The organism is Halomonas sp. R57-5 (assembly GCF_900070345.1).
Lineage (GTDB): Bacteria > Pseudomonadota > Gammaproteobacteria > Pseudomonadales > Halomonadaceae > Vreelandella > Vreelandella ventosae_B.
Map to the genome: position 1 here is coordinate 4,898,934 of NZ_LN813019.1, position 57,671 is coordinate 4,956,604.

Annotated in this window: 51 protein-coding genes, 3 rRNA genes and 1 other RNA gene (2 of these 55 cut by a window edge); 25 read left to right on the forward strand and 30 right to left on the reverse strand. The window is 53.8% G+C overall.

Features of this window, described 5'->3' with window-relative positions:
* The 6 genes in view from flgG to flgB are tightly spaced (at most 52 nt apart) and all read right to left on the reverse strand, a layout consistent with a single transcriptional unit that may run on beyond the window.
* On the reverse strand, positions 1–511 hold the 5' portion of the coding sequence (gene flgG, locus HALO_RS22365; RefSeq protein WP_022520957.1) for a flagellar basal-body rod protein FlgG. The gene continues 272 nt to the left of window position 1, outside the view; the window shows 511 of its 783 coding nt (coding positions 1–511); the start codon lies at positions 509–511; its stop codon lies off the left edge, out of view.
* A 50-nt stretch (positions 512–561) separates the two neighbouring features.
* A complete protein-coding gene (gene flgF / locus HALO_RS22370) occupies positions 562–1,320 on the reverse strand; it encodes a flagellar basal-body rod protein FlgF (RefSeq protein ID WP_050714058.1) in 759 nt (252 codons plus the stop codon).
* 31 nt (positions 1,321–1,351) lie between these two features.
* Positions 1,352–2,581 carry a flagellar hook protein FlgE gene (flgE, locus tag HALO_RS22375; protein ID WP_050714059.1) on the reverse strand — a complete coding sequence of 410 codons (1,230 nt, stop codon included), beginning with the start codon at positions 2,579–2,581 and terminating at the stop codon, positions 1,352–1,354.
* A gap of 52 nt (positions 2,582–2,633) precedes the next feature.
* Entirely contained in the window at positions 2,634–3,323 is a 690-nt protein-coding gene (locus HALO_RS22380) for a flagellar hook assembly protein FlgD (protein WP_050714060.1), read from the reverse strand.
* 3 nt (positions 3,324–3,326) lie between these two features.
* A complete protein-coding gene (gene flgC / locus HALO_RS22385) occupies positions 3,327–3,737 on the reverse strand; it encodes a flagellar basal body rod protein FlgC (protein ID WP_035582517.1) in 411 nt (136 codons plus the stop codon).
* A 32-nt stretch (positions 3,738–3,769) separates the two neighbouring features.
* Complete coding sequence (flgB, locus tag HALO_RS22390; RefSeq protein WP_035582516.1) at positions 3,770–4,204, reverse strand: flagellar basal body rod protein FlgB; 435 nt, start codon at positions 4,202–4,204, stop codon at positions 3,770–3,772.
* Positions 4,205–4,406: 202 nt separating this feature from the next.
* On the opposite strand from flgB, the gene flgA reads away from it, so the two are divergent.
* The 4 genes from flgA (at position 4,407) to HALO_RS22410 (ending at position 6,759) form a co-directional block, all read left to right on the forward strand.
* Positions 4,407–5,123, forward strand: coding sequence for a flagellar basal body P-ring formation chaperone FlgA (flgA, locus tag HALO_RS22395; RefSeq protein ID WP_035582515.1), 717 nt, complete (start codon positions 4,407–4,409; stop codon positions 5,121–5,123).
* A 96-nt stretch (positions 5,124–5,219) separates the two neighbouring features.
* The gene (gene flgM / locus HALO_RS22400) at positions 5,220–5,486 is read left to right on the forward strand and encodes a flagellar biosynthesis anti-sigma factor FlgM (protein WP_035582507.1); all 267 of its coding nucleotides are present in this window, start codon (positions 5,220–5,222) and stop codon (positions 5,484–5,486) included.
* Between the two features lie 12 nt (positions 5,487–5,498).
* Positions 5,499–5,948, forward strand: a complete 450-nt coding sequence (locus HALO_RS22405) for a flagella synthesis protein FlgN (protein ID WP_035582504.1) — start codon at positions 5,499–5,501, stop codon at positions 5,946–5,948.
* Positions 5,949–6,018: 70 nt separating this feature from the next.
* On the forward strand, positions 6,019–6,759 hold the full coding sequence (locus HALO_RS22410; protein WP_050714061.1) for an SDR family NAD(P)-dependent oxidoreductase: 741 nt from the start codon (positions 6,019–6,021) through the stop codon (positions 6,757–6,759).
* Positions 6,760–6,992: 233 nt separating this feature from the next.
* Here the strand turns inward: HALO_RS22410 and rrf are convergent.
* From rrf to HALO_RS22425, 3 genes are all read right to left on the reverse strand, one after another.
* Positions 6,993–7,108, reverse strand: a 5S ribosomal RNA gene (gene rrf, locus HALO_RS22415).
* A gap of 155 nt (positions 7,109–7,263) precedes the next feature.
* Positions 7,264–10,153: ribosomal RNA gene (locus HALO_RS22420) — 23S ribosomal RNA — on the reverse strand.
* A gap of 246 nt (positions 10,154–10,399) precedes the next feature.
* Positions 10,400–11,932 (reverse strand): 16S ribosomal RNA (locus tag HALO_RS22425).
* Together the 16S, 23S and 5S rRNA genes form the textbook arrangement of a ribosomal RNA operon.
* A 571-nt stretch (positions 11,933–12,503) precedes the next feature.
* On the opposite strand from HALO_RS22425, the gene HALO_RS22430 reads away from it, so the two are divergent.
* Positions 12,504–13,529 (forward strand): aspartate carbamoyltransferase, encoded by a 1,026-nt coding sequence (locus HALO_RS22430; RefSeq protein WP_027958465.1) that lies wholly within the window; start codon positions 12,504–12,506, stop codon positions 13,527–13,529.
* Positions 13,530–13,567: 38 nt separating this feature from the next.
* Here the strand turns inward: HALO_RS22430 and ruvX are convergent, their stop codons facing one another.
* The 4 genes from ruvX to HALO_RS22450 all read right to left on the reverse strand — a co-directional run bounded on the left by ruvX (position 13,568) and on the right by HALO_RS22450 (position 16,679).
* Positions 13,568–14,023 carry a Holliday junction resolvase RuvX gene (gene ruvX / locus HALO_RS22435; RefSeq protein WP_035582500.1) on the reverse strand — a complete coding sequence of 152 codons (456 nt, stop codon included), beginning with the start codon at positions 14,021–14,023 and terminating at the stop codon, positions 13,568–13,570.
* Positions 14,023–14,580 (reverse strand): YqgE/AlgH family protein, encoded by a 558-nt coding sequence (locus HALO_RS22440; RefSeq protein WP_035582497.1) that lies wholly within the window; start codon positions 14,578–14,580, stop codon positions 14,023–14,025. The genes ruvX and HALO_RS22440 overlap by 1 nt, the downstream gene beginning before the upstream one ends.
* A gap of 97 nt (positions 14,581–14,677) precedes the next feature.
* Complete coding sequence (gene gshB / locus HALO_RS22445; protein ID WP_035582494.1) at positions 14,678–15,643, reverse strand: glutathione synthase; 966 nt, start codon at positions 15,641–15,643, stop codon at positions 14,678–14,680.
* Positions 15,644–15,986: 343 nt separating this feature from the next.
* Positions 15,987–16,679, reverse strand: coding sequence for a CvfB family protein (locus HALO_RS22450; protein ID WP_035582492.1), 693 nt, complete (start codon positions 16,677–16,679; stop codon positions 15,987–15,989).
* A gap of 172 nt (positions 16,680–16,851) precedes the next feature.
* Here HALO_RS22450 and HALO_RS22455 point away from each other — a divergent pair, with 172 nt between their 5' ends.
* Together HALO_RS22455 and HALO_RS22460 are read left to right on the forward strand one after the other, a co-directional pair.
* The gene (locus HALO_RS22455) at positions 16,852–18,480 is read left to right on the forward strand and encodes a sodium:solute symporter (RefSeq protein WP_035582490.1); all 1,629 of its coding nucleotides are present in this window, start codon (positions 16,852–16,854) and stop codon (positions 18,478–18,480) included.
* A complete protein-coding gene (locus HALO_RS22460) occupies positions 18,473–19,006 on the forward strand; it encodes a hypothetical protein (RefSeq protein ID WP_035582488.1) in 534 nt (177 codons plus the stop codon). Before HALO_RS22455 ends, HALO_RS22460 begins: the two co-directional genes overlap by 8 nt.
* Positions 19,007–19,041: 35 nt before the next feature.
* Here HALO_RS22460 and HALO_RS22465 read toward each other — a convergent pair whose 3' ends face one another.
* Genes HALO_RS22465 through HALO_RS22475 form a run of 3 tightly spaced genes read right to left on the reverse strand, consistent with a single transcriptional unit; the run spans position 19,042 to position 20,777 of the window.
* Complete coding sequence (locus tag HALO_RS22465; protein WP_092490880.1) at positions 19,042–19,809, reverse strand: 16S rRNA (uracil(1498)-N(3))-methyltransferase; 768 nt, start codon at positions 19,807–19,809, stop codon at positions 19,042–19,044.
* A 3-nt stretch (positions 19,810–19,812) separates the two neighbouring features.
* Positions 19,813–20,313, reverse strand: a complete 501-nt coding sequence (gene secB / locus HALO_RS22470; protein ID WP_035582485.1) for a protein-export chaperone SecB — start codon at positions 20,311–20,313, stop codon at positions 19,813–19,815.
* A 41-nt stretch (positions 20,314–20,354) separates the two neighbouring features.
* On the reverse strand, positions 20,355–20,777 hold the full coding sequence (locus HALO_RS22475) for a rhodanese-like domain-containing protein (RefSeq protein ID WP_035583699.1): 423 nt from the start codon (positions 20,775–20,777) through the stop codon (positions 20,355–20,357).
* 203 nt (positions 20,778–20,980) lie between these two features.
* On the opposite strand from HALO_RS22475, the gene gpmI reads away from it, so the two are divergent.
* From gpmI to HALO_RS22490, 3 genes are all read left to right on the forward strand, one after another.
* Positions 20,981–22,546, forward strand: a complete 1,566-nt coding sequence (gpmI, locus tag HALO_RS22480; protein WP_050714062.1) for a 2,3-bisphosphoglycerate-independent phosphoglycerate mutase — start codon at positions 20,981–20,983, stop codon at positions 22,544–22,546.
* A gap of 5 nt (positions 22,547–22,551) precedes the next feature.
* Positions 22,552–23,688 (forward strand): murein hydrolase activator EnvC family protein, encoded by a 1,137-nt coding sequence (locus HALO_RS22485; RefSeq protein WP_035582480.1) that lies wholly within the window; start codon positions 22,552–22,554, stop codon positions 23,686–23,688.
* Between the two features lie 137 nt (positions 23,689–23,825).
* Positions 23,826–25,142: a S41 family peptidase gene (locus HALO_RS22490; protein ID WP_035582477.1), complete on the forward strand. Its 1,317-nt coding sequence runs from the start codon at positions 23,826–23,828 to the stop codon at positions 25,140–25,142.
* Between the two features lie 12 nt (positions 25,143–25,154).
* On the opposite strand, the gene HALO_RS22495 is transcribed toward HALO_RS22490, so the two are convergent.
* The 4 genes from HALO_RS22495 to HALO_RS22510 all read right to left on the reverse strand — a co-directional run bounded on the left by HALO_RS22495 (position 25,155) and on the right by HALO_RS22510 (position 29,789).
* A complete protein-coding gene (locus HALO_RS22495) occupies positions 25,155–26,435 on the reverse strand; it encodes a UbiH/UbiF/VisC/COQ6 family ubiquinone biosynthesis hydroxylase (protein ID WP_035582474.1) in 1,281 nt (426 codons plus the stop codon).
* A gap of 69 nt (positions 26,436–26,504) precedes the next feature.
* Positions 26,505–27,734, reverse strand: a complete 1,230-nt coding sequence (ubiH, locus tag HALO_RS22500) for a 2-octaprenyl-6-methoxyphenyl hydroxylase (RefSeq protein WP_050714063.1) — start codon at positions 27,732–27,734, stop codon at positions 26,505–26,507.
* A 95-nt stretch (positions 27,735–27,829) separates the two neighbouring features.
* A complete protein-coding gene (gene pepP / locus HALO_RS22505) occupies positions 27,830–29,185 on the reverse strand; it encodes a Xaa-Pro aminopeptidase (RefSeq protein WP_035582469.1) in 1,356 nt (451 codons plus the stop codon).
* A 25-nt stretch (positions 29,186–29,210) separates the two neighbouring features.
* Complete coding sequence (locus HALO_RS22510) at positions 29,211–29,789, reverse strand: UPF0149 family protein (RefSeq protein ID WP_050714064.1); 579 nt, start codon at positions 29,787–29,789, stop codon at positions 29,211–29,213.
* Positions 29,790–29,962: 173 nt separating this feature from the next.
* On the opposite strand from HALO_RS22510, the gene HALO_RS22515 reads away from it, so the two are divergent.
* From HALO_RS22515 to HALO_RS22525, 3 genes are all read left to right on the forward strand, one after another.
* Positions 29,963–30,262 (forward strand): cell division protein ZapA, encoded by a 300-nt coding sequence (locus HALO_RS22515; RefSeq protein ID WP_035582466.1) that lies wholly within the window; start codon positions 29,963–29,965, stop codon positions 30,260–30,262.
* 73 nt (positions 30,263–30,335) lie between these two features.
* A non-coding RNA gene (ssrS, locus tag HALO_RS22520) (6S RNA) lies at positions 30,336–30,518 on the forward strand.
* A gap of 56 nt (positions 30,519–30,574) precedes the next feature.
* Positions 30,575–31,207, forward strand: coding sequence for a 5-formyltetrahydrofolate cyclo-ligase (locus HALO_RS22525; protein ID WP_035582463.1), 633 nt, complete (start codon positions 30,575–30,577; stop codon positions 31,205–31,207).
* A 428-nt stretch (positions 31,208–31,635) separates the two neighbouring features.
* Here the strand turns inward: HALO_RS22525 and ilvA are convergent, their stop codons facing one another.
* Positions 31,636–33,150: a threonine ammonia-lyase, biosynthetic gene (gene ilvA, locus HALO_RS22530; RefSeq protein WP_035582461.1), complete on the reverse strand. Its 1,515-nt coding sequence runs from the start codon at positions 33,148–33,150 to the stop codon at positions 31,636–31,638.
* A 180-nt stretch (positions 33,151–33,330) separates the two neighbouring features.
* On the opposite strand from ilvA, the gene rpiA reads away from it, so the two are divergent.
* Positions 33,331–34,005, forward strand: a complete 675-nt coding sequence (gene rpiA, locus HALO_RS22535) for a ribose-5-phosphate isomerase RpiA (protein ID WP_035582458.1) — start codon at positions 33,331–33,333, stop codon at positions 34,003–34,005.
* A gap of 10 nt (positions 34,006–34,015) precedes the next feature.
* On the opposite strand, the gene waaA is transcribed toward rpiA, so the two are convergent.
* From waaA to HALO_RS22550, 3 genes are read right to left on the reverse strand one after another with little or no spacing between them, the layout of a single operon-like run.
* Positions 34,016–35,308 (reverse strand): lipid IV(A) 3-deoxy-D-manno-octulosonic acid transferase, encoded by a 1,293-nt coding sequence (gene waaA / locus HALO_RS22540; RefSeq protein ID WP_050714065.1) that lies wholly within the window; start codon positions 35,306–35,308, stop codon positions 34,016–34,018.
* Positions 35,308–36,738, reverse strand: coding sequence for a bifunctional D-glycero-beta-D-manno-heptose-7-phosphate kinase/D-glycero-beta-D-manno-heptose 1-phosphate adenylyltransferase HldE (gene hldE, locus HALO_RS22545; RefSeq protein ID WP_050714066.1), 1,431 nt, complete (start codon positions 36,736–36,738; stop codon positions 35,308–35,310). The genes waaA and hldE overlap by 1 nt, the downstream gene beginning before the upstream one ends.
* Positions 36,728–37,825 carry a glycosyltransferase family 9 protein gene (locus HALO_RS22550; RefSeq protein ID WP_035582452.1) on the reverse strand — a complete coding sequence of 366 codons (1,098 nt, stop codon included), beginning with the start codon at positions 37,823–37,825 and terminating at the stop codon, positions 36,728–36,730. Before HALO_RS22550 ends, hldE begins: the two co-directional genes overlap by 11 nt.
* On the opposite strand from HALO_RS22550, the gene HALO_RS22555 reads away from it, so the two are divergent.
* From HALO_RS22555 to HALO_RS22590, 8 genes are all read left to right on the forward strand, one after another.
* A complete protein-coding gene (locus HALO_RS22555; RefSeq protein ID WP_035582450.1) occupies positions 37,824–38,543 on the forward strand; it encodes a 3-deoxy-D-manno-octulosonic acid kinase in 720 nt (239 codons plus the stop codon). The genes HALO_RS22550 and HALO_RS22555 overlap by 2 nt on opposite strands.
* A gap of 102 nt (positions 38,544–38,645) precedes the next feature.
* Positions 38,646–40,019 (forward strand): O-antigen ligase family protein, encoded by a 1,374-nt coding sequence (locus HALO_RS22560; RefSeq protein WP_081899121.1) that lies wholly within the window; start codon positions 38,646–38,648, stop codon positions 40,017–40,019.
* Complete coding sequence (locus HALO_RS22565; RefSeq protein WP_050714067.1) at positions 40,016–40,960, forward strand: glycosyltransferase family 8 protein; 945 nt, start codon at positions 40,016–40,018, stop codon at positions 40,958–40,960. The genes HALO_RS22560 and HALO_RS22565 overlap by 4 nt, the downstream gene beginning before the upstream one ends.
* Positions 40,957–42,111, forward strand: coding sequence for a glycosyltransferase (locus tag HALO_RS22570; RefSeq protein WP_035582446.1), 1,155 nt, complete (start codon positions 40,957–40,959; stop codon positions 42,109–42,111). The genes HALO_RS22565 and HALO_RS22570 overlap by 4 nt, the downstream gene beginning before the upstream one ends.
* Complete coding sequence (locus HALO_RS22575; protein WP_035582444.1) at positions 42,108–42,890, forward strand: glycosyltransferase family 2 protein; 783 nt, start codon at positions 42,108–42,110, stop codon at positions 42,888–42,890. The genes HALO_RS22570 and HALO_RS22575 overlap by 4 nt, the downstream gene beginning before the upstream one ends.
* Before the next feature lie 138 nt (positions 42,891–43,028).
* Entirely contained in the window at positions 43,029–43,961 is a 933-nt protein-coding gene (locus HALO_RS22580) for a glycosyltransferase family 4 protein (protein WP_231896773.1), read from the forward strand.
* Positions 43,962–43,966: 5 nt separating this feature from the next.
* A complete protein-coding gene (locus HALO_RS22585; protein WP_035582440.1) occupies positions 43,967–44,941 on the forward strand; it encodes a glycosyl transferase family 90 in 975 nt (324 codons plus the stop codon).
* 129 nt (positions 44,942–45,070) lie between these two features.
* Positions 45,071–46,693 (forward strand): sulfatase-like hydrolase/transferase, encoded by a 1,623-nt coding sequence (locus HALO_RS22590; RefSeq protein WP_050714233.1) that lies wholly within the window; start codon positions 45,071–45,073, stop codon positions 46,691–46,693.
* Here HALO_RS22590 and waaF read toward each other — a convergent pair.
* On the reverse strand, positions 46,683–47,726 hold the full coding sequence (waaF, locus tag HALO_RS22595) for a lipopolysaccharide heptosyltransferase II (RefSeq protein ID WP_050714068.1): 1,044 nt from the start codon (positions 47,724–47,726) through the stop codon (positions 46,683–46,685). The genes HALO_RS22590 and waaF overlap by 11 nt on opposite strands.
* The gene (gene rfaD, locus HALO_RS22600; protein ID WP_050714069.1) at positions 47,719–48,675 is read right to left on the reverse strand and encodes an ADP-glyceromanno-heptose 6-epimerase; all 957 of its coding nucleotides are present in this window, start codon (positions 48,673–48,675) and stop codon (positions 47,719–47,721) included. Before rfaD ends, waaF begins: the two co-directional genes overlap by 8 nt.
* Positions 48,676–48,784: 109 nt before the next feature.
* Here rfaD and glyQ point away from each other — a divergent pair, with 109 nt between their 5' ends.
* The 3 genes from glyQ (at position 48,785) to gmhB (ending at position 52,517) form a co-directional block, all read left to right on the forward strand.
* Positions 48,785–49,756 carry a glycine--tRNA ligase subunit alpha gene (gene glyQ / locus HALO_RS22605; protein WP_050714070.1) on the forward strand — a complete coding sequence of 324 codons (972 nt, stop codon included), beginning with the start codon at positions 48,785–48,787 and terminating at the stop codon, positions 49,754–49,756.
* Positions 49,756–51,822 carry a glycine--tRNA ligase subunit beta gene (gene glyS, locus HALO_RS22610; protein ID WP_050714071.1) on the forward strand — a complete coding sequence of 689 codons (2,067 nt, stop codon included), beginning with the start codon at positions 49,756–49,758 and terminating at the stop codon, positions 51,820–51,822. Before glyQ ends, glyS begins: the two co-directional genes overlap by 1 nt.
* 143 nt (positions 51,823–51,965) lie before the next feature.
* Positions 51,966–52,517 carry a D-glycero-beta-D-manno-heptose 1,7-bisphosphate 7-phosphatase gene (gene gmhB, locus HALO_RS22615; protein WP_035582428.1) on the forward strand — a complete coding sequence of 184 codons (552 nt, stop codon included), beginning with the start codon at positions 51,966–51,968 and terminating at the stop codon, positions 52,515–52,517.
* Positions 52,518–52,729: 212 nt separating this feature from the next.
* Here gmhB and gyrB read toward each other — a convergent pair whose 3' ends face one another.
* From gyrB to dnaA, 4 genes are all read right to left on the reverse strand, one after another.
* Complete coding sequence (gyrB, locus tag HALO_RS22620; RefSeq protein WP_035582426.1) at positions 52,730–55,150, reverse strand: DNA topoisomerase (ATP-hydrolyzing) subunit B; 2,421 nt, start codon at positions 55,148–55,150, stop codon at positions 52,730–52,732.
* 96 nt (positions 55,151–55,246) lie between these two features.
* Positions 55,247–56,350 (reverse strand): DNA replication/repair protein RecF, encoded by a 1,104-nt coding sequence (gene recF, locus HALO_RS22625; protein WP_035582423.1) that lies wholly within the window; start codon positions 56,348–56,350, stop codon positions 55,247–55,249.
* 119 nt (positions 56,351–56,469) lie between these two features.
* A complete protein-coding gene (gene dnaN / locus HALO_RS22630) occupies positions 56,470–57,573 on the reverse strand; it encodes a DNA polymerase III subunit beta (RefSeq protein ID WP_035582420.1) in 1,104 nt (367 codons plus the stop codon).
* 60 nt (positions 57,574–57,633) lie between these two features.
* Positions 57,634–57,671: the 3' end of a chromosomal replication initiator protein DnaA gene (gene dnaA, locus HALO_RS22635; protein ID WP_050714072.1), read on the reverse strand. The gene runs 1,429 nt beyond the window's last position; 38 of the gene's 1,467 nt are visible here — the last part of the coding sequence; the start codon falls outside the window, past its right edge; its stop codon occupies positions 57,634–57,636.

Below are 57,671 nucleotides of genomic sequence, written 5' to 3' on the forward strand. Positions count from 1 at the left end.
CTACCTCATTATCAATCGCAACACCTGGCTGGCGAACGCTCACGGTGCCGTCTTCACCTACATTCACTGACAGCGCATTGGCCGGTAAGAAGATGGCAGGTTCAACGGGGTAGCCATTGGCAGTCACCATTTGGCCATTCTCATTTAGCTGAAAACTCCCGTCGCGGGTGTAAGCCGTCGTACCATCGGGCATCAGCACCTGAAAGAACCCTTCACCGTTGATCGCAAGATCGCGGGAGTTCTCTGTTTGCTCTAGCCCACCCTGGGTATGCAAACGCTCTGTGGCAACGGCACGAACACCGGTACCCACCTGCATGCCGGAGGGTAGACGATCCTGAATATTATTCTGAGCGCCTGGTTGACGCATGTTCTGATACAGCAGATCTTCAAAAACGGGACGCGAGCGCTTGAAACCATTGGTACTCACGTTAGCTAAGTTGTTCGAAATCACGTCTAGCTTGGTTTGCTGAGATTCCAAGCCGGTTTTAGCTGTCCATAAGGACTTAATCATAATTATGCTCCCTTGACCAACTGACTCACGTCAGCTCTGAATGGCCAACATCAACCTTGAATAGATAGAATCCCGTTGGCGCGCTGAGCGTTTTCGTCAGCGGTGCTGAGTACTTTCATCTGCATATCGTAACGGCGTGCAACGTCAATCATCGATACCATGGCATCAACAGCGCTAACGTTACTGCCTTCAAGCGCACCGCTAACCAACTTGGCATTTTCGTCAGCAGGCAGAGCTCCAGGCTCACCTTCTTCATTAGGAGGCGCACGAAACAGGCCGTCTTCACCGCGCGTTAAGTCTCCATCTTCAGGTGTCACCAGCTTAATGCGCCCCACTTCGACCAGCGCTTCCGGTCCTACGCCTTCAGGGATGGCACTAATCGTGCCGTCGGCACCGATGGATATCTGCGCCCCTTGTGGCACGGCAATTGGGCCGCCTTCGCCCATCACTGGTCGTCCAACGCTAAGCAACACGCCATCATTGTCAATCTGCAGGTCACCACGGCGTGTATAGGTTTCAGTACCGTCATCCGCCTGTACCGCCATCCAAGCGTCGTCCTGCATGGCGACATCAAGGGTGCGCCCGGTATACTCAACAGGGCCTTGAGAAAAATCACTGCCAGGCGTGGTCGTCACCGCTGACGCCCGCGTTGCCAGTAACGCCTCACCTTGCACGGGCACAGAACGAGCCGCCTGTAACTGGGCACGAAAACCAGTAGTGCTCACATTCGATAGGTTATTACTCACTACCGATTGTTGATCCATGCTGTTCTTGGCACCGCTCATGGCGGTATAGAGCATTMGATCCACGCTACTTACTCCTTAACGTATTGACCGATTATTAAAGATTAATAATGGTCTGCAGGAGCTCGTCCTGGGTACTGATCGTTTGCGAGTTGGCCTGATAAGCACGCTGGGCAAMAATCATATCGACTAGCTCACGAGCCATATCGACATTGGACGTTTCAACCGCACTCGGCTCAATTAAGCCGCGCTGCCCCGTACCAGGGGCGCCCACAAGCTCTTGGCCCGAAGCACCGGTAGCAGTCCATAGGTTATCGCCATCGGGCTGTAAACCCTCAGGATTTCGAAAGCTAACCAGCGCAATTTGACCAGCGGCACGCGACTCTTCGTTAGAGTAGTTACGCATAACGGTGCCATCGTCTTCGATAGTGACACCTACTAAAGAACCAGAAGTGTAGCCATCTTGAGAAATATCACTAACAGAGGAGCTTTCCGCGAACTGAGTGGTTCCTTGGAAATCAAACTCAATATTTAGCTCTTCAAAAACATTCCCGGCACCAAACTCACCAGCAGCTATTGTGATAGGAGCAGAATCGTCAGCTTGAAGCGTGCCGTTTTGAGTAAAGGTCAATGAGCCTAAATCCAGGTCGTCGTAGGTTTGGGCATCATTAGGCCCCCCACTGAGACGCCCTCGCATCTGCCACTCATTCGTCTCACCTTGATCCTTAATAAAGTACATCGTCAGATTGCGGGCGTTACCTTGTGAGTCGTAAACAGTGGCGTTAGTGGAGTAGTTATAGGTAGATGAGTCAGCAGAGTCAAAATCAGCTGGCTCTAAACCCTCCTCACCCGAATCCAGGTTAAGTTCAGCCGCTAGCTGCGTAGTGGCATTAGCAGCAAGCCCAGCGGAATCTACTTCTAAAGCTGCCACATCACCACCCGCCTGCACATTCCCCTCTGCATCGGCAGCGTAGCCCATAATCTGAGCACCCTGAGCATTCACCAGACGTCCATCAGCTGTCATGGTTAGCTGGCCATTGCGCGAGTAACCCACTTCGCCATTGGGCTGCTGAAAGCGGAAGAAGCCTTCACCCGCTATCGCCAAATCCATATTGCGGTTGGTGGATTCAACATTACCCTGGCTAAAATTCTGCTGTACCGTAGAGGTACGAACGCCAAGCCCGATACGTGATTCGGCATATACATCGGCGAACTGGACGTTGGAGCTTTTAAATCCAACCGTTTGCGAGTTGGCAATATTATTACCAACGGCACCTAATTTCTGCTGCTGAGCGCTTAGACCACTAAGTGCTTGTGAAAAGCTCATAACGTTCCCCTGAAGAAGCTGTGTTTAATCAAATGTTGTGTTTAATGAACGGTTAAAGAATTTGTTTAACGTCGTTCAAGCTGATTTGGCCATAGATAGCGCCGAGATCCAGCCGAACGCCGCCACTGCTATCATTAGGCGTCACGCTATTTACTACCGCGTACTGCAAGGCAGTGGATTCGATTTTTTCACCTTCACCGTCGGTTGCCTCTAACTGAACCGAATATCGGCCGCTGGCAACCGCCTCTTTCTGATCATTGAGACCATCCCACTGGAAAGATTGAACACCGGCATCTAGCGCCCCAAGGTCAAGAGTTCTAATGACTTGTCCACCCTCACCCACAACCGTCGCTTTAACGTTTGCCGCTGGCTCGGCCAGCTCTATACCGAAGGGCGTGGTGTAAGAATTCCCGTCGTCATCTTGCTCTACTAAAACATCCTTGCCGGACMCCATGACACCTTTGCCAATTAGGCCACTCGCCTGCAGCGCCTGATTGGCATCCATCTGGCTGGTAATGCCCTCTAGCGTGCTGTTCAGCTCTTCAATACCACTGACCGTATTAATTTGCGCTAACTGTGAAGTCATCTCCGAATTTTCCATCGGATTGAGCGGATCCTGATTCTGCAGTTGCGTAATCAGCAACGTCATAAAACTTTCACGTAGCTCATCGGATTGGCGGGCAGAGAGACCATTAGAACCGCCGCCGTTTATGTTATTCAATACACTCGTATCGACATTCATGGTTTACCCCTCACCCAGCGAAAGCGTCTGCATCAACATCTGCTTACTGGTGTTAAATACTTCAACGTTGGCTTGATAGGAGCGCGAGGCAGAAATCATGTTGACCATTTCATGCACCGGTTCAACGTTGGGCTTTGCCACGTAGCCATCTTCATCCGCCGCCGGATGGTTAGGCATATACTCCATACGCAGCGGCGAATCGTCTTCCACCACCTCGGTGACCCGCACGCCGCCAACGCCATAGCGATTGCCCTGCGCCTGAGTTTCAAACATTACCTGCTTCGCTCGATAGGTTTCCCCATCCGGACCGGCAACACTGTCGGCATTGGCCATATTGCTGGCGGTAACATTCATGCGCTGGGACTGAGCGCTCATTGCCGAACTGGCAATATCAAACGTAGAGAACATTGACATAATTGGTTAGCTCCTCACTAATTTGGCCTGGATTATTCGGGCTGCATGGCATTTTTCAGTCCTTGAATACGGCTGTTGAGCATCGTGATTCCGACTTGATAACGCACAGCGTTATCAGCAAATTGCGTGCGCTCACGATCCATATCAACCGTATTTCCATCCAAACTAGGCTGGTCGGGAATGCGGTAAAGTAAATCGGCGTTGCCCGCTCCACGCCATGCGGGGCCTTCTCCAGCAATATGGTGTCCAGCGGTGCGCGCCAGTGTCAGACCACCGCCAGCATTACTAGATGCACTCTGAGTACCGTCTACTGCTTTTTTCAGCTCACTAGCAAAATCAATGTCACGCGCTTTGTAGTTAGGCGTATCGGCATTAGCAATATTAGCTGCCAACACCTCGTGACGTGCCTGGCGTAAACCCACGGCTTGCTGATGAAAATTAAAGGCAGATTCCAGTTGATCAATCATGCCGACCCTCGCTTTGAGGCAAAAAATAAAATGGATTTTGTTGATGATGAAGAATACGTCTGGAACTGTCAGCCTAAAGCATGGAACAGCTGGCGTTTCCACCAGCATTTCGCGTGATACGCCTGCTACCTTTTCGCTACACTAAGCGATGACTTCTCCTCGTTGTTCTCCTTTCTCCAGTTCCCAAACAAGCGGCCTCAACATGCTACGACAGCGCTTTACTAAGCCAAGCACTCTTCGCTTTTGGCAGGTAGTCCTCTTGTTGGCAATCTTATGCGTCACTTCCTTTACCACAGCTCAGGCTGATGACGACAACCTTCTCCAGCAAGTGCACAGTTTTTTGTATGCAGAGACACAGGCACTAGGTGAGGAAGTGGTGATTGACCTACAGCCGCCTTCCCCACATTTGCCTGAATGCGTTCAACCGGAGCCTTTTTTGCCCAATGCAAATCAGGCGCCCTTAGGCCGTGTGTCCGTAGGGGTGCGTTGCGGTGAAAACGGTCGACAAGTCCGCTACTTGCAGGCCCAAATTGATGTCATTGGCAGTTACATGGTGGCAGCAAGGGATATTGAACGGGGCACACTGATTAAGCCAAACATGCTCAGCGAGCGCGATGGTAACCTTGGTGACCTGTCGGCTCAGGCGTTGACCGATGAAGAAGATATTGTGGGTAAAATCACTCAGCGTCCCATTCGTAGTGGCAGCGCCTTTTTAGCGCACTATTTACAAGCCCCCCACTTAGTTGAACGAGGGCAGCGCGTTACTGTCATAGCACAGGGCTCTGCCTTTCGCGTTTCACGGGAGGGCGAAGCACTTGAAAATGGCGCTCTTGGCGAGCAAATTCGGGTGCGTTTTGGTTCACGGGAAATCATGACTGCGCGTGTCACTGAGCGCGGTGTATTGGTGGTGGATTTTTAACTCAACGCCTAAAGTTATACCGAGCACTGCCGATATATTGCTATACAGGCTAGATTAAGCGCCAAGCGCATCGACGTTGACGATGAGGCAGACAACGTGAATATTGATAATATTAATCCGCTGCTACGCTCCAACCAAGCCCAGCAGCGCAATGAAACACAAAAAGCTGATAGCGTACAACCCGCTGAACCAAGCGGTACGGCTCGCGAATCAACTCAGTTAAGCCAATCAAATATCGACGAATCTCAGGATATCGATAGCGCTAGAGTTGAAGAGATTCGCGACGCCATTCGTGAGGGACGCCTTGAAATGCGTGCTGATCGCATCGCTGAGGGCTTAATTGCCAATCTCAAAGACCTATAAGGGGGCACTGTAATGAGCCTTGCATCCCTGCTTACCGATCAACAACAGCGCCTTGATGCGCTTACTTCGTTGCTGTCCAGTGAGCAAAATTTATTGACGCAAGGAGACATTGACGGTGATGCACTATCTCAAATCGCACTAGAAAAACAGTCATTATTGGCTGAGCTAGAGCGTATTGAGGCTGTGCGACGCAATGTGCAAAAGCGTCTTGGATATGCCGAAGGTGCTAACGGCGCCAGAGCGGCAGCCCAGGATGCGGGTTGTCTTACAGCGTGGGCACGCTTGCTAGAAAAGAGTGAGCGAGCTTCGCGTATGAATGAGCTAACCGGCCAAATGCTCTCAGTAAGGATGAAGCATAATCAAGACATGCTCGATTATATTCGTCAAATCGCAGAAAAAACGCTTTATAAGCCAGATGGTCGTAACAGCGCCCAACCAGGCAAAATCAACGCTTCCGCCTAATCTCTCTCGACAAGTTCTCCACATGACGTTTCAATGAAAGCCTTCATTAGCAGGACTTCAAAGGCTTCTCATGTTCAATTTACTGCCTCATCATTATACAGCGCTGGTTGTCGGTGCATCGGGAGGGATAGGAGCTGCCATCATTAAGCAGCTACTATCCTCCCCTCAGGKCGGCCACGTTATTGCGGTAAGCCGCCAACCACAACAACTTGATCACCCTCGCCTTACTCATCTAACACTTGATATTTCCCAAGAGCAGGATAGGCAGGCGCTTAAGAAAGAGTTGGCTGCCCAGCCGATTCACTTATTTTTCAATGCCATCGGCATCCTGCATGATGAAGCTTTACAGCTGCTACCCGAGAAACGCCTTGATCAGCTTAGCGCTGAGAATCTAGCCCAAACAATGAACATCAACGCCTTTGTACCGATCCTTCTGCTAGCGACACTGCAGGACTCGTTCAAAGGGACACATCCGGCAGTGATTGCCAGCCTCTCCGCCCGGGTTGGCTCAATCGAAGATAATCAGCTAGGCGGCTGGTACAGCTACCGTGCCAGCAAAGCTGCTCACAATATGCTGATGAAGACAGCATCCATAGAGCTCAAGAGGCTTAATAAGCAGTCCACCGTGCTATGCCTGCATCCTGGCACCACCGATACCGCTCTCTCCAAACCCTTTCAAGCCCGGGTGCCTAACGAAAAGCTTTTCACGCCCTCATTTGTAGCAGAGCAGTTGCTGGCCGTCATCGCTCAGCGCACGCCCGACGATAGCGGTACCTTCTGGGCTTGGGATGGCCAACCTATCGAGTGGTGAGGTGTGAGGCGTGAGGTGTGAGGCGKGAGGTGTGAGGCGTGAGGCGTGAGGCGTGAGGCGTGAGGCGTGAGGCGTGAGGCGTGAGGCGTGAGGCGTGAGGCGTGAGGCGGAACAGGATATTGGGGAGACCCCCATTAACCAACGTTTTCTACTCACGATTCACGACTTACCCTTCACCCAACACAAAAAAAATCCCCCAAGGCATCAGCCCTGGGGGATTTTTCATAATAAGTGCCTGACGATGACCTACTCTCGCATGGGGAGACCCCACACTACCATCGGCGCTAAGCGGTTTCACTTCTGAGTTCGGCAAGGGATCAGGTGGTTCACGCGTGCTATGGTCGTCAGGCGTAACTGTTAATGTACATCATGCTGACTAGCGTTTTTGCTATCTTGTGATCGTCTCATTGCCTGTCACCCTGGCGTTATGTCGCTTGGGCCACACGCTGCGTATCCGGCTTTGAATGTTGCGTCATCATTACGACCAGACCCCTTGGGTGTTATAGGGTCAAGCCTCACGGGCCATTAGTACACGTTAGCTCAACGCCTTGCAGCGCTTCCACACCGTGCCTATCAACCAGCTGGTCTCGCTGGGCCCTTCAGGAGGCTCTAGGCCTCAGGGATGTCTCATCTTGAAGGGGGCTTCCCGCTTAGATGCTTTCAGCGGTTATCCCGTCCGACCATAGCTACCCGGCAATGCCACTGGCGTGACAACCGGAACACCAGAGGGTCGTCCACTCCGGTCCTCTCGTMCTAGGAGCAGCCCTTCTCAAACATCCAACGCCCACGGCAGATAGGGACCGAACTGTCTCACGACGTTCTAAACCCAGCTCGCGTACCACTTTAAATGGCGAACAGCCATACCCTTGGGACCGMCTTCAGCCCCAGGATGTGATGAGCCGACATCGAGGTGCCAAACACCGCCGTCGATGTGAACTCTTGGGCGGTATCAGCCTGTTATCCCCGGAGTACCTTTTATCCGTTGAGCGATGGCCCTTCCATACAGAACCACCGGATCACTAGAACCTGCTTTCGCACCTGCTCGACGTGTCTGTCTCGCAGTCAAGCACCCTTATGCTCTTGCACTCAATGCACGATGTCCGACCGTGCTGAGGGTACCTTCGTGCTCCTCCGTTACTCTTTAGGAGGAGACCGCCCCAGTCAAACTACCCACCACACACTGTCCTCGATCCGGATAACGGACCTGAGTGAGAACGCCAATGATGCCAGGCTGGTATTTCAAGGTTGGCTCCACCCGAACTGGCGTCCGAGTTTCAAAGCCTCCCAGCTATCCTACACAGGCAACATCAGCGTCCAGTGTGAAGCTATAGTAAAGGTTCACGGGGTCTTTCCGTCTAGCCGCGGGTACACCGCATCTTCACGGCGATTTCAATTTCACTGAGTCTCGGGTGGAGACAGCGTGGCCATCATTACGCCATTCGTGCAGGTCGGAACTTACCCGACAAGGAATTTCGCTACCTTAGGACCGTTATAGTTACGGCCGCCGTTTACCGGGGCTTCAATCAAGAGCTTCGCCTTGCGGCTAACACCATCATTTAACCTTCCGGCACCGGGCAGGCGTCACACCCTATACGTCCGCTTGCGCGTTAGCAGAGTGCTGTGTTTTTAATAAACAGTTGCAGCCACCTGGTATCTTCGACCGGTTCGGGCTAGGAGAGCAAGTCTCTTCACCCTACGCCGGCGTGCCTTCTCCCGAAGTTACGGCACCATTTTGCCTAGTTCCTTCACCCGAGTTCTCTCAAGCGCCTTGGGATTCTCACCCTGACCACCTGTGTCGGTTTGGGGTACGGTCGCACATGATCTGAAGCTTAGAGGCTTTTCCTGGAAGCGTGGCATCAGTGACTTCCTGACCGTGGTCAGTTCATCTCGTGTCTCGGCCTTGAAAGGGTCCGGATTTACCTAAACCCTCAGCCTACTCACTTTCACCAGGACAACCAACGCCTGGCTCACCTAGCCTTCTTCGTCCCCCCATCGCAACCATGTCCGGTACGGGAATATTGACCCGTTTCCCATCGACTACGCCTTTCGGCCTCGCCTTAGGGGCCGACTCACTCTGCTCCGATTAGCGTCGAACAGAAACCCTTGGTCTTCCGGCGAGGGAGTTTTTCACTCCCTTTATCGTTACTCATGTCAGCATTCGCACTCGTGATACCTCCAGCAGACTTCTCAATCCACCTTCATTGGCGTACACGACGCTCCTCTACCGCTCATCCTAAGGATGAACCCGTAGCTTCGGTACCTGGTTTAGCCCCGTTACATCTTCCGCGCAGGCCGACTCGACTAGTGAGCTATTACGCTTTCTTTAAAGGATGGCTGCTTCTAAGCCAACCTCCTAGCTGTCTGAGCCTTCCCACATCGTTTCCCACTTAACCAGGATTTCGGGACCTTAGCTGACGGTCTGGGTTGTTTCCCTTTTCACGACGGACGTTAGCACCCGCCGTGTGTCTCCCACGCGTTACTCACCGGTATTCGGAGTTTGCCTCGGGTTGGTAAGTCGGGATGACCCCCTAGCCGAAACAGTGCTCTACCCCGGCGGTACTACGTGAGGCGCTACCTAAATAGCTTTCGAGGAGAACCAGCTATCTCCGAGCTTGATTAGCCTTTCACTCCGATCCACAAGTCATCCAAATCTTTTTCAACAGATCCTGGTTCGGGCCTCCAATTGATGTTACTCAATCTTCACCCTGCTCATGGATAGATCGCTCGGTTTCGGGTCTATATCCAGCGACTGTGTCGCCCAGTTAAGACTCGGTTTCCCTACGGCTCCCCTATACGGTTAACCTCGCCACTGAATATAAGTCGCTGACCCATTATACAAAAGGTACGCAGTCACAGAACAAGTCTGCTCCTACTGCTTGTACGCACACGGTTTCAGGATCTATTTCACTCCCCTCTCCGGGGTTCTTTTCGCCTTTCCCTCACGGTACTGGTTCACTATCGGTCAGCCAGGAGTATTTAGCCTTGGAGGATGGTCCCCCCGTCTTCAGTCAAGGTTTCTCGTGCCCCGACCTACTCGATTTCACATGATCAGATTTTCGACTACGGGGCTATCACCCGCTACGGCCAGACTTCCCAATCTGTTCGCCTAATCAGTCACATGCTTAAGGGCTGGTCCCCGTTCGCTCGCCGCTACTAGGGGAATCTCGGTTGATTTCTTTTCCTCAGGGTACTTAGATGTTTCAGTTCCCCTGGTTCGCCTCGTACACCTATGTATTCAGTGCACGATACTCATCTTATGATGAGTGGGTTTCCCCATTCAGAAATGCCCGGGTCACAGGTTGTTGCCACCTCACCGAGCCTTATCGCAGGCTACCACGTCTTTCATCGCCTCTGGCTGCCTAGGCATCCACCGTGTGCGCTTCATTGCTTGACCCTATAACCCGAAGGAGTCTGGATGTCGCAATGATCACGTTTCATTTTGCCGGATACGCTTGAGACGTATCACAATTTAAGACCATACCTTGCGGTATGTTCTTGTCAGCATGATATACATTGTTAAAGAGCGACTGCTATACGCAGTGATAAGGCAACGCCGTAGGCGGCTGGCTTATCACTGCGCATCAACAGCTATCTGATCAGGTAATTCATTGTGGACGCTTACCGACTGTGACGCATCGTTTAAGGAGGTGATCCAGCCGCAGGTTCCCCTACGGCTACCTTGTTACGACTTCACCCCAGTCATGAACCACACCGTGGTGATCGCCCTCTTGCGTTAGGCTAACCACTTCTGGTGCAGTCCACTCCCATGGTGTGACGGGCGGTGTGTACAAGGCCCGGGAACGTATTCACCGTGACATTCTGATTCACGATTACTAGCGATTCCGACTTCACGGAGTCGAGTTGCAGACTCCGATCCGGACTGAGACCGGCTTTAAGGGATTCGCTGACTCTCGCGAGCTCGCAGCCCTTTGTACCGGCCATTGTAGCACGTGTGTAGCCCTACCCGTAAGGGCCATGATGACTTGACGTCGTCCCCACCTTCCTCCGGTTTGTCACCGGCAGTCTCCTTAGAGTTCCCACCATTACGTGCTGGCAAATAAGGACAAGGGTTGCGCTCGTTACGGGACTTAACCCAACATTTCACAACACGAGCTGACGACAGCCATGCAGCACCTGTCTTACAGTTCCCGAAGGCACACCAGAATCTCTTCCGGCTTCTGTAGATGTCAAGGGTAGGTAAGGTTCTTCGCGTTGCATCGAATTAAACCACATGCTCCACCGCTTGTGCGGGCCCCCGTCAATTCATTTGAGTTTTAACCTTGCGGCCGTACTCCCCAGGCGGTCGACTTATCGCGTTAACTTCGCCACAAAGTGCTCTAGGCACCCAACGGCTGGTCGACATCGTTTACGGCGTGGACTACCAGGGTATCTAATCCTGTTTGCTACCCACGCTTTCGCACCTCAGTGTCAGTGTCAGTCCAGAAGGCCGCCTTCGCCACTGGTATTCCTCCCGATCTCTACGCATTTCACCGCTACACCGGGAATTCTACCTTCCTCTCCTGCACTCTAGCCTGACAGTTCCGGATGCCGTTCCCAGGTTGAGCCCGGGGCTTTCACAACCGGCTTATCAAGCCACCTACGCGCGCTTTACGCCCAGTAATTCCGATTAACGCTTGCACCCTCCGTATTACCGCGGCTGCTGGCACGGAGTTAGCCGGTGCTTCTTCTGCGAGTGATGTCTTTCCTACCGGGTATTAACCGATAGGCGTTCTTCCTCGCTGAAAGTGCTTTACAACCCGAGGGCCTTCTTCACACACGCGGCATGGCTGGATCAGGGTTGCCCCCATTGTCCAATATTCCCCACTGCTGCCTCCCGTAGGAGTTCGGGCCGTGTCTCAGTCCCGATGTGGCTGATCATCCTCTCAGACCAGCTACGGATCGTTGCCTTGGTAAGCCATTACCTTACCAACTAGCTAATCCGACATAGGCTCATCCAATAGCGGGAGCCGGAGCCCCCTTTCTCCCGTAGGACGTATGCGGTATTAGCCTGGGTTTCCCCAGGTTATCCCCCACTATCGGGCAGATTCCTATGCATTACTCACCCGTCCGCCGCTCGTCAGCGGGTAGCAAGCTACCCCTGTTACCGCTCGACTTGCATGTGTTAGGCCTGCCGCCAGCGTTCAATCTGAGCCATGATCAAACTCTTCAGTTTAAGATCTATGCGGTTCTTACCCGCCACTCGAAAGTGACAGAAGCGAACCAAACTTGGCTCAAGGTTCAAACGAATTCATTCAAAACAGGTTTCGAAAAACCTTATTGCTTGAGTCGCTTGCCTTGATATTTGGTGATTTGTCACCAACATCAGCAAGCGCCCACATGAATTACCTGATCAAATTGTTAAAGAGCTGTTTCGCTGCTTGGTTACTGTGAAAGTAACCGGGCTGCCGTTGAACTGGCCTGCCTCAGCGAGGAAGGCGTATTCTACGCATTTCCTGGCGTTTGTCAAGGGCGTTGTTTTCGATGCGGATCAATCAACATCCAAAACCGCTTGCTTTTGCAAAAGCGTTAACTGCCTGACAAACCAAGGCTTTTACACCTTATGCACCGCTGGTAACGCTTGGCGTCCCCGGCAGCGGATGCGTACTTTACGGATTCGCTGACGGGTTGGCAAGCGGTTTTGTAGAAAAATTACAAATTCGTCATATTGAGTGGATTAAACCCCTTCGGCGGTACCCTCATTGGCGGTTACACTAGACTCATCTACCACTTTGCTGAGGTCCGCCATGAGCCACCACCTGCTAACAGTCGACTCATTAAACCGTGAAAGCGTTGATCATTTACTGCGTGTGGCTGCACGCATGGAGCCGATTGCTCAACGGCGCCAAGTGACACGAGTGTTGGAAGGGGCGGTACTCGGCAACCTGTTTTTTGAAGCCAGCACTCGTACGCGTGTAAGCTTTAATGCTGCCTTTTGTCGTTTAGGTGGCAGTGTGTGTGACACCACGGGCTTCACTTTCTCCTCTATGGCGAAGGGAGAGTCACTATATGACACCAGCCGTGTAATGAGTGGCTACTGCGACGCCATTGTAATGCGCCACCCCGACCAGGGCTCGGTGGCTGAGTTTGCCGCGGCGACGAATGTACCGGTTATTAATGGTGGCGACGGCCCCGGGGAGCACCCCAGCCAAGCACTACTTGACCTTTATACGATTGATAAAGAGTTTCAGCGCCTGGGTAAATCGCTGACAGGTGCGCACATATTACTCACCGGCGACTTGAAGTACGGCCGTACCGTACATTCACTGATTAAGCTTTTATCACTCTATGACCCACTGCGCATTACCCTGGTGTCACCGCCGGGCCTTGAGATGCCTTCCAAGCTGATTGACTTAGTAGCCTCTCGCGGCCACCGCATTGAGCAGCGCGATTCTCTCGCTAGTGATTTTGCCGATTTAGATGTGGTGTACACCACACGAATACAGAAGGAGCGCTTTACCGACGAGATGAATGAGAGCTTTCAGGGGCTCTCTGACGACTTTATGGTTAACCGCGATTTTCTCGATCACCGCTGCAGCCAAAGCACCATTGTGATGCACCCGCTACCCAGGGATAGCCGCCCCGGCGCGAATGATTTAAACGTCGACCTTAACGGCGATCCGCGTCTGGCGATTTTCCGCCAAACCGATAACGGTATCCCCATGCGAATGGCGATTTTCGCGACACTGCTCAATGTCGATGAGCTAATCGAAAAAGAGCTACGCCCCGTGCGCTGGTACGTACCCACCCAAACGGGCACGCTGGATCGTTAAAGCGCAAAAGTTTAAGGGTAGGAATTTCAAGGTAGGACTTATAGAGAAAGGCGCCCGCCAGGCAAGCCTTCCTGGTGGGCGAACCAGCCCTCAAGAATAAGAATAGCCGCAATGCCATCGACACTGTCTTGACGATAGTTGCCTTTATGGCCCGCCTCACGAGCGATTAGCTTGGCTTCTCGCGTAGTGCCACGCTCATCGACCATTTCACACGGTTTACCAAAACGGCCATGCAAACGATTACCGAACTTGCGAGCGCGAGCGCTCATCTCTGACTCGCTACCATCCATATTCAGCGGTAACCCCACCACTAACAGATCCGGCTGCCACTCGTTAAGTAGCCGTGAGACGACACCCCAGTCGGGAATCCCATCCCGTGCCGTCAAGGGAGTCAACTCCCGAGCGCTGTGCAGTAGCTCGTTGCCTACCGCCACACCGATACGCCGGGTGCCATAGTCAAAGGCCAGGATTAAGCGTTGCCCCGCCTCGGCCATCAGGCGTGCCCCGCGTCTCGGGTCATTAAATTAAGATCAATACCTAACAAGCCAGCCGCCGCGGTTAAACGCTCGATAGGTGGGGTATTGAAGAGCACGCTGCTCTGGGCTTCTACCGTTAGCCAGCTGTTCTCTTTAAGCTCTTCTTCCAGTTGCCCAACTTCCCAGCCAGCGCAACCCAAGCAGACTAAGAAGTGCTCAGGCCCCTCGCCTGCTGCGAAGGCCTGGAGAATATCCAGCGACGTCGTCAGCGCAATGCCATCTTCCACCTGGATACTAGAGTCCCACTCCTGACTATCACCAACGTGCAAAATGAAGCCACGGTCTTTATGCATCGGCCCGCCGTAATAGACCGGTGCATTGCGGTGCGGGCTGGCTTCCCCCCCCAACTCCAGTTGATCAAATAACGCTTCGAGGGTGATCTCTAACGGTCGATTAGTAATTACCCCCATGCAGCCGTTGTTATCATGATCGCAAAGATAGATCAGACTACCGGCGAAATTAGGGTCTTCTAAGTGCGGCATGGCCATTAGAAAGTGATGTTTCAAACTTTGCATGCGTCTCCCACTGCCTGCTGGCATCTCAGCAGGCATAGCGTAATAGGTGTCGTTATCGGTAAGAAGGCTCGTGAAGCTCTGCACTTATTAGTTAAATTCAGGGTTGAAGCGCTAAGCGCCGCTCAATGGCATCGAGCAGTAAACCGGCAATATTGGTGCCCCGCTGATCGTCAATTTCACGTACACAGGTGGGGCTGGTGACGTTGATTTCGGTAATATAGTCACCGATTACATCCAGTCCGACGAACATTAAGCCTTTATCACGAATCATCGGCTGCACCTGCTGAATAAGCCAGTGATCGCGCTCGGTGAGCTCACGGCTAACGCCCTTCCCTCCAGCGGCTAAATTGCCGCGGGTTTCGCCCGCCGAAGGTATCCGCGCTAGTCCAAAGGGAACGGGCTCACCGTCCACCAACAGAATGCGTGTGTCGCCATCCTTAATCTCCGGCAGATAACGCTGGGCCATGATTTGTCGCTGGCCACGCAGCGAAAGCTGCTCAATCACCGCTCCGATATTTCGACCTTCTGGGCCAATATGAAAAATACCGGTGCCTCCCATACCATCCAGCGGCTTAAAGATCACATCGCCGTGTTCTGCATGGAAGGCGCGCAGCACATCATCACGACTAGCGACGATCGTAGGCGCGCAGCACTGGGGGAACTGCTGGGCAAACAGCTTTTCATTACATTGCAAAAGCGCTGCCGTCGGATTAACGATCAGCACACCTTCCCGCTCGGCAAAGCCCAGCAGATGCACTGCGTTAATAAACTCAGCATCGACGGGGGGGTCTTTGCGCATCAACACAACGTCCAGCTCGACTAGCGGACGCGCGGAAGGTTCGCCTAGGTCGTACCAGTGATTTGGATCACGATGCACGTTTAGCGGGCGCATACGCGCGTAGGCTTGCCCCGCGTTCAAGAAAAGATCTTCCTGCTCCATATAGTGCAGGGTATAGCCACGCTCCTGGGCAGCCCATAGCATGGCCATGGTGGTGTCTTTCTTGTAAGCGATGTCACTGATGGGATCCATCACAACGCCGAGGTGCAGATTTGATTGGCTCATCGGGGGCACTATCCAAACATAAACAATTGATGCTCAGTATGCCGCACTGCTCGCCCGGCTCCAACTGCCCTAGGGCCTGTTGACGTTTCATCGCGAACCGCGTTGCCCCACAAAGCGCGTCAGACAAGGCGCAAAACGCTGGGAAGGGTGGTTCCCTTTTCAAGTTTTGCAACGCCGTATGGCGCGCTTTGTGGGGCAACCCGAAGGGCTGGGCCCGTTTTTATCCGCGGCGACGTTAGTCGTCGTTCATTTGGAACCACCAAACCTCTCTCCTCCTGCCTTGCCGCGAATAAAAACGGGCACCAGCGCGGCCGCGAGTGAAATGTCAACAGGCCCTAACTAACTACTCGCTAAGCGCGCCGGGCACTAAGCGGATAGCTCCAGGCTCTAGGGTAATCAGCTGCTGCTTATAAAGCCGCCCAATAGCTTGTTTATAGGCGCTTTTACTTACCCCTAAGCGAGCTTTAACTTCATGGGCTGGGCTTTTATCGCCCAGTGCCAGATAACCACCGCTTTCACGCAGTGCCTGCAAGATCTTGTCGCCTACCACATCTAGACGGGCGGCACCTGGCGGTAGCAGCGAGATATTTAGGCGGCCATCTTCACGGCGCTGCTTTACATAGCCCTTAACAGATTGGCCCCGGCGCAATGGTTGGGTAACGTCATCCTGGTAAATAAGCCCCCAGTAGCGGTGATTGACCACCACCTTCATACCTAAATCCGTGCGTTCCGCCACCACCACGGCAACCTCATCACCCTTTTCCAATGCCCAGGCGTCATCGGTTAGAAAGCGATCCAGCTTCATCGACGCCACTGGCCGCCCCTGGTCATCGCTATACAACATCACCAATACACGCTTTCCAGCATCAGGGCGAAAATGTTGCTCGCTGAAGGGTAGCAACACATCTTTCGGCTGCCCCCACTGCAAAAAAGCGCCAATATTATTAACCGCCGTAACCGTTAGGTACGCCACTTCACCCAACAGGGCAGTCGCATCACTAGCGGATCGCGGGGATGAGTGTGACTCACGCACCATGGGTAACGTCCTTCAAGAAAAATAGAACAACATTATGGTGCCTAGCACACGCAGGGCAAAGCAGGATGGCGCTTTTTAGTAGTTGAAAGCATGTTCACCGCCTAATAAAGCAAACAGCGCACAACCTGCTACTATCAAAACACTAGACAAAATTAGGCGTAGGGGAGCGAACATGGAAGGGTTCACGCTTTTTGATACGGTAGTTTTGATTGGTTATATCAGTTTAATCGCCTGGATCGGTTCCCGATTCGGGAAAGATCAGCACAATCCAGAGGACTATTTTTTAGGCGGCCGCAAAATTCCCGGCTGGGCGATAGGCCTTTCGGTTATGGCAACCCAAGCCAGCGCGATTACCTTTATCGGTGCGCCGGGCTGGGGGTTCGAGGGTGGCCTTGAGCGCTTGGTGACGTTTATCAATGTGCCCTTGGCCATGATCGTATTGATCCTGGTGTTGGTGCCCATTTTCCACCGCGCAGGCATCTATAGTATCTACGAACTGCTGGAGCACCGCTTCGGCCCGGCGACGCGTACCCTTACCGCTCTGCTGTTTCTCATCGCCCGCGGTCTCGCCACTGGCGTGGTGCTTTATGCACCTGCGCTGGTACTCGCGGTAGTGACCGGCTGGAGCGTTAACCTCACCATTATCATTATGGCGGTACTGGCGATCAGCTATACCGTGATGGGCGGTATCAGCGCGGTAATTTGGACGGATGTGGTGCAGATGTTCGTGCTCTGGCTAGGCGCGCTGTTAAGCATCTTCTTTTTGGTAACCAGCCTGCCCGGCGGTTGGGGCGATGTCTTCAGCTTTGGCGCCACCAGCGGGATGTTCAATGCCATCGATCTGTCCTTCGACCCAAGCGTCACCTACTCCCTATGGGCCGGGCTCTTCGGCGGCTTTTTCCTCCATGTAGCCTACTTCGGCACCGATCAGAGCCAAATTCAGCGAGTGTTATCCAGCCCTTCAGTGCTCGATGCCCAGCGCTCGCTGTTGATTGGCGGCTATCTGCTAATTCCCCAGATGCTGCTGTTTCTATTTATTGGCGTTATCTTGGCCACCTACTATCAACAGCATGGGCTAACGCCCCCCGAGGATCTCAATGAGTTACTGCCACGCTATGTTGTCAGCGCGTTCCCCTCAGGGATGGCCGGGCTGGTAATTGCCGGGGTGTTTGCGGCGGCGATGTCAAGTCTCGACTCGGCGCTTAACTCGCTGTCAGCAGTGACCGTGCGCGATTTTTATAGCCGCTATATCAAACCCAATGCCAGCGATGCCCATTATCTAAAAGCATCGCGGATAGCCACCGTGTTCTGGGGCCTATATGCCACTTTGTTTGCTTTTTTTGCGGGCAACCTTGGCCCCGTGATTGAAGCGGTTAACCAAATCGGCTCATGGTTTTACGGTGCGCTGCTGGGCACCTTCTTACTGGCTATTTTCAGCCATCGCTCAAACGCCCGGGGGGCTATGGCCGGGCTGATTGCCGGTATGCTCTCCGTATGGGCCGTCACTGCGCTACTCGATATCTCCTGGCTGTATAACAACACAGTGGGGGTAGCGGTTTCGATGAGCGTTGGCTATCTGGTTAGCTTAACGGCTCCCGCGCCCAGCCACGATCAATTAAGCGATGTAATGATGGCCGAAGCCGCGCCGGATATGCAGGCCGTGCTGGCGGCCAGAGCCGAAAACGCCCAGATAATTGGCAAAGAGGCACGCTTGACGCGCCGTCGCTGTATCGGACTAATGATTTGGTTCTGCGTAATGCTGGGAATGCTAGCGGCGCTGCAGGGGTGGGCGAATGGCTGAGCGCTTAACGCTAACAAGGCGAGTTGACGAAGAGACTGCCAAACGGCGGCTTCAGGGTCTGGGCGCATCCGCTTGTGAGCCGGCCTGGGTCAGTCTGTGGGCAGCGGGTTTAGGGTTGCCCAATGGCATGCCAGGCGCTTGGCTGCTCTACGCTCAAGGCATCCGCCGCGGTCTGCTATTGGTGGGTACCGAACTACCTGTCCAGGTCGCAGAACCCTGCTCAGATCTTCTCATTGATAGTGGCTTACCGCCGACGCCAGAAGCACTCAACCGGCTWTGGTTATGGGAACGCATGGCGACACCCCGCCACTGGCGAATACAGGTGTTGGATAGCGCTCCCACGCCATTATGGTTGCCTTGCTGGCTGGGCTATACGTATGGCCGACAGCATCGTCTGTTGGTGATCAGCGGACTATCCGGTGAGCCGCTGCCGATGCTCAAACCCATCGCTTTAAAGGGTCTTCAGCAAACGCACAAAGAAGCACAGCGCCTAGCGTTAAGCGTGCAACGAGGAGATAATAAATAACTGGGAATAGCGGGGGCAATAGGGATAGTAAGTACTTACAAATCACCAAAGTAGTGCTGTAACAGCGATAGTGCCACTACCGGAGCGGTTTCGGTGCGTAGCACACGCGGGCCGAGGGTTAGCGGTGTAAAGGTAGCATTTTGGGCGGCAGCAATATCGCTCTCGCTCAAACCACCTTCCGGACCAATGAGCAGCGCAACCGAAGTGGGGCGTTCCTGGCGATCAAAGGCATTGCCGGTAGCCAAATGCAGCATCAAGCGCAGCGGCTCTTCTCTTTGAGCAAGCCATGTTTGAAGCGCCACAGGGGAATGTATCGGCGGCACCACCGCACGGCCACTCTGCTCGCAGGCGCTGGCAGCCMCCGCCTGCCAGTGAGCCAGTTTTTTCTCTTCCCGGTCGCCTTTCAAACGCACGTCACCGCGCTCGGTATACAGCGGGGTGATTGCCGCAACGCCCAGCTCGACGGCCTTCTGAATGGCGTAATCCATTCGGTCGCCTTTAGAGATCGCTTGACCCAAATGAACGGACAGCGGCGACTCGCCACTGCCCGACCATACTGCTTCAACGCGAACCAGCGTCTGCTTGCGGCTTACCTCCGCCAAACGGACACCGGCCTCTAGACCGTCGCCGTCGAAAAGCACCAGCGGTGCACCCTCGCTCATGCGCAGCACGCGCGTGAGGTGCCGGGCGGGGCCTTCAGGCAGTACAACGTCACTGCCTGCTACGAAGGCAGCAGGCACATAGACGCGCGGCATTTTGCCATGCTGGGCATACCATTCAGTGGCTTGCAGCGTTTCAGGCATCGCTTAATGAGTGCTTTCTTCGGCTTGCTTGGCTTCGCGCTGCTTACGCTGGGCGTACATCGCTTCGAAGTTAACCGGCGCCAGCATCAGCGGCGGGAAACCGCCACGGTTGACCAGGTTATCCACGCACTCACGGGCGTAAGGGAACAGCAGATTGGGGCAGAAGGCACCCAGAGTTTGATCCAGCTGCGCCCCTTCAATACCCGCGATACGGAACAGACCCGCCTGCTCGACTTCCGCCAGGAAAGAGGTCGTACCGGTTTCACTGTCATTCACCTGAGCAGTCACCTTGACCACCACTTCATACTGGTCATCAGCAATTTTAGTGCTGGTGGTATTCAGGTCCAGGTTCACCTTAGGTTTGAACGCCTGCTTGAACACCGAAGGTGAGTTGGGCGCTTCAAACGAAATATCTTTTACATAAATACGCTGCAGCGAGAATTTCAGCTGCGGTTTTTCGTCTGCCGCGGCACCCGCCTGCGGGGTGTTGTTATCTTCCGCCATGAGAAAACTCCTGATTGTTTATTAAATAAAGCTAGCGTTGGTTACTTTTTAACCACCGGAAGGCCGTCGCCTTGCCACTGCGCCATGCCGCCTCTCAACTTGTAAGCACGCTCAAAGCCTGCTTTGGTGAGTTTGGCCTGTGCGGCACCCGAACTCTGGCCGTGCTTGCATACCACGATGATCGGCTGGGCTTTCACTTTATCCAGTTCGTTCATGCGGCTATCGAGGTTGCTTTGCGGAATATTGCGCGCCCCCGCGATATGCCCGGCTTTGAAGTCTTTGTTTTCACGGATATCCAGCACCACCGCGTCTTCGCGGTTGATAAGCTGAGTGGCCTCTGTGGCGGTCAGTGCATTAGTAGCGGCGCTGCGCGTTTCATAAATAATCCACGCTATCAGCACCAGCAAAAATGCCCCAACCAGCAGGGGGTGGTTCTGTACGAATTCGAACACCTGATCGATCATCGCGAACACAATCTCTTGGTAAATACGGAAAAAAGCGGCGTTGCCACCGTTAAAACGCGACAAGTATACACGTCAGATAGCTTCCCGCGCAGGCCTTGATCATGACGCCTGGCCGTTGCCTGCGTTATGATGCCCCAAGCGTGCGCCCGTCGCGACCCCGAATTTTTCGAGTCGCACGGCTAGCCAATCTTAACGAGGTTTTTATGGATACGTCTCGCMCCCCGCGCCCCGTGGCGCTGATTATTCTCGACGGCTATGGCCACAACCCTGAGRGKGACCATAATGCGGTCGCCGCTGCCCACACGCCAACGATGGATAAATTGTGGGCGAGCCGCCCTCACGCCTTCGTTCACACCGATGGGCTTAACGTAGGGCTCCCCGACGGCCAGATGGGCAACTCTGAAGTCGGGCATATGAATATTGGTGCCGGCCGTATCGTTTATCAGGATTTCACCCGTATCAGCAAGGCGATTGAAGACGGCGACCTGGATGTTAATGACAACCTTACCCAGCCGATTGACGAAGCCGTCGCCAATGGTCGGCCGGTACATTTAATTGGCCTGCTCTCCCCCGGCGGTGTCCACAGCCATGAAGCGCATTTTATTGCCATGGCAGAACTGGCCGCCCGCCGCGGCGCCCAGCGCATTTTTATTCACGCCTTTCTCGATGGGCGCGATATGCCCCCGCAAAGCGCCCTGGCCTCAATAGAGCGCGCCAATGCTCGCCTGGCCGAGCTAGTGGGCGCTGATAATGGTTTTGTTGCCTCAATTATTGGCCGCTTCTACGCCATGGATCGCGACAACCGCTGGGAGCGCGTTGAGCAAGCCTACCGCCTGCTCACCGATGGCCACGCGGAGKACTACACCTCCAGCGCTGAAACCGCGCTTCGCGATGCCTACCAGCGTGGCGAAACCGACGAATTCGTAGGCGCCAGCAGCATACCCCTCAATGACAGCCCGATTACCTTACAAGATGGCGATGCGGCTATTTTCCTAAACTTCCGCTCTGATCGCGCCCGTGAGTTAACCCGCGCTTTTACCGAGTCAGACTTCAAAGGCTTTGAGCGGCGTACATGCCCTAAACTTGCGGGTAAAGGGCTGGTAATGATGACCCAGTACGCCGCTGACATTGCTGCACCAGCCGCCTTTCCACCGTCGGATCTTAACGACACCTTGGGTGAAGTGGTGGCTAAGCGCGGCTTGAAACAATTGCGTATCGCCGAAACCGAGAAGTACCCCCACGTCACCTTCTTCTTTTCAGGCGGCAATGAAGCTGAATATGACGGCGAAGAGCGCATCTTAGTGCCTTCTCCACGCGATGTGCGCACCTACGACGAAAAGCCTGAGATGAGCGCGTTTGAGATTACCGACAAGCTTGTCGACGCCATTGATGGCGGCAGCTTTGATCTGATCGTTTGCAACTACGCCAACGGTGATATGGTCGGCCACACCGGTGACTTCAACGCCGCGGTAAAAGCCATTGAGACCGTCGATACCTGCGTGGGACGTGTCGTTGAAGCCATCGAGCGTGCAGGCGGCGCCTGCTTAATTACCGCCGACCATGGTAATGCCGAACAGATGGTTCATCCCGAAACCGGCGCACCGCAAACCGCCCACACCACCTTTGTGGTACCGCTTATTTACGTTGGTGAACGCCCAGCCTCGCTTGAAGAGGGCAAGCTATGCGACCTGGCACCCACGCTGCTGACCATGATGGATCAAGAACAGCCCGAGGCAATGACCGGTCAACCACTGATTCATTATAAATAGTGCCCATGCGGCCGTATTTAGCCCTGTCACTCTTGCTGGCGTTAAGTTATGCGCCAGCAGGCTTCGCTCAGCAGGATGAAGGCGCGGCGCGCCAGCAATTGGATACCATTGGCCAAGAGATCGAGTCTGTTGCCCAACGTCTCAGCGCCACTGGCGAGGCCCGCGATAGCGCCCAACGCGAGCTAAAGGAAGTCGAAACCGAGCTTGCCGAAACGCATCAGCGCCTGGACACCTTGCAAGCTGAGCGCCGCCAGTTGAATGATGAAACCACCCAACTGCGCCAGCACCGTGACCGCCTGGAGAGCGAGCGCGCCGATCAGTACGCAGCGCTAGGCCAACAGCTCTCCGCGCTTTACCGACTTGGCCCTACGCCGCAGCTCAAACTACTGCTTAACCAGGGTGACCCTGCCGAGCTGGATCGTATGCAGGCCTATATGAATCGGCTGACCGAAGCACGCAATCGCCGCTTAAGCGATATAGCACGCTTGGATACCGCCCTGGCCGACACCCAGCAGGAGCTAAGCGAGCGCCAAGCGCGTCTTGATACATTAGCCGATGAGCTGGAAGAGCAAAGTGCGCTGCTTGCCCAACGCACCACCGAACGACGCGGCGTGGTTTCCAACCTGGATGACCGCTACGGCAGTGAAGAGGAACGGCTGGCGGACCTCAACCAGAGCCGCGAAGAGGCCGAGCGCGTGCTGCGCAATATCCAGGCGGAGATGGCAAGACTTGCTGAACCTACGCCCACTACGCATATTGTCAGTACCCAAGGCGATTTACCTTGGCCGGTACAGGGCTCAATCAGTAGCAGTTTCCATCACCGCGACGGCGTGCACTATAACGGTATTGTGATTCAAGCCAGCGCAGGTACGCCTGTCACAGCGGTTCACACCGGGCGCGTGGTATTCGCCGACTGGATGCGCGGGTTTGGTAACTTGCTGATTATCGACCACGGCGACCAGATTATGACGCTACATGCCCACCTGCAGCAGTTCAGCGTCAGGCCTGGTCAGCAGGTCAGTCGCGGCGATGAAATAGGTCGTGTAGGTGATAGTGGAGGGCAAACCCGCGCCGCGCTCTACTTTGAAGTTCGCCGCGGCGGTGAACCAATTAATCCCCAGCGTTGGATTGCGCGCCGCTGACGGGATAAGCTGCATGACTAATAAGGTTTCAGCTTTTTTATTGTTGTTTCGACTAATGTCTCAGCTAATGTTTTAACTAAGTATTTTAACTACAGGGTGGCGCGCTTCGACGCTACCTATCGCCTTGCGGAGTTTGCATGACGCTATCTGTTACCGGGGTACCAGCCCCCGCCAAGCGCTTCTTGGCGACCCTGCTGCCAATTGCTTTACTGTCGGCGCCGCTACCGCTGCTTGCCCAACCAGCCGGTAACAGCATGGCGGATGAGCCTGCCTATAACGAACTGCCCCTGGAAGATATTCAGACCTTCGCCGAGGTATTTGAGCGCATTAAGCGTGCCTACGTTGAGGAGGTCGACGACAGCACGCTGTTGCGTAACGCTATGCGCGGCATGCTGAGCGAACTGGATCCCCACTCCGCCTACTTGGATAAGGAAGAGTACCAAAGCCTGCAGGAGTCTACTCAGGGCGAATTTGGCGGCATTGGCATCGAAGTGGGCACCGAGAATGGCCAGCTTATGGTGATTACGCCTATTGATGACACGCCGGCTTCCCGCGCGGGGCTGCTTTCTCGCGATATTATCGTCGCCATCGACGGCACTCCCACCGATAGCATGTCGCTACAAGAAGCGGTGACCCTAATGCGCGGCGAGCCAGGCAGCGATCTACGCATTAGTGTGCTGCGTTCAGGCGAAGATTCACCGCGGGAGTTCACGCTGACGCGCGAAATTATTCGCAGCGAGAGCGTTAAGCACGAGCTGCTCGAGCCCGGTTACGGCTACCTGCGTGTCAGCCAGTTCCAATCGCGCACCACCGAACAAGCCCGCGAAGCGCTTGAACGTATGGCGCGTGAACAGCCCCTAGAAGGGTTGATACTCGATTTACGTAATAACCCCGGTGGTGTCCTGCAAGCCGCCGTCGGCATTGCCGACCTGTTTCTGGATGAAGGCTTGATCGTATATACCGAAGGGCGCCTCTCGGATACGGAGATGTCGTTCTCCGCCTCCACGACCACACCTGCACGCGATGTGCCGTTGGTGGTACTGATCAACGGCGGCAGTGCCTCAGCCGCGGAAATTGTCGCCGGTGCGCTGCAGGATCAACGGCGCGGCGTGATTATGGGCACCGATAGTTTTGGCAAGGGGTCAGTGCAGCAGATTATGCCGCTAGGTAACGGCGAAGGGCTCAAGCTCACCACTGCGCTCTACTACACCCCCAACGGGCGCTCAATTCAGGCCCAAGGCATTGAGCCCGATGTGGACGTCGTACGCGGTCGCTTGGAAGTAGCCGAAAGCCGCCGAGAGATTCGCGAAGCCGATCTTGAGGGCCACCTAAGCGCTCAGCAGGCGCCCCGGGATCGCCAGGAAATGACCGAGCGGCTACTCGATGATTACCAACTCAGCGAAGCGCTTAATCTGCTTAAAGCACTCAATGTAGTCGACCGTCAGCGGCGTTAACGACAACCTGCTTTAGCAACAACTGAGCGGTAGGCGGCCGCGCTCCCCGGTCGCCTGTCGCATCAATACCCGCTTTAAGGGCACCCACTGGTTCATACCGCTCATCCCCACATTACGTGCCAACGTCAACGCCGGGTCGTGGCTGCCAAACAGCACTTTGAACCCCTTCATTAGTCCCAGCATGGCGCTGTTGTCAAAGCGCCGCCGACGCTCATAGCGTCTCAAGGTGCTTAGTTCTCCCCAGGGCGCACCGCGCTGCCAGGCATGCACCACCTCTTCTGCCAACACCGCCACATCCATCAGCCCTAAATTAACGCCCTGACCTGCCAACGGATGAATACTGTGAGCAGCGTCCCCTACCAGTGCGAAATGCGGCTGCACATAGTGGCGGGCATGGCGCTGCACTAACGGAAAGCGGTGGGCTTTATCGCAGGCAGTGACGTCGCCTAAGCGGTGACCAAACGCAACCCCCAGCGCCTCGCCAAGAGCTCCGCGAGGCAATTCACTCAGTTCAGCGGCGTGCGCTGGCGTGGTTGACCACACAATGGAGCAGTAATGGTCATTACCTTCCACGGTTAAAGGCAGGAATGCCAGCGGTCGGCCGTCAATAAACGCTTGCCGCGCCGTGCCACCATGGGGCTTGGCGCACTTAACGGTGGTCACCACGGCCTCCTGCTGCATGTCGTCGCTGACCACCTCAATACCGGCCATTTCACGCAGTGTTGAGTGGGCGCCATCGGCGGCAACGATTAACGGCGCTTGTAGTTGGCGCCCGTCGTCAAGTATTAACCAATCGCCACTTAATACACGCTTAGATGTATTGCCGCTGGCACGCTGCAGCGCCTGTAAGCGAGCGCCAAAAAACGTGGTGACGTTGGGGTGATCGACTACTTGGCTATTCAGTGCAGCCAGCGTGACCGAGTTCTCAACAATATGCCCCAGTACGGCTACCCCCGCCTCGTCGGCGGAAAAGGCAATTTCACCACTGCCTTCGGCATCCCATACCTGCATGCCCTGGTAGGCCGTTACCCGAGTGTTCTGCATGGCCGGCCAAGCGCCCAAGTGAGTGAGCAAGCGTTGGGAAACCGGCGTTAACGCGCTCACCCGCGGGGCTGGCAGCTTGCTAGCGGCCTGTTCAATGCGTAGCGGTGCAGGSGTCGCCTCAACCAGCGCCACCTGCATCCCCGCCTGGGCCAGCAGCGCACAGAGCGCGGTGCCCACCATGCCACCACCCACAATGATTGCCTCAAAGCTTTCCACCGGCGGTTTCGCAATCGATGTATCCGTATACATAGTAAAACCTCTTAAGTCGCGCAAGTGAGCTATTGAATGATCAGAGGCTTTGTCTGAAAAGCCAGCAAGCTAACGCTCTAAGCCCATGGCGCGACGGGCCAACCCTCGACGTAGCGGCCCAACCAGATTCAAGCCAATTAAGCCAGCTGCACGGGCGTGGGGCAGCAGCGGGAAGGAGAGCCCGAACAGACGCACTAGACCGTCGCTAAAGCGAATTACGTTGGCACGATCTCGTGAGCGCTGTTTCTCAAATGCTTGCAATGTGGTCATATCGCCCAGCGGACGCTTGGCCTGTTCGCCCTGCTCCAGCGCTTCCACAAGATCCATTACCCCACGCAGGGCTAAGTTAAACCCCTGCCCCGCAACCGGATGCAAAGCGTGGGCAGCGTTACCTAATACCGCCAGCCCTGCCCGCACCGGCTCTTCAGCGGTGACCAGTGACAGCGGATACGTATGGCGAGTGCCGACCCGGGTAAAGCGACCCACCCGATCGCCAAACGCACGCTGAAGTTGTAGCAGAAATTCACGCTCGGGAAGCGCCATGCGTGCTTGCTCGCTGCCACTGGGGTGCGTCCAGATCAGCTCCATGGCTTGGCCCGGCAATGGCAACAACGCCATAGGCCCTTGCGAGGTAAAGCGCTCATAAGCGATGCCTTGATGAGGCTGGCTGACACCGACATGAGCAATAAGCGCTGTCTGCTGGTAAGACTCACGGCGACTGCCTATGCCTAGCTGCTCTTTGAGCCCAGAGCGCCCACCATCCGCCAATACCGTAAGCCCAGCCTTTAGCTGGCTACCGTCCGAGAGCTGCAGGTGATGTCCTCCGGCCACAGGCGTGAGCTGTTCGACTTTTGCCGGGCAGTGCCACTCCAGCGGTAGCTGAGCAAGCCGGTGATGAAGCACACGCCCCATCCATGCATTGGGGATGACATGGCCCAGCGCCGCGACGCCCAGTTCATCAGCACTCAGCCGTGTCGCACCTAAGCGCCCACGCTCGCTGATATGAATGCGTTTGATCGGCGTGGCCTCATCACGCATCGCTTCCCACACMCCCAACTGTTGGAAGCGCTGTGCCGAACCCTCTGCAATAGCGCTGGCTCGGGCATCGAAACTGGGCTGCCAGGCATCTTCCTGCGGCTGAACGGCCATCGGTGCCGRTTSAAKGATTGCCACACGCCAGCCGTAGCGCTCAATCAGTGGCGCCAGAGCGCAACCTAAGCTGGCGCCTACCAGCCCACCGCCCACAATCACGATGTCATGGGTCAGTGCTCCCTTAACCGCCTGATTAGACTGCTGCATTGGCTTCTCCCGRCCACGGCGCCGCTTCACAAAGAGGCAATAATAATTTCGTAACGTAATTTACATAAAGGTCATTGCAAATGATTTATGGCTGGTTACTTTTTAGCCATCAATGCTTCGATTTCAACGATTTGCTTKGGTACGTCGGCGGTCAGCACTGCATGACCGTCATTAGTGACGACCACATTATCTTCAATACGAATCCCTATGCCCTGATAGGCGTCAGGAATATCGTCATCGCTAGGAATATACAGGCCCGGCTCTACGGTAAGCACCATGCCTGCAACCAGTGGTCGGGGCGTTTGCTCATTTAGCTTATAAGTGCCGACATCGTGGACGTCCAACCCCAACCAGTGTGACGTTGAGTGCAGGTAAAAGCGCCGGTAGCTCTCGTCATCAATGCGCGCCTGAACCTTGCCTTCCAGCAGACCAAGCTTAATTAGCCCGGCGGTTAAGTCATGCACCACGCCTTGATGGATATCCACCAGTGTCACACCAGGCTGGATAGCGCTAACGGCACGCTCTTGTGCATCGAGCACCACTTGATAGAGCGCTCGCTGGGCGTCATCGAACCGCCCAGCTACCGGAAATGTTCGGGTGATATCACCGGCATACAGCTCAAACTCGGCGCCCGCATCAATCAGCACCAAGCCGTCTTCGCATAGCGGTGCGCTGTTTTCAATATAGTGCAGTACGCAGGCGTTGGCACCGCTACCCACAATCGTGCTGTAAGCGGGGCCACTGGCGCCCTGCCACACAAACTCATGCTCTAACTCAGCCTGGAGCTGAAATTCACTCAGGCCTGGGCGGGCGACCTGCATAGCGCGCCGGTGAGCATGGGCAGATATCAGCGCCGCATGGCTAAGCAGAGCAATTTCAGCATCGCTTTTGATCAACCGCATAGCGTGAAGCAACGGGCTGATATCCAGCCAACCTTTTAGCGGCGGCCGCCCGCGTCTCAGCCCCGCCTGGGCCGCAGCCAAGGCATCTTCGGCAATTGCCACGGCTTCGCCATTGTCTAGCGGCAGATAAAGCAGCTCACGCCCCGCTAACAATTCGGGTAGCCGTTCATCGCGATCAGCGTTTTCAAACGCTTGATCAATGCCGTACTCGGCCACCACGCCAGCGGCACCCAGACGACGCCCTGTCCACGCTTCCATGGTGGGGTCACGATCTTGACAGAACACCACGCTCTCACCTTCAACGCGCCCAGGGAGCAGCACCAATAGCGCATCTGGCTCGCAAATGCCGGTCAGGTAGTAAAAATCGCTGTTTTGGCGGAAGGCAAATTCGCTGTCACGTGAACGGGTCATCAGCCCGGCGCCGGGAAGCACCACCACAGCGTTATCAGGCAGTTGGGCCATAAGAGCATCGCGGCGCTGGCGATACTCGGCCACGCTGATCGCAGGGGGGCGAGGTAACAACGTTGGCAACTCAGGGTCAGGCAGCATAGCGACTCCTATCAAAGCAGCGTGATTAGTGAACGGGCGCGTCGGTTTGCTCGACTTGCGGCATCCCTGGGTGCTGCTCGGTATACAGCAACATCGCAGCCATGCGGGCATGCTCGGTCAGCGCGAACAGATCGTTTTCGTTTTCTGGGCTATCGTCGATATCGGTATCGATTCGGCCTAACCCTTCTAAGTCMCTAATCGCCTCACGCAGCGCTTGGGACCAGCGTTCGCGCAGCTCGTTGTCCGCCACTTCGTCGACGACTTCGATAAAGCCCAGCGTCCACTCTTTCAGGCCTTGCGCCTGCTCGCCAAGCGAGAACAGTTCATCGGGTAGTAGCGGTGTATAGTCCAGGTCGCTAGCGCTGAGCGCCTCTACGGTTTGCCGCCGCCAGCCTAATAGTCGCTCACCACTTGCCTGATCGCGGGGCTGCTCAACGCCTAAACTCTGGCAGACTTCGTCCAACCAAGCCTCTGCACTCACATCGCGTAGCGCCAACAGGGCGCATAGGCGGCCATCCAGAAAAGCCGGTGACTGCATGCTGCCATGCAGGAGAAAAACATCCGCCACGTCAGAAAAGTCCTGACGCTCATCAATCAATGACATAGTCGTTAATAACCTCGTATTCACTGGGKGTGTAGGGTATCTCGGATATTAGTAAAGGATGTCTCTGCGCGTTGACCGCGCACAAGCGCCTCTCTTATAGTGAGTGACACCTATCTTCCTATGCTGTGATGTTAACGCATTGGGCGCCTTGCTGGCCCGTGCTGGAGTCTTTGATGAGTAACGCCAAGCGGCCAACCAAAGAAATAACCCTGTTAGGGCGCGGCTATATCATTGCCTGCGACACGGGCGAAGAAGCCAAACTTGACCGCGCAGCACGCTATTTAGACCGTGCCATGCAGGGTATCAATGCCCAAAGCAGCGTTCTAGGCAGCGAACGAGTGGCCATTATGGCGGCGCTCAATATCACCCACGAGCTGCTTGAAGCCATGGATGAGCATCGTGCCGGTGAAGAGAACCTTAACCGATTAAATGACCGCCTTGAAAAGGCGTTGGCCAAAACACGCCAGCCCTAACGCGTAGTCTGAAAGCTCTGCGAACGTTTAACCCGGCACTTTGGCATTGGCCCTCGCTCTGTTAGGATGGCGGAGTTCTCTGGGGTGTACGCCAGTCGTTATAGTCCCTCGAGCCTATGCGTAATACCCAGGGGGCCAAATGCTAGCCAGGCCCGTGTGCATGTCCGTGCGTCGGAAAGCCTGACGGTCTGGCTGCGGCCACCCACCTGAACCAGTAGGKTCAGGGCCAGAATGACAGCGGCACTCTGGAGAACACCTATGTCTTACAAAGCAACGGGTATTTGAGAACATAGGATATAAGAGTATATCTGCATGGAAAGCCTCCACCAGGACGCCGATAAGCGCACGCTGCGGCGCTTTTTACGTCACCAACGCCGAGCCCTTTCTAAGCATGAGCAGCGCCTTGCGGCCCAGCGCTTATGCCAGCAATTGAAAACCCTGCCTGAAATCCGCCGCGCAAGACGCTTAAGTCTCTATCTGCCTGTCAACGGCGAAATTGACCCTACCCCGCTACTTCCCTGGCTGCGCCAGCGTAACGTCGCTATTTACCTACCGGTTTTACGCCCGTTTAGCGCTAACCGCTTGTGGTTTGTCGCCTATCGCCCTGACACCCCCATGGTGCAAAATCGCTTTGGCATTTGGGAACCCGACTTACGTTTTGGCGCTGAGCGACGCAACCGCATATCCGCCTGGGCACTAGATACGTTAATTGTGCCGCTGGTCGGGTTTGATGCTAATGCTAACCGTATGGGCATGGGGGGCGGTTTTTATGACCGCAGCTTGGCATTCATGCATCGCCCCGGCCCGGCGCCTACGTTGATTGGTGTCGCCCATGCCTGCCAGCAAGTGGCTTCACTGCCTGTAGAGCCCTGGGATGTGCCCTTACAAGCGGTGGTCAGTGACCAAGGCTGCGTACGTCGCCAAAAAAAAAGGCCGACCCAATAAAGGATCAGCCCCTCTTGTCTAATATCTATCGCCTTGCGGGTTAACAGCGTTATCGCTGTAGGTGCTCACTTATATAGAGATTGGCTTATAGGGATTAGCTTCCCGATAGCGCCTGTGCATAGCCGGTAGCCAGCACCCCTAATGCAAACACCACCATCAACGCCATTACCATATCAGGCTTCTTCCGCCGCATGCCGCTTCTCCAACACCTTTGCTGTTGCCGAATGTGCCAAACCCGCCACTCTTTACTGTTTTCTACAGGATGGCGAATTTGCTTAATTTCACTCACGACTATAGGGCTATAAGGCCATCGTTGACAACTGCTTTAACGACATTTTTTAGCCTCATTTCTGAGGATTAAGTTTCGTTGCGTTACTAGCAGCTCTGACGTTTAAGGTGAGCAAGCACTTACATACAGTAGTGAATGATTAAGCCATAAACAGTCGATAGGCTGGATTATCGCTCTCGCGCCAGTAACGGTAACCGATGGCATCTAAATACTCAGCCACATGGGTGCGATCACCGTTAGGCACTTGCATACCCACCAGCACTCGACCATAAGCCGCACCATGGTTGCGATAATGAAACAGTGAGATATTCCAGTCGTGGGGCAGTTGGGTCAAAAAGTTCATCAACGCGCCTGGACGCTCGGGGAACTCAAAGCGGTACACTTCTTCTTCGAAACGCTCGCTGGGACGACCGCCGCTCAAGTGGCGAATATGCAGCTTCGCCAACTCGTTATCGGTGAGATCTTCCACTTGGTAGCCGCCTTCACGCAGTTTGTCGATGACTGCCTGGCGGTCTTCACCACCGGGCTTAACCTGGACGCCTACATAAATATGCGCTTCATTGCTGTCGGCATAGCGATAGCTGAATTCGGTCACCATGCGCTTGCCTAGCGTGCGGCAAAACTTTTTAAAGCTGCCGGGTTTCTCGGCAATGGTCACCGCCAGAATTGCTTCGCGCTGTTCGCCTAGCTCCGTGCGCTCGGCGATGTGCTGCAAACGATCAAAGTTGGTATTGGCCCCGGAATTAATGCATATCAGCGTTTCGCCTTCGGCACCGGTCTGCTGGATATATTTTTTCAGCCCCGCCAGCGATAGCGCGCCGGAGGTTTCCGCCACCGCGCGCGTATCTTCAAAAATATCTTTCACCGCTGCGCACATTTCATCGGTATTGACGGTAATAACGCCGTCGATCAGGTCTTTGACCAGCGAAAAAGGCACCTCGCCAATCTGCGCCACCGCGACGCCCTCGGCAAAGACGCCCACTTGGTCAAGTACCACGCGCTCCCCCGCCTCTAAAGCGGCTTTAAGGCAAGCGCTGTCTTCGGCTTCGACGCCAATGACTTTGATATCCGGGCGCAGGTATTTCACATAGGCTGCTACACCTGCGATTAATCCACCGCCGCCGACCGGTACGAAGATGGCGTCTAAGCGCCCAGCGTGTTGGCGCAGAATTTCCACGCCGATGGTACCTTGACCGGCCACCACGTCGATATCGTCAAACGGCGGAATGTAGGTGTAGCCGTGCTCTTTAATCAATTCCTGTGCATGCTCTGCGGCAGCGGCGAAGGCGTCCCCTTTGAGGATGACTTTGGCGCCCCGGGCGCGCACCGCCTGCACTTTAATGTCCGGTGTAATCCGCGGCATGACAATGACGGCCTTCACACCCATTAGCTTGGCGGCCATCGCCAGCCCTTGGGCGTGGTTGCCAGCGGAGGCAGCTATTACACCGTTGGCTTTCTGCTCTTCCGTTAATTGCGCCATTTTGTTGTAAGCACCGCGGATCTTGAACGAAAACACTGGCTGTAGATCTTCGCGCTTAATCAAAATCTGGTTGTTGAAACGACGCGACAAAAAGGGGGCAGGCGAAATCGGTGTCTCACAAGCGGCTTCATAAACGCGGGCTTGGAGGATCTTTTTGACGGTTGCTTCTAGCATGCGAGTATCCCAAGGGAAGAACGTGAACGGACAAAGCTTTTATTGGTAGCAGATTACGCCTAGCGGCGTCTAGCCGGGTTGCCATCGGCAGGCGGCGTTTAGACCGCTATACTAGCGCCACGAGCACTTCTCTGACTAACTCTCTTATCACTAACCATACTTTGACCCACTAGGCTGACTATGAACCAGGACGAACTGAAGGCCGCCGTAGCGGACGCAGCGATTGAAGAAATTAAAGCTCAGCTGGAAAAGGATACCATCTTAGGGATTGGCACCGGCTCCACGGCGAACCTGTTTATCGATCGCCTAGGGCCGTTGCGTGACCGCTTTAAAGGCGCGGTAGCGAGTTCTAAGGCGAGTGCCGAACATCTTGAGAAACTGGGCATTGAGGTATTTGAGCTTAATAGCGTTGGCACAGTTCCCTTTTACATAGATGGCGCAGACGAAGTAAATGCTCACTTACATATGATTAAAGGCGGTGGTGCTGCGCTTACCCGCGAGAAAATCGTAGCTGCCTGCGCCAAACGCTTTATCTGCATCGCCGATGGCTCAAAGTACGTGCCCCAGTTAGGTAATTTTCCGCTACCGGTAGAAGTCATCCCTATGGCACGCTCCTATGTCGCCCGCGAGCTTGTCGCGCTTGGCGCCGAGCCGGTCTATCGCCAGGGAGTGGTCACCGACAATGGCAACCAAATTATCGACTGCTATGAATTTATGATCGCAGACCCGGTGGCCATGGAAGCGCGCATCAACGCTATCGTCGGCGTGGTGACCAATGGGCTGTTTGCTGCCCGCGGCGCGGATGTTCTGCTGCTAGGCAAAGAAGATGGCGTAGAAAGGATCGCACTTAAATAACGCTGCTGCGTTACCGGGGCAGCAGGGCCTCCAGCCCAGACAGAGTGCGGGCCAGGGCGCCTTTGTGTGCCTCAATCGCCGCGCGCCCTGCTTGCCCAGCCTGCTGGGCAAGCTCAGGCGCAGCAAAGTAGCCCGCCACCGCCTCTGCTAAGGCGTCAGGGGTGTCGACCAAGGTGAGCGCACCTGCTACTTGCAGCGGCTCTGCCACATCGGCAAAATTTTCAATTGAAGAGCCACTGAGCACCGGGCGTCCCAAAGCCGCCGGTTCAAGTACATTATGCCCGCCCAGCGACACTAGACTGCCCCCGACAAAGGCCACACGGCCCGCTGTATAAAGCATCGCCAGTTCACCCAGCGTATCCCCCAGGTAAACCTGGGTTTGCATTGTGACGGGCTGCTGCTGGCTGCGGCGGCTTAATGTCCMCCCCTCTGTTTGGCACAGCTTGGCCACCTCGTCAAAGCGCTGGGGGTGGCGGGGCACCAGCACTAGCAGCGCATCAGGGTAGCGCTGCAGCAGTCGGCGATGGGCCTGAAGCAGCAACGCTTCTTCGCCTTCGCGAGTGGAACCCGCTACCCAAACAGGACGCTCGCCCCATTCTTGAAGTAAGTGCTCACCCTCTTTTATCGCTTTTCCTGGGCTGACTAGTTCAAATTTTAACGAGCCGACTGTATGCGTGATATCCGAACTACAGCCTAGGGCAATAAAGCGTTCTGCGTCTGCCGGTGATTTGGCGGCTAGCCAACTAATCTCGGCAAGCGTGTTGACCATCAACGGGCGCAGCCGTTGGTAACGCTTAAAAGCCCGTGGCGATAAGCGACCATTCMCTACCGCTACGGGTAGCCCCTGCTGACGACAGGCGTGGATCAGATTAGGCCATAGCTCGGTTTCAAACAGGATGGCAAGCTCGGGTTTAACACGGTGCGCAAAGCGTTTAGCAGCACCTGGAAAGTCCAGCGGCAGGAAGTGATGGGCAAGCCTGGCTTGATCGGCTAGGGGTTGCTCGCCAATCAGCGCTTGGGACTGTTGGGCACCGGTGGCAGTCATGGTGGTGAGCAGCAGGCTATGGGCTGGATAGCGTTCTAATAGACTCTCTATCAGCGGACGCGCAGCGCGTATTTCTCCCACCGAGGCGCAGTGCAGCCAAATGCGCGGTGTGGGTGGAAGCGGCTCAAGGCGCAACCCCAGCCGCTGGAGACGTGAGTAAGTGGGCACTTGCTCACGCCAGACGCGCCAGCCAATCAGCGGTGAGAGCGCATACAGCGCCGCTGAGTAGGCAAGCCGAGGCCAAGCAAGTGCAGCCATTAGCGCTCGCGATCAATAATGGAGCTAATCATCGCCGAGGTCGAGACGCCGTCTTCAAAGCCCAGCACTTTAACCTCGCCACCATTGGCCATAACGGCCGCGCCTCCTGCGATATCTTCTGGCCGGTAGTCGCCGCCTTTGACTAAAATATCCGGCAATACCGCTTCGATCAGCGCCTGGGGGGTGTCGTCACTAAACGGCACGACCCAATCGACGGCGCCTAACCCCGCCAATACCTGCATACGCCGATGTAAGGGGTTGATTGGACGCTTAGGCCCTTTTAGCCGACCAATGGAGGCGTCGTCGTTAACCGCGACGATTAAACGAYCTCCCAGCCGTTTGGCCTGCTCCAGATAAGCGACATGGCCTGCGTGCAGGATATCGAAGCAGCCGTTGGTCATTACCACCCGCTCACCACGTAGCTGAGCGGCCCTTACCGCTTCTATCAGCACGTCTAGCTCAATGACCCCAAACTCGGCCAGCTTATCGCCGTGTAGCGCGGTGTAGAGCTCGGCGATCGACAGCGTGGCTGTACCCGGTTTGGCCACTACCAATCCGGCCCCTAAGTTAGCGAGCATCATCGCTTCGGGAAAGGCGTGGCCCGCCGCCAGCGCAAGCCCCATCAAACCAATCACGGTGTCCCCTGCCCCTGTTACATCGAAGACCTCCTGAGCGCGGGTAGGTAAGTGCAGCGGCGCGTGGCCTTCGCGGATCAGCGTCATGCCCTTTTCGCTGCGAGTAATCAGCAACGCTTCCAGCTCCAACTCCGCGCGCAGTGCTTCGCCACGACTCGATAACTCGGCATCCGTCGCACAGGGGCCAACCACCGCTTCAAACTCGGTGAGATTGGGGGTGATTAAACTAGCCCCACGATATTTGCTGAAATCTTGCCCTTTCGGATCGATCAGCACTCGCTTGCCCTGGGCCCTTGCGTTGGCAATCAGATTTTCCACCTGATTCAGGGTACCTTTGCCATAGTCGGAAAGAATCACGACGTCGCAGTCGGGTAGCGCCAGTTCTACCTGCGTCACTAGCTCGCTAGTATCAACGCTGTCCAACCGCTGCTCGAAATCCAGACGCAGCAGCTGTTGGTTACGGCTCATCACACGCAGCTTAGTGATCGTGGGTATTTCAGCACTCCGCTGAAAGTAAGTACTTACACCTGCGGCATTTAAACTGGCTTGTAGAATCTGCGCGTTGTCATCGTCGCCGATCACACCCGCCAGTACTGCATGGCCGCCTAGCGAAGTGATGTTCAATGCCACATTGGCCGCCCCACCTGGGCGATCTTCGACATCTTCCACCCGCACCACCGGCACCGGCGCTTCGGGGGAAATCCGTGAGGTACCGCCATGCCAGTAGCGATCTAGCATCACATCGCCGACCACTAGCACGCGGGCATGCTCTAAGGCGGTTAAATCAATTTTCATCGTTGCTCCCTGCGCTGGCGGCAGAGACGGAATGCGCCAGCAGTGTATCCAGTTTAGCGATAACGTCGTCTGCTTTAATCAGCATCATGGCGCTGGGGTGACGCACCCGCTGGCCCCAACTCACCTCGTCTACTGACTTATGCAGATAGGTACGCACCGCTTCAGGATAAGCGTTCACTGCAAAATCACGCCATAAATAGGGCGCAGCACGCTGGGGATTGGTGGACGCATAAAGCCCCAAAGCAGGCGTTCCCATCGCATTGGCCATATGGATAGGGCCGGTATCCGGCGCTATCACTGCTTGGGCTTGATCGATCAGCGCTAAAACCCCTTTTAGCGAGGTGCCGCCAATGGCATTAATCACGCTACCAGGCTGGCAATGCGCTTCAATTTGATCGCCAATTTCCCGCTCCAGGGCGCTGCCCCCGCCGGTCAACACGCTTTTAAGACCGTGCTGCACCCAAGCGTGTTCAACCACGCTGGCATAACCCTCTACCGACCAATTGCGAAAATTACGCAGGCGTACATTACTGCATGGGTTAATCACTAGGTACGGGGCGTCACCGCTGATAACCCGTGCTTCGTTACGTGCCGTGTCAGGCACCGGCAAGTCCCAAGTTAAGCGATCATCCTCTACGCCAAGCACTCGGGCAAAGTCCATAAACGACTCCAACACATGGGCATTGGGGTGCGGMGCAAGCTGATGCTGAGTGAACCAGTGCTGAGCATCTTTGGCGCGCGCCTTGTCATAGCCCACGCGTACGTCAGCCTTCAGCCCTAACGACAGCACGCTGGCACGGATGGCCTGCTGCATATGCAGCAGCACATCAAAGCGCGTATCGGCAAGCTGACGCCATAACGCGCGCATACCGGCAAGACCGGTCGACTTGTCGTAAACAACGAACTCGACCCCGGAAAGCCCCGCCAGTAGACTGTGCTCCCCCTTACCGATAATCCAGGTAATGCGCGCATCGGGCCACTGGCGCTGCAACGCCCGCACCGCGGGCACAAGATTGCACACGTCTCCTAGGGCGGAGAGGCGCAAAATGGCAATGTGGTTAGGCTGAACAGGCAGAGAGGGCTTCATGCGCTTAGCGGCACTCCGGCAGAGAAATTGGCTGATTTTACATGATGTAGACAGTTTATGTGACGCGCCGGGAACACACCAAATTGATCCCGACCTATTCACTAGCGATTACTGGCGTGAACGCGGATTAATTGTGGGCGAAGCGCCTGGCCGGGGCAGCAGCCTGTTTTTACAGGCAACGCCAACCGAGCAGTGGGTGCTAAGACCCTACCGTCGCGGCGGTATGGCAGCCAAGCTCAGTGAAAAACGCTACTTATGGACTGGCGCTGAGCGAACCCGGGCATTTCGTGAACTGCGCTTGACCGCCACGCTGTTTAAGCAAGGGCTGCCGGTGCCCCGCCCCGTAGCGAGCTGTGTGACCCGCTATGGACTTACGTATGAAGCCGCGTTGATTACCGTGCGCATTGCCGGCGCCAAAGCATTCGCTGAACTACTCGTCAACGATCTGGTGGATGAAGCGTTGTTAAAGCGTGTAGGTGCTATGATTTACCGCTTTCATCAAACAGGGCTTGATCATGTTGACCTGAACGCCCGCAATATTTTGATCGACCCCAGTGGCGCACCTTGGTTGATTGACCTTGATCGCTGCCGCCTCCGTGCGGCGGGAAGGTGGCAGGAAAAGAATTTAGCTCGCTTAGAGCGCTCGCTAGGAAAGTTTTCTGCCATCTCCCACAGCTCAGAATTAATGGGCAGCATTCGACAAGGTTACTGTAGTTAAATGTTAATCGCGACTCGTTAAAACAGCTTTTAAAATACCTGTCAGCCCACCAATGAATATTAATTTTTCATAGATGCAGCAAACAACTGAGAAACTGAGTATATGCTAAGAAAGATCCCTTCAAGCTTATGGGAAACACATTATTTTGGAAAAACGCCCCTACCCTTAATAGCGATAGGCGTATTAACTACGTTGTTTTACGTTTTTTCAAAGCCTCACTTTGATGATTTTAGCGACTTCAATAAATTAGTACTATCTCTCTCTGGTTTAATTAGCATTAAAATTTATGCCGCACCAGTATGGAAACACCCCGTTTTTCATATGTTTTGGTGGGCCTTACTGTTAGCAGTGTGTCATTGGTTTTTTTTAACATTGGCACTTCCTGACCTGGCAGGTGACTACCCTAAACTGGATCACATTGCCCGACTGTTTGTGTTTATTATATTTGCATGGTGGCTTGCTGGCAGCACACAGAACACGCTACTTTTCTGGAGTATTGCTAGCGCAGCTGTCGTATTGGCGCCATGGATCGCTGGCGATGGCCTCGCTGATTTTCAGCGTGGTTTTCTCGGCGAACGCATTGGGTTTGGTATTCGTAACGTTCAGCATTCAGCGATGTTTTTCGGCACAGTACTGCTTGGATTGCTTATTTTTTTACCACGGCTGTTAAGGGCCCCTCTACAACACTATGGCAAACTAAGTTTATGGGTGCTTTCTTTTATTATCATTATAGCTGGCGTTATCATTTCGCAAACTCGCGCCACTTGGCTCGGTGTGATTGCCGGTATATTAACGGCTTCTATGTTCATTTTTATCGAACACCGGAAGCGTTTTTCAAATAAACATCTACTCTTAATCTTCCTTCTATCAACGTGTTTGGCTATTCTTATCGTTACCAATAGCTCTTTAGTCATTGAAAGAGCCTCTGCAGAGTTGGATACCATTCAGGCATTACTAAGAGGTGATTGGAGCTCTGTTCCCCTATCAACCAGCGAAGTACGTTCTAGTGTAGGAGAGCGACTGTACAGTTGGCGCGCCGCGATGGATATGATTGCCCAGCGCCCCTTGCTGGGCTGGGGTGAGCAAGGCGTTGATTATTTATTTAACAACATCCAATATAATCAAGCACACTATCAAGCTTTAAACTTTGGTCATTTACATAACCTCTATCTTGAAATCACGCTACAGTATGGTCTCCTGGGCCTAGCTACTTACTTCTATCTATTAATATGGTTTATAAAAAACGCATGGATTGCTTGGAAGCGTGGCGACATGCCGGGAGATGTACTGCTATTTTTCTATGCTTTTTTATGCTTTTGGAGTGTGATTAATCTTTTTGAATCATATTTGATATTCTGGACAGGTGTGTTTCTGTTTAATGTTGTTATGGCGGGCTGCCTTGCTCATATATGGAAACCCGAATTACGAGCTAACCGTTCAAAAGCCATTACTCACATCGAAAAGGATCTCCCATGATTACTATTGTCCTGTGCGCCGATGAAGGGTATGTAGACAAGGCAGCAGCGGTCATGGCATCCACTATTTGCCATAGCGAGACACCTGAAAAGCTGCATTTCTATTTATTAGGCTACCAGTTATCTACCCATACCCATCAACGGCTGCACAACTGGTTTACGACACTGCCTGCATCACTAACGGTCATTGAAGATGAGAACAGCAGTTGGCCTGAGTTAACATTGGGCCGTTTTGGCCCTGCTGCCATGCTACGCCTAGGCATGCACAATTGGTTGCCATCAAGCTGCCACAAAGTTATTTATTTAGATTGCGACCTAGTGGTGCTAGATGATGTTGCCAACGTATTGTCATTCGACATGCAGGGCGCTCCCATAGCCAGTGTGGCTAATCTACAGGGAACCGAACAGAGTCGAATGGGCTTGGGTTATCAACACTATTTTAACTCCGGCGTCCTTGTGGTGGATCTAGAAGGGTGGAAAGCTCGTAATGTGCTAGACCAAGTCGATCAGATATTAAAGCAGCACGATTACACCTTGAGCTATCCCGATCAGGACGCCTTAAATCTTATTTTCCAAGACTGGTATCGTCTACCCATGCGTTGGAATATGCAGCCATACGCTTATCCAGCAGTGGAGAAAAAAGTAGCTCATTATGCCCATTGGCAGAAGGAACTTGAACACGCAACCCGTGAACCAGCGATCGTACATTTTATTGGCGCAAGGAAACCATGGCACGCCGACAACCGCCACCCGCTTGCCTATTTATATCAGCACTATCTTTCATTAACCCCCTGGCCGCAGTCCGTTAGCGTTCCCCGCCCGCCCCTACAACAGAGCCTCAAGCAAATGCTGGCGTGGTTTAAGACTCGGCGGCGGCGTCAGCAGTTGCAGTGCAAGCCGGTGCTACAACTTCCCTTTCACCAAAAGGACTCGCCCACATGAAGGTATTGATTGTCGTGCGTACGTTAAAAATTGGTGGCATGGAACGGGTAGCAGTGAACCTTGCTGATGCCTTTGCCGAGCAGGGCCATGAAAGCCATTTGATGTACTTTAAGCGACGGCCTCCTCAGTTAGCACCAAACAATGAGAGGGTCAATGTTCACCATTTCGCACTTTCACGTGCCATGTGGACATCGGGTGTGGGCGGTATCATTGAGGTGGTAGCTCGCCTGCTCAATAGCGCGTTTCGGAAAAGCTATTTTTTATTGTCAGGCTGGTGGGGCGGAAAACTTTTTCGTCGCGAAGTACGTCGCCTTGAGCGCCAACATGGTGCTTTCGACCGCATTATTTTCCGCGGCATTGGCACCTTTGAAACGCTATGGTCTTTCCAAGACCCGCGCGCCTGTTATGTACTGGAAAATATCGTCAAAGCGCCCGCCGGTCATACGCCTTGGCTAGAGCGATTAAAAGCACGCTGTCTGTTTCATAATAAACATCTGATTAGCGTATCTCACGGCGTCGAAAAACAGATCGCAACGTCCATGCAGGCGCTAAAGGTGCAGCCATTATCACTGAGAACCATCACCAATCCATGCCCTTTAGCGGCCATCCGAAAGGCGATGCTCGAAGACTTCCCCGAGCAGCCCAATTTCCCCTATTTACTCAACGTAGCCCGCTTGGTACCGCAGAAGAATCATCACCTACTGCTGCGGGCGTATGCCAAGATGCAGACCACCCTTCCGCTGGTGATTGTCGGCGAGGGGCCACTGCGCAAAGAGCTGGAGGCGCTAGCCGTTGAACTGGGTATTGCGGCACGCGTTACTTTTGCGGGCCGACAATTAAACCCTTACCCTTGGATGCATCATGCGCGCCTCTTCATTTTGAGCTCCGCCCACGAAGGACTCGGCATCGTACTGCTCGAAGCACTGGCCTGCCAAACACCCATTGTCTCGGTCGATTGCCCAGGCGGGGTGCGTGATATTATGGCCGATGAGCTGGAAGCTTACCTTTGTGAAATGACACCGGAGGCGTTAGCGGCCCGTGTTGATAGTATTCTTGAAGCGGACGGCTACGCTATTGATGAACGTTGGCTGGAACGTTTTTCTCCAGCACACATTACTTCCGCCTTTCTGCAAGAGATGCCTGTTTCATGATATCGGCTAATATTATTACCTTTAACGAAGAAGCCAATATTGCGGACTGCATTGCGTCTGCTCGCCAAGTATGTGACGACATCGTTGTAGTGGATTCAGGCAGCCAGGACCGAACCATCGCTATCGCGCGTGAGTTAGGTGCCAAGGTGGTTCAACAGGCCTATTTAGGCGACGGCATTCAAAAAAATATCGCGCTAGCGCATGTAACGTATGACTGGGTGCTCAGCTTAGACGCCGATGAACGCCTAACCCCGGAGATGGTCGAAGCGATTCGTCAGCTCGACCTTGCGACAACCAAACATGACGCTTTTGCCTTTCGTCGTCGCAATATGATTGGCTCACGCTGGATTAAAGTCTGTGGATGGTATCCAGATTACTGCATTCGACTCTACAACCGGCACCAGGCTAGCTTTGCTGAGGTAAAACAGCACGCTAGCATAGGAGCTACCAACCCCAAGCGACTTAACGCCGATATAGTGCATTACTCCTTTGCCAACTTAGGCCAGCTATTCGCCAAGCCAGGTCGCAATTTCAGCGGTCGTGCGGCCAAGATTATGTTTCAGAAAGGGAAACGAGCCAACGCTTTTTCACCGTTTGCACATGGTCTGAATGCCTTTGTACGCAAATATATATTTCAGCGAGGCTTCATGGGTGGGGTTGATGGCATGACCGTTGCGATCAGCGCAGGACTCAATAGCTACTTAAAGTATGCCAAGCTACTCGAATATCAGCGTGATCCAAAAGTGCTTGAAGCGGAAGATTTTAATAAGGTTTGGTGATCCATGCATATCACTCATGTAAATTTGGCACGTGGTTTTCGCGGTGGCGAACGCCAAACTGAGTTATTAATTAAAACATTAGCAGAGCAGACATCAAACGAGATTACACAAACACTGATTTGCCGTAATGACTCCCCCATGCGACAACATCTGCAAGGTGTAGCGAGTCTCAAATTTCAGTCAGCCAATCATCAGTTAGCCGGACATTTTCATCTCGGCGAGACATCGTTCGGTAAGACACAGCAGGGTAATACTCATTTGGTACATGCCCACGATGCAAAAGGCGTTCATTGGGCTTACTTACACTATCGTTTAAAAGGCACGCCCTATTTAATTACGCGCCGTGTCGATTCGCCCGTCAAACGTAAGTGGTTCAACCAGCAGTGTTACTCTCATGCATCCGCCAGAGTAGCCCTTTCCCACGTCATAAAGCGTCTTCTGGAAGACAATCAGTGTGGCGACGTTACCTTGATACCCAGTGCCTATGCGCGCTTAACGCCCTCGCCTGAGGCGATCAAAAATTTTCGCAATGACTTTGCCAACAAATTTTTGGTGGGCCATGCAGGCGCCGTGGTAGACCGTCATAAAGGTCAGCGATTGCTGTTACAGGCTGCGCAGAAGCTTGAGCATCAAGCACCTGATATACAGTTTATTTTTCTAGGCGATGGCGAAGATGCAGAAACGCTAAAAGCAGAATCCTCGTCACTTACCAATGTCTCCTGGCTGGGGTTTAAAAGCAATATTGCCGACTATCTGGCGGGCCTAGATGTGTTTGCATTTCCTTCACGCAATGAAGGCTTGGGCTCCGTATTGCTGGATGTCATGCAGCTAGGCGTTCCTGTCATTGCTACCAAGGTTGGCGGCATCCCCGATATCGTCAAGCATGAGCAGACGGGATTACTGATCCCGTCCGGCGATGCCGATGCGCTGGCTAACAGCATTATGCGATTAAGGCAGGACGCCGTTCTTCGGCAACACTTGGCCCAAGGAGCCACTGAGCGTTTAGATCATTATAGCCCTCAGTCAATGACTGCAGCGTACTGGCACCTCTATCAAACAATAGTGAGTTAACGATTATGCTTGCGGCTACTGCAAAAGCGCATAAGAACCTCCATAAGCTAGGCTTTTATGCGCAACATACCGTTCACCGCCTGATTCCCAGTACGCTTCTGCAACGGCAAAGATTAAATTTACTTCGATCACTAGAACGATTGTCAAAAGCGGAACAGCAGCAGCTACTTCTCCGAGTTAACTACTGTAATCAACTGGAGAAAAACGTTGAACTGCCTGAAGAGGCTATAAGTTTATCTAGTTTCAAGCGCGAAAAAAGTGGCACCTATTACTTAGACTTACTCAGCGTGTTGCGCTATTTTCCGCCTGAACTACGCTTCTGCCATCGGTTTGGTGATGTAACCACCGTGCCGGACGCGCCTACCCTAGTGAAAAGCCGGCCCATTAATGACCGCAACCAAAACTCAATTTTACTTAAGCTGAACCAAGTTCGCCACTACTACACGGTGAAAGATCCTCACCGCTATGATGACAAGCTTGACCTAGTGGTATGGCGTGGTTCTTGTCATCAAGAGCATCGGCGTCAATTCATTCGAGACTTTTATGATCACCCGCTATGCAACGTGGGCGATATTCACAAAAATGCGCATGGACAGCCCTGGCATCGCCATTTTATGTCGGTACTGGAGCAACTGAAATATAAATTCGTGCTCAGTATTGAAGGCAAAGATGTTGCCACAAACCTCAAATGGATAATGGCCTCTAATTCAGTCTGTTTTATGCGACAACCGCGCTTTGAAACATGGTTTATGGAAGGCACGTTGTTACCCGACTACCACTATGTACAGCTCAAGGATGATTATTCAGACCTTGAGGAGAAAGTCACCTATTACCGGGAAAACCCCGCTGCGGCAAAAAAAATTATCGCTAATGCGAACCGCTACTTTGCTCAATTTATGAATACCGATCAAGAGCGTATGATTGGTCTTTTGGTTATGCAGAAATATTTCGAGCGCACCTATCAACTTCCCCCCGAGTAGCCGTTATCATCAAAGCAATCAATTTTTCTGTAGTGCACCCTTTTTCACTATTTATATTAGGTAAATATCATCATACGTTATCGCTTTTTCACTGCATTGGATACCGCTAGGCTGGCCACCATTGCATTGATGCTCATCGGCCTCTGCCTGGGTTATACCGTCACGGTAATGACCCGCCTGCCATGGTGGACGCTATTTTTTGTAGCGACGGCATGGATTGGTGTGGGGCTTAAGCTACGCTGGGGTCGGCCTGCCAACGCTCGTTATCGCAAAATGTGGCCCTGGTCGCTGCTACCATTAAGTCTGTGGGGCGTTTACGTTTATCTGGCAGATAGCTTTGGCATTGTCGATCTAGGGGCGGTTTTTTTTCACCTCCAGGCAGGCATGGCCGAACATGGTGGCGCAGGCAAAATGCTTATCGCGGTGCTCTATACGCTGATAATGATCGGCGTGCTGGCTGCCGTGACATGGCTATCACGCCACGACCAACGCTGGCGGTTAGCCGAGCGTTTTTTCGCTATTTTGTTACTGGCTAGCAACCCGCTGCTTTATGGCCTAGGCCAACGCAGCGCCTCGATAGTCACCGATGACGGCGCCTGGCTGGACCGTCGCTACAAGCCGCCCCCCGCTGAGGAGCTAAGGAACGCCCCTAACTTACTCATCCTGTATTTGGAAAGCATTGAACGCACCTACGCCAACGAGCTATTTGGCGATGCCTACGCCGACCTCGATGCATTGGGTGAACAAGGTGCCGTCTTTGAAGGCGTGCGCCAAATGGATAACACGGGCTGGACCATGGCCGGCATGATCGCCAGCCAGTGCGGTGTACCGTTAATGCCCGCAGGCCTCCTTCACGACAGCCAGTTTGATCCCCTGTCTAAGGTCGTTCCTGGTGTCGACTGCCTTGGTGACATCCTGGCTGAACAGGGCTACCAACTGAGCTATTTAGGCGGTGCTAGCTCGCAGTTCGCAGGTAAAGGGCTGTTCTACCGCGGCCACCAATTCAATACGGTGAAAGGACGTGAAGAGTTAGAGCCCCTGCTAGAGGATCCTGAGTATGTGAATAGCTGGGGACTGTATGACGACACCTTATACGACATCACCGCTGATGAAATCAGGCGTCTAGATAAACGGGATAATGGCCCCTGGGGCGTGGTTAGTCTGAACTTGGCAGGCCATGCGCCCAATGGCTATCCCTCTCAGTCTTGCGTGGAACGGCAGGGTGAATTCGATGGGCAGGATATTCTATACTCGGTGGAGTGTGCGACATGGCTTGCCCGAGATTTGATTGAGCGTTTAAGGACAGAGGGCCTGCTCGACAATACCTTAGTGGTCATACTCAGCGATCATCTGACGATGCGGGTTTCAGTGTGGGATCAATTGACCGCATTAGACCGCGACAACACGCTGATTATGCTGGGTAACGGTATTGAGCCCCAGCGTATTCGCCGCGACGCTACCATGCTGGATGTTTTCCCCACATTATTAGATGCGCTGGGCTTTCCTTTAGAGCGTGACCGCGCCGGACTGGGTACTTCGCTGTTCAGCAGTAATCGCACGCTGGTAGAGGCGCATGGCATTGAAGTGCTTAATGAGCGCTTGCGGGAAGAAACGGCGCTTCAACACCGCCTTTGGGAGGGCATCTCCCCTCAGCGGCGCGATGATCCCGATGAGCCTTCTCAACAACCCCCTCAAGAGCAAACCCTAGAGACGCCTGCTGACGAGGCAGACGAAGTTGAGCTCACCCATTAACGATGACGCTCTCCCACTGATGAGCCGCGTGAATCTGTTGATAAACTTGCTCAACGCTGAGCTGATTAAGGCAATTGGTATGCCCTAACGGGCAGGTACGCTGAAAACAGGGAGAGCAGGAGAGTGCCAGGTAGTGGATGACCGCGTTATCGGTCAGGGGCGGCGTGTAGGCGGGTGATGAGGAGCCGTATAGCGCGTGGATACGAACGCCCACCGCTGCGGCCACATGCATTAATCCCGAGTCATTGGTGACTACCTGGCGACAATCTGCCAGCAGATCAACCGCATCGGCCAACTGCGTTTTACCGCACAGGTTATGGGCATGGGAAAGTCCCTGAGTGATCTCCTCTCCCGCCGGATGATCCTTTGCCCCACCGAGTACGCGTACTTCAAAACCCTCTTCCACCAGCCGTTTGGCTAAGCTGTGAAAGTAGCTGACCGGCCACTGCTTGGCGGGACCGTATTCAGCGCCCGGCATCATACCAATCGCCGTGCGCGAAGAAAGCGAGTGAGTTAGCCGCAAATTGACCAAGTTATCACGGTCAATCTGCAGTCTCGGTTTGGGCAGCGCAAAGGCGCCGCTAGCCGCTTCTTCCAGAGGCAGGCCGAGCGATACAAAGCGCTTTACCGTTTGATCCAGCACCTGTTTATCGAGTTTGCGGCGCTCCTTGAGAAGCCCATAGCGGTGTTCGCCTAAAAAGCCTATGCGTTCAGGAATGCGCGCCATAAAGGGCACCAGCGCTGCCTTCCAAGAGCGTGGCAAGACAATGGCTCGGTCAAAACGGCCACGCAAACGGTTGGCCAGTTCGCGGCGACTGGCCAAGCCAAATTCGCCGTGGCCCACTGCCAGCGGCAGCACTTCATCGACTTCAGGCATACGCTCTAAAATAGGCTGTGACCACTGGGGCGCAACCACGCCAATCGTTGCGTCTGGCTGGCGGGCTTTTAAGGTCATAAACAGGCTTTGTGCCATTACCATATCACCCMCCCAGGAAGGACCAATCACCAGCAGACGCCGAGCTGAGTTAGCCATTTAGCCACTCCAGGTAGGCCTTCACCCCTTGAGCAACGGTTTTAAACTCAACATCGCAGCCACTCTCGCGTAGCTGGCCAATATCAGCACGGGTATAGCTCTGATAGCGACCTTTCAGTTCTTCGGGGAAGGCAATGTAGTCGATCTCACCTTTACCGTAAAAGTCGATAACCGCCTCGCCAATCGCTTTAAAAGGCTCAGCACGACCGGTGCCAAGATTGAAGATACCTGACTTGTCAGGATGATCTAAAAACCATAGGTTCACATCGATTACATCGCCCACATAAACAAAGTCGCGACTCTGCATGCCTGCCTCGTAGCCGTCATAACCGCCAAACAGCTTGAGCGTTTCGCCATTACGAATTTGCAGATGATTGTGATAGGCCACGCTGGCCATTTTGCCCTTATGCTGTTCACGGGGGCCGTAGACATTAAAGTAACGAAACCCCACCACCTGGGTGGTTAACTCGCTCCAGCGCGAGCGCACGTGCTGATCAAACAGCAGCTTTGAGTAGCCGTATACGTTAAGCGGTTTTTCACACTCGGGCACCTCTTTAAACACCTCGCTGCCGCCATAGGTAGCGGCTGACGAGGCGTATAAGAAGGGGATGCCCTGCTGCTCGCAGTAATTAAGCAGCACTTTGGAGTACTCAAAGTTATTTTCCATCATGTAGTGACCATCCCACTCGGTGGTATCCGAACAGGCGCCCTCGTGGAAAATCGCATCTATCTTGGGCAGGTCAACGCTTTCGCCTTTTAGCGCAACTTTTACCCTGGTGAGGAAATCATCTTTATCGAGATAATCCGCCAGTGTGCAATCGGCTAAATTGATAAATTTGGTGCCATCGCGAAGATCGTCGACCACCATCACATCGTTTCGACCGCGGGCGTTCAATGCTTTAACTATGTTGGCCCCGATAAAACCGGCACCGCCTGTTACCACAATCATGCTGTTCTCCTTACCTAAAGCGGCTTGTTGGCATACTTGCCYATAACCCATCTGCCTAGGATTGTATACTTGACGCCTTATGAATTCATGGCCAACGGTGCTTTCCGCGATGAGTGTCTCGACAAACCAATCGACACCCGATGTGTCGACCTTTCAAGGCTTGATCCTTGCTCTGCAGCAGTACTGGGCAGAACAGGGCTGTGTCATCCTTCAGCCGCTCGATATGGAAGTCGGCGCGGGCACTTTCCACCCCGCTACTTTCCTGCGGGCGATTGGCCCCGAAACCTGGAATGCTGCCTATGTACAGCCTTCCCGCCGTCCTACTGACGGCCGCTATGGCGAGAACCCTAATCGCCTTCAGCACTACTATCAATTTCAGGTAGTGATGAAGCCATCGCCAAGCAATCTGCAGGATCTCTATCTGGGCTCGCTTAAGCGGCTTGGCCTTGATCCGCTGATTCACGATGTACGCTTTGTCGAAGATAACTGGGAATCCCCTACCCTGGGCGCCTGGGGCCTGGGCTGGGAAATTTGGTTAAACGGCATGGAAGTCACCCAGTTTACCTACTTTCAGCAAGCCGGGGGCATAGAATGCTACCCGGTCACCGGCGAACTGACCTATGGGCTTGAGCGTATCGCCATGTACCTGCAGGACGTCGATAGCGTTTACGACCTCGTCTGGGCCATTGCCCCCGATGGCAGCAAAGTTACCTACGGCGATGTCTACCTGCAAAACGAGCGCGAACAGTCCGCCTACAATTTTGAGCACGCTGATGTCGACCAGCTGTTTGCTAACTTTGATCACCAGGAACAAGAGTGCGGCAAACTACTCGCCGCCAGCCTACCGCTACCAGCTTACGAACAAGTCCTGAAGGCATCGCACACGTTCAACTTGTTAGACGCCCGTCACGCTATTTCGGTCACCGAGCGTCAGCGTTTTATTTTACGCGTTCGCACAATGGCGCGAGACGTCGCCACTGCATACTTTGAGTCTCGTAAGGCCGAAGGTTTCCCCATGGCGCCAGAAACACTTCGCCGAGAACTGTTACAAGAGCTACTCGCCGATCAGGGAGACGACTAATGGCTGTTAATACGCTTTTACTAGAACTGGGTGCTGAAGAGTTACCGCCCACGGCCCTGGMCGCGCTTTCTGATGCGTTTGCCGCAGGCATCGCAAAAGGCCTGCAAGAAGCCGACGTGCCCTTTGCCAGCGTTAGCGCTTTTGCGACCCCACGGCGTTTAGCGGTACAAGTGCGAGAACTGGCCGATAAACAGCCCGACCGTGACGTGGAGCGCCGTGGCCCGGCGTTAGCGGCTGCCTTTAAAGACGGCGTAGCCACTAAAGCAGCGGAGGGCTTTGCCCGTTCTTGCGGGGTGAGCGTAGACGAGCTGATTCATTTAGAAACCGATAAAGGCACTTGGCTAGGTTTTCGTGAACAGCAGCAGGGTGAAACTATTCAAGCACTGCTGCCCGAGATTATCCGCAAAACCATCGCTACCCTCCCCGTCCCCAAAAACATGCGCTGGGGCGCTTCCCGTGTTGAGTTTTCACGCCCGGTGCACTGGCTGGTGGCGCTTTACGGTAGCGACGTCGTTGCCGCTGAGGCGCTTGGCCTAGAGGCGAGCTGCACCACCTACGGCCACCGTTTCCACGCGCCTGATGCTATCCAGCTGGCCCACGCCGATGAGTATGTGGCTACGCTGGAAAATGCCTATGTGTTAGTGGATCGGGAGCAACGGCGTGAGCGTATCCGTGAACAGGTGTTAGCAGAGGCTGAAGTGCAGGAGGCTAATGCGGTTATCGACGAAGACCTTCTGGTAGAAGTGAGCGGCTTGGTTGAATGGCCGGTAGCACTGACCGGTAGCTTCGATGAGCGCTTTCTGGAAGTGCCCGCCGAGTGCTTGATCTCCTCAATGAAGGCTAACCAGAAATACTTTCACCTGCTGGATGACGCTGGCAAGCTGAAACCACTGTTTATCACCATTGCCAATATCGACAGCGCTGACCCTGATCAAGTCATTGCCGGTAACGAAAAAGTCATTCGCCCACGCTTGGCCGATGCAGCGTTTTTCTACGACACCGACCGTAAGCGCACGCTGGCTTCACGCATCCCCCAGTTAGAGAGCGTTGTTTTCCAACAGCAGTTGGGCACCCTGGCGGATAAAGCTCGCCGCAGTACCGCTATTGCGACCTTTATTGCCGAGCGCATCAATGGAGACGTGGCTCACGCCCAGCGCGCCGTGGCGCTTGCCAAATGTGACCTCGTAACGGAGATGGTGCTCGAATTCCCTGAACTTCAGGGCATTATGGGCCGCTACTACGCCCAGCAGGATGGCGAGCCAGCGGAGGTTGCCCAGGCGCTTGAAGAGCAGTACCTGCCGCGCTTTGCGACCGATGCGATTCCCCACAGCAGTACAGGCAAGGCGTTGGCCCTGGCTGACCGCTTGGATACCCTGGTAGGTATCTTCGGGATTGGCCAGCGCCCTACCGGTGCAAAAGATCCTTTCGCTCTACGTCGCGCCTCTATTGGCGTGCTTAATATTTTGGTTAAAGGTGAGCTCAATCTTGACCTGCGTGAGCTACTCACCGTTGCCGCAGAACAACACCAAGGCCTCCCTAAAGCCGATGGGCTAGTTGAGGATGTGCTGACCTATATGCTTGATCGCTTCCGCGCCTGGGGCCAGGAAGAGGGCATCAGCGCTGAAATGTACCTTGCCGTGCGTGCACGCCCGGTGACTAACCCGCTCGACTTCGCTCGCCGCCTGCGCGCGGTTAAGGCCTTTGCCCAGCGTGATGAAGCCGCAGCGTTAGCGGCAGCTAATAAGCGGGTCTCAAACATTTTGAGCAAACAAGCCCATGATGGCAGCACCCATGTCGATCAAAACTTGCTCCAGGAAGATGCCGAGCGAGCGCTGTACGATGCTGTAACGGGKAGTCAGGCGCAGGTTGCACCGCTATTTGCTGCGGGTGACTATCAGCAAGCGCTCGACGCACTTGCCACATTACGCGATCCAGTGGATGCCTTCTTTGAGCAAGTAATGGTGATGGCGGACGATCCGTCTATTCAGCGTAATCGACTAGCGTTACTAGCTAGCCTTCAAGCGCTGTTTTTGGAAGTGGCAGATATTTCACTGCTTCCTCAGTAGCTATCCCGTTTTTACTCCCATTCAAGCCCAACAGCCTTAGCTGCTGGGCTTTTTTACGATCCACGGAAAGACGCGTTTCACGTGAAACATTCATCTCTGGTCAGCTAATATAGTCTGACGTTATTTCAGGATATAGGGTTGCTATGCTAAAAGCTGCAAAGCTGGTTATTTTGGATCGTGATGGCGTTATCAACCATGATTCCGATAACTACATTAAATCCCTTGATGAGTGGGTGCCCTACCCCACTTCAATCACCGCCATTGCCAACCTTACCCGTGCGGGATACAGCGTTGCTGTAGCGACTAATCAGTCGGGTATTGCCCGCGGTTATTATAGTGAAGAAACGCTCCATGCCATGCACAATCACTTAAATGCGCTGGTTGAGGCTGAAGGCGGGCGTATCGCCCATATTGCTTTCTGCCCGCATGGTCCAGATGACAAGTGCCAATGCCGTAAACCGCTGCCTGGGATGCTGCTACAGATCCAGCAGGTACTAGGGCTAGAAGATTTAACAGGGAGTTGGATGGTTGGTGATAGCCTGCGGGACCTACAGGCGGGCGAAGCCATAGGTTGCAAAACGGCGCTGGTAAGAACCGGAAAAGGGCTTAAAACTGAACAAAAAGGCACCGGTCTTGAAAAGGCTGAGATCTTCGATGATTTAGCGCAATTTGTTGAGTGGTTAATGAATAGATAACCGGTATAAAGTGGAGAGTCTTATCGCTCTTCTTATATGAGAAGCTTCGGCTGAAAGACAACTCTCCCCCACAACTCTTCCTAACTATCAAGCATTAAAAAGCGCCGCTATGGATTCCATAGCGGCGCTTTCGTAGTGACATTAAGTAATGTCGAGGTTAGGCTCGTTAAGGCAATGTTTCACGTGAAACAGCTTAACGAACGCAATCCATCTTACACATCTAGATTCGCCACCAGCGCATTGGTTTCAATAAAGTCACGGCGGGGCTCAACGTCGTCACCCATCAGGGTGTTGAACATCATGTCGGCACCCACGGCGTCTTCGATCGTTACCCGCAGCATACGGCGGCTATCGGGATCCATAGTGGTGTCCCAAAGCTGATCCGGGTTCATTTCACCCAGACCCTTATAGCGCTGTACGGACAGACCCCGCTGGCCTTCCTGCATTAGCCACGCCAGCACTTCCGAGAAGTGAGATACCGGCTTCTGACGCTCGCCACGGGCAATAAAAGCGCCCTCTTCCAGGAAGCCATCCAGGGTTTCGCCCAGTTCAGCAATGCCACGGTAGTCTGCGCTTTCAAAGAAATCGAGACCCCACATATATTCAGTCGTGACCCCGTGAGCAACCAGCGATACCGTAGGTAAGAACAGCCCGCGCTCTGAATCTTCTTGAAGATGGAAGTGATAGCGCGGCCCGCCTTCATAAGCCACCATATCGTCCATGATCTTCTGCAGCTCGGCTATCCAATTCTCCATGGTCACACGGTCTTTCAAACTCTCCTCGCCTTTGAGCGCAGAGGCATGAATGATTTGCTTAAGCACTTCATTGGGATAAACCCGCGACAAACGATCAATCCGCTTCATTACGTTGCGGTACTGATTCACCAGCGCTTCAAGCTGTGAACCTGAAATACCGGGTGCGTTGGCGTTTACATGCAGGCCTGCGCCATCTAAGGCTGTGGTGGTTAAGTAATCCACCATCGCCTGCTCATCTTTCAGATAGAGTTCTTGCTTACCGCGCTTGATTTTATATAGCGGCGGCTGAGCGATGAAGATATGACCACGCTCTATTAGTTCCGGCATTTGACGGAAGAAGAACGTCAACAGCAGCGTGCGAATGTGCGAGCCGTCGACATCGGCATCGGTCATTATAATGACCGAGTGGTAGCGCAGCTTATCGGGGTTAAACTCTTCCCGGCCGATACCGCAACCAAGCGCAGTGATCAGCGTGCCCACTTCTGCAGAGGAGAGCATTTTATCGAAACGCGCTTTCTCAACGTTCAGGATTTTACCCTTAAGCGGAAGAATAGCCTGAGTACGACGGTCACGCCCCTGCTTGGCACTGCCACCTGCTGAGTCACCCTCCACCAGGTATAACTCTGACTGGCTTGGGTCTTTCTCTTGGCAATCCGCTAACTTACCTGGCAAACCAGCAATATCCAACGCGCCTTTGCGGCGGGTCATATCCCGCGCTTTACGAGCGGCCTCACGAGCACGCGCTGCATCCAGCATCTTATTAACGATCGCCTTGGCTTCGTTAGGCTTTTCAACAAGATACTCGGAAAACAGACGGCTCATCTCCTGCTCAACCGCGGTCTTCACTTCGCTGGAGACCAGCTTATCCTTGGTTTGAGACGAAAACTTGGGATCCGGCACTTTGACCGAAATAATTGCGGTCAAGCCTTCACGGGCGTCATCACCGGTGGTATTGACCTTGGCCTTTTTGAGCAGGTTTTCAGCTTCAATATAGTTATTGAGCGTGCGGGTAAGACCGGCACGAAAACCAGCCAAGTGCGCGCCACCATCTCGCTGCGGAATATTATTGGTGTAGCAGAAAATATTTTCGGTGAAGGCTTCGCTCCACTGCATCGCCACCTCTACTTCAACGCCATCTTCACGCACAGCGTTAAAGTGGAATACCGGATTAATCACACTCTTATTGGTATTCAGGTGATCAACAAAGGCGCGCAAACCGCCTTCGTAGTGGAACAGTTCCTCTTTACCGCTGCGCTCATCCAGCAGCCGAATAGCCACGCCGGAATTCAAAAAGGAGAGTTCCCGCAGTCGCTTGGCTAAAATATCAAAATGGAATTCGATATTACCAAAGGTTTCTGGAGAAGGACGGAAATGAACACGGGTACCGCTTTTTTCGGTTTTACCCACAACGCCCAATGGCGCCTGGGGAACACCGTGGCGATACATCTGCTCAAACACTTCCCCCTGTCGCCAAATCGTTAAGCGCAGTTCCGCGGAAAGCGCATTGACAACGGAAACACCGACGCCGTGCAACCCACCGGAAACCTTGTAGGAGTTATCGTCGAATTTACCGCCTGCGTGCAGAACCGTCATGATAACTTCAGCAGCGGAAACCCCCTCCCCTTCATGAAGCTCGGTGGGAACGCCACGGCCGTTATCGCTAACGGTGACCGACTCATCCGGGTGAATGACAACGCGAATTTCGCTGCAATGCCCTGCCAACGCCTCGTCGATGGAGTTATCCACCAATTCGAAGACCATGTGGTGCAGCCCAGTACCGTCGTCGGTGTCACCAATATACATTCCTGGTCGCTTACGTACCGCGTCCAGTCCCTTGAGCACCTTAATGCTTGATGAATCGTAAGCCTGCTCGCTCATTGACCACTCCGTCGTGAAGTCTGTCTCATCCCGTATTGTCACCCCTTCTACGCCAATTTAACCGGCTAAACCTGACACCGTTCTAACTAATCAGCGCTAGCAGGTTGGCTCTAAATGGCTGAGACCCTGCTCGGTATGTTTCACGTGAAACATCTTAACTTCGGTCTCAGGCCGCCATGTATTTCTCAACGCGGAAGGTTCGACACTGGTAATAAATGCTTGGCACTGCATATCTTCGAGTAATCCACAAAACTGATGACGATTATGCTCGTCTAGTTCCGCTGGCAAATCATCGATAAGGTAAATACAGTGCCGCTGTGCTGTTCTTTCCAGAAACCGGCCTTGGGCGAGTTTTAAAGCGCTCACCACTAATTTTTGCTGGCCTCTGGAAAGTACTTCTACCGCAGGCTGCTTGTTTATCCTAATACGTAAGTCAGCACGCTGTGGGCCTTGTTGAGTAAAACCCATCTGCTGATCGGTTAGCCGACTGTCGTTTAACACCGACGCAAGCGATCGATCTTTATCCCAACCTCTGGCGTAATGGAGCGACAAACCCGGCAAAGGGAGTAACACTTTAAGCGTCTCTTCAAAGACAGGCAGAAAGTCACTAAACCAAGCGCGACGCAATGTATCCATCTGTTCGCCCCACGTGGCTAGCTCTTGCTCCCACACCGCCATTTCTTGAGGTTGTATTCTACCACGCCTGAGCAGTGCATTCCGATGTTTCAACGCACGCCGGGAGCGCTTCCAGATGACTAAAAAATCATGTTTCACGTGAAACACCCCCCAGTCGAGAAACTCACGACGACCAGCAGGAGAGCCCTCAAGCAATCGGAAAGCATCTGGGTTAATTAACTGTAGCGGCATCGCCTCTACCAACTCCGCCAGACGAGCATTTTTATCCCCCTTTAAACGTAGCTCTAGCTCTCTCTGGGCACGTAAACGGCGCACGCCCAGGGTAACCTCAGGCTCACCGCTTAAACGCCCGTAAAGCGTCATATACGGCTCATCTTTTTGGATCGCGTTCTTTAATTGACGCGTTCTGAAAGAGCGCCCCATACCCAAAATATGCACCCCTTCTAACAGGCTGGTTTTTCCACTGCCATTAGCACCACTAATAACATTGATACGCGAAGAGGGGCGAATCTCAACTGGCTGGAGATTACGCAACGCATGGAAATTAAGCAGTGTCAGGCTCATCCTATTATCACCACTTAAAACATCCTCGGAAAAAGGCAGTATTCAAACGTGTTAGCGGCGCTCTGTTACCAGAAGCGCCGCTAACGTGGCCTGAAAATATAATACTAAGCACCAAAAAATTACAGGCGCATCGGCATAACGACATAGAGTGCATCACCGCCACCGGGCTCTTCAAGCAACGCACTACTATTCGGGTCAGCCAAGGTAATCTGCACGCGATCTTCATTAAGCACTGTCAGCACATCAACCAAGTAGCCAACATTAAAACCAACCTCCATCGCCCCGCCATTATACTCGACGGCGATATTCTCCTCGGCTTCTTCCTGCTCCGGGTTGTTGGCCATTACTTTGAGGTTATTCTCCTCAAGATAAAGGCGTACACCACGGTACTTCTCATTAGAAAGGATAGCTGTACGTGAAAGCACTTGGCGAAGTGCTGCGCGTTCGGCGATCAATACTTTGTCGCCATTGCGCGGCACTACACGCTCATAGTCAGGGAATTTACCGTCGATAAGCTTTGAGGTGAAGGTAAAATCACCTGTATGGGCACGCACATGGCTAGAACCGAGCGTTAGGCTGACAGGCTCATCGCTATCGTCCAACAAGCGCGACAGTTCTAAAATACCCTTACGCGGCACAATCAGCTTTTGAGATTGGCTGACGGTGACTTCGATTGGACGTGAACACATCGCCAAACGGTGGCCATCCGTTGCTACGGTGCGTAACAGGTTGCTTTGAATTTCCAGCAGCATACCGTTGAGGTAATAACGCACATCCTGCTGTGCCATGGCAAACGAGGTGGCTTCAATCAAATGCTTTAGCGTACCGCGGGGTACGCTAATCTCCTGGCTGCCATCCGCATCTTCGATATTGGGAAACTCAGCAACAGGGAGCGTCGATAGGGTAAAACGTGAACGACCACTGCGGAGTACTGCGCGCCCCTCTTCAACGGCAAGTTGAATATCAGACTGATCGGGCAGCGATTTACAAATATCCATCAGCTTACGCGCAGGGACTGTGGCAGATCCCGCCTCATCGACTTGGCTGGCCACAGTGCGGCCAACAAGCTCAACTTCTAAATCAGTGCCAGTGAGCGACACTTGGTCACCCTCTACTTGAATCAGCACATTAGACAGTACAGGTAGCGTTTGGCGACGCTCAACTACACCAGCGACCAGAGTCAGCGGACGTAGCAGCGCCTCTCGGGAAATCGAAAATTTCATCAATACTCCGGTTCTATATCCTGAAAGACCTGCGCGTAACAGGCCCGTTCCATGGGATGATTAACTGGTCAACAGGCGCAGTAAATTCTTGTAGTCCT

Coding starts and splice junctions, on each gene's coding strand:
- flgC (WP_035582517.1), bottom strand. CDS start 3,737: ATGTCAATGTTCTCTACGTTTGATATTGCCAGTTCGGCAATGAGCGCT.
- flgB (WP_035582516.1), bottom strand. CDS start 4,204: ATGATTGATCAACTGGAATCTGCCTTTAATTTTCATCAGCAAGCCGTG.
- flgA (WP_035582515.1), top strand. CDS start 4,407: ATGCTACGACAGCGCTTTACTAAGCCAAGCACTCTTCGCTTTTGGCAG.
- HALO_RS22405 (WP_035582504.1), top strand. CDS start 5,499: ATGAGCCTTGCATCCCTGCTTACCGATCAACAACAGCGCCTTGATGCG.
- HALO_RS22430 (WP_027958465.1), top strand. CDS start 12,504: ATGAGCCACCACCTGCTAACAGTCGACTCATTAAACCGTGAAAGCGTT.
- ruvX (WP_035582500.1), bottom strand. CDS start 14,023: ATGGCCGAGGCGGGGCAACGCTTAATCCTGGCCTTTGACTATGGCACC.
- HALO_RS22440 (WP_035582497.1), bottom strand. CDS start 14,580: ATGCAAAGTTTGAAACATCACTTTCTAATGGCCATGCCGCACTTAGAA.
- gshB (WP_035582494.1), bottom strand. CDS start 15,643: ATGAGCCAATCAAATCTGCACCTCGGCGTTGTGATGGATCCCATCAGT.
- HALO_RS22450 (WP_035582492.1), bottom strand. CDS start 16,679: ATGGTGCGTGAGTCACACTCATCCCCGCGATCCGCTAGTGATGCGACT.
- HALO_RS22455 (WP_035582490.1), top strand. CDS start 16,852: ATGGAAGGGTTCACGCTTTTTGATACGGTAGTTTTGATTGGTTATATC.
- secB (WP_035582485.1), bottom strand. CDS start 20,313: ATGGCGGAAGATAACAACACCCCGCAGGCGGGTGCCGCGGCAGACGAA.
- HALO_RS22475 (WP_035583699.1), bottom strand. CDS start 20,777: ATGATCGATCAGGTGTTCGAATTCGTACAGAACCACCCCCTGCTGGTT.
- HALO_RS22485 (WP_035582480.1), top strand. CDS start 22,552: ATGCGGCCGTATTTAGCCCTGTCACTCTTGCTGGCGTTAAGTTATGCG.
- HALO_RS22490 (WP_035582477.1), top strand. CDS start 23,826: ATGACGCTATCTGTTACCGGGGTACCAGCCCCCGCCAAGCGCTTCTTG.
- HALO_RS22515 (WP_035582466.1), top strand. CDS start 29,963: ATGAGTAACGCCAAGCGGCCAACCAAAGAAATAACCCTGTTAGGGCGC.
- HALO_RS22525 (WP_035582463.1), top strand. CDS start 30,575: ATGGAAAGCCTCCACCAGGACGCCGATAAGCGCACGCTGCGGCGCTTT.
- ilvA (WP_035582461.1), bottom strand. CDS start 33,150: ATGCTAGAAGCAACCGTCAAAAAGATCCTCCAAGCCCGCGTTTATGAA.
- rpiA (WP_035582458.1), top strand. CDS start 33,331: ATGAACCAGGACGAACTGAAGGCCGCCGTAGCGGACGCAGCGATTGAA.
- HALO_RS22555 (WP_035582450.1), top strand. CDS start 37,824: ATGCGCTTAGCGGCACTCCGGCAGAGAAATTGGCTGATTTTACATGAT.
- HALO_RS22560 (WP_081899121.1), top strand. CDS start 38,646: ATGCTAAGAAAGATCCCTTCAAGCTTATGGGAAACACATTATTTTGGA.
- HALO_RS22565 (WP_050714067.1), top strand. CDS start 40,016: ATGATTACTATTGTCCTGTGCGCCGATGAAGGGTATGTAGACAAGGCA.
- HALO_RS22570 (WP_035582446.1), top strand. CDS start 40,957: ATGAAGGTATTGATTGTCGTGCGTACGTTAAAAATTGGTGGCATGGAA.
- HALO_RS22575 (WP_035582444.1), top strand. CDS start 42,108: ATGATATCGGCTAATATTATTACCTTTAACGAAGAAGCCAATATTGCG.
- HALO_RS22580 (WP_231896773.1), top strand. CDS start 43,029: ATGCGACAACATCTGCAAGGTGTAGCGAGTCTCAAATTTCAGTCAGCC.
- HALO_RS22585 (WP_035582440.1), top strand. CDS start 43,967: ATGCTTGCGGCTACTGCAAAAGCGCATAAGAACCTCCATAAGCTAGGC.
- HALO_RS22590 (WP_050714233.1), top strand. CDS start 45,071: ATGCTCATCGGCCTCTGCCTGGGTTATACCGTCACGGTAATGACCCGC.
- rfaD (WP_050714069.1), bottom strand. CDS start 48,675: ATGATTGTGGTAACAGGCGGTGCCGGTTTTATCGGGGCCAACATAGTT.
- glyQ (WP_050714070.1), top strand. CDS start 48,785: ATGAGTGTCTCGACAAACCAATCGACACCCGATGTGTCGACCTTTCAA.
- gmhB (WP_035582428.1), top strand. CDS start 51,966: ATGCTAAAAGCTGCAAAGCTGGTTATTTTGGATCGTGATGGCGTTATC.
- gyrB (WP_035582426.1), bottom strand. CDS start 55,150: ATGAGCGAGCAGGCTTACGATTCATCAAGCATTAAGGTGCTCAAGGGA.
- recF (WP_035582423.1), bottom strand. CDS start 56,350: ATGAGCCTGACACTGCTTAATTTCCATGCGTTGCGTAATCTCCAGCCA.
- dnaN (WP_035582420.1), bottom strand. CDS start 57,573: ATGAAATTTTCGATTTCCCGAGAGGCGCTGCTACGTCCGCTGACTCTG.